General features: G+C 47.3%; 59 protein-coding genes and 7 pseudogenes (1 of these 66 cut by a window edge). 41 read left to right on the forward strand and 25 right to left on the reverse strand.

The window, feature by feature from the left end; genetic code table 11:
* The 4 genes from D791_RS21055 to D791_RS13040 all read left to right on the forward strand — a co-directional run.
* On the forward strand, positions 1-180 hold a 180-nt coding region (locus tag D791_RS21055; protein ID WP_036512446.1), incomplete at its 5' end, for a hypothetical protein.
* A 16-nt stretch (positions 181-196) separates the two neighbouring features.
* Entirely contained in the window at positions 197-445 is a 249-nt protein-coding gene (locus tag D791_RS20075) for a hypothetical protein (RefSeq protein ID WP_157682359.1), read from the forward strand.
* Between the two features lie 267 nt (positions 446-712).
* The gene (locus D791_RS13035; protein ID WP_000086650.1) at positions 713-994 is read left to right on the forward strand and encodes a type II toxin-antitoxin system Phd/YefM family antitoxin; all 282 of its coding nucleotides are present in this window, start codon (positions 713-715) and stop codon (positions 992-994) included.
* Positions 991-1,278 (forward strand): type II toxin-antitoxin system RelE/ParE family toxin, encoded by a 288-nt coding sequence (locus D791_RS13040; RefSeq protein WP_036512451.1) that lies wholly within the window; start codon positions 991-993, stop codon positions 1,276-1,278. The genes D791_RS13035 and D791_RS13040 overlap by 4 nt, the downstream gene beginning before the upstream one ends.
* Positions 1,279-1,636: 358 nt before the next feature.
* Here D791_RS13040 and D791_RS13045 read toward each other — a convergent pair.
* Positions 1,637-2,197, reverse strand: a pseudogene (locus D791_RS13045) (transposase); the annotation flags it as partial.
* Between the two features lie 478 nt (positions 2,198-2,675).
* Here D791_RS13045 and D791_RS13050 point away from each other — a divergent pair.
* From D791_RS13050 to D791_RS13065, 4 genes are all read left to right on the forward strand, one after another.
* A complete protein-coding gene (locus D791_RS13050) occupies positions 2,676-3,029 on the forward strand; it encodes a DOPA 4,5-dioxygenase family protein (RefSeq protein WP_036512454.1) in 354 nt (117 codons plus the stop codon).
* 29 nt (positions 3,030-3,058) lie between these two features.
* Entirely contained in the window at positions 3,059-3,871 is an 813-nt protein-coding gene (locus D791_RS13055; protein ID WP_036512457.1) for a helix-turn-helix domain-containing protein, read from the forward strand.
* 156 nt (positions 3,872-4,027) lie between these two features.
* Positions 4,028-4,396, forward strand: coding sequence for a VOC family protein (locus D791_RS13060; protein ID WP_036512460.1), 369 nt, complete (start codon positions 4,028-4,030; stop codon positions 4,394-4,396).
* A gap of 35 nt (positions 4,397-4,431) precedes the next feature.
* Positions 4,432-4,911: a YqhA family protein gene (locus D791_RS13065; protein ID WP_036512462.1), complete on the forward strand. Its 480-nt coding sequence runs from the start codon at positions 4,432-4,434 to the stop codon at positions 4,909-4,911.
* A 67-nt stretch (positions 4,912-4,978) separates the two neighbouring features.
* Here D791_RS13065 and D791_RS13070 read toward each other — a convergent pair whose 3' ends face one another.
* Entirely contained in the window at positions 4,979-5,356 is a 378-nt protein-coding gene (locus D791_RS13070; RefSeq protein WP_036512464.1) for a type 2 periplasmic-binding domain-containing protein, read from the reverse strand.
* A gap of 61 nt (positions 5,357-5,417) precedes the next feature.
* Here D791_RS13070 and D791_RS13075 point away from each other — a divergent pair, with 61 nt between their 5' ends.
* The 6 genes from D791_RS13075 to D791_RS13100 all read left to right on the forward strand — a co-directional run bounded on the left by D791_RS13075 (position 5,418) and on the right by D791_RS13100 (position 10,506).
* Positions 5,418-5,813, forward strand: a complete 396-nt coding sequence (locus D791_RS13075; protein ID WP_036512467.1) for a GFA family protein — start codon at positions 5,418-5,420, stop codon at positions 5,811-5,813.
* Between the two features lie 165 nt (positions 5,814-5,978).
* Positions 5,979-6,782 carry a substrate-binding periplasmic protein gene (locus D791_RS13080; protein WP_051514517.1) on the forward strand — a complete coding sequence of 268 codons (804 nt, stop codon included), beginning with the start codon at positions 5,979-5,981 and terminating at the stop codon, positions 6,780-6,782.
* Positions 6,755-7,354, forward strand: coding sequence for a substrate-binding periplasmic protein (locus D791_RS13085; RefSeq protein WP_337588655.1), 600 nt, complete (start codon positions 6,755-6,757; stop codon positions 7,352-7,354). The genes D791_RS13080 and D791_RS13085 overlap by 28 nt, the downstream gene beginning before the upstream one ends.
* Entirely contained in the window at positions 7,351-8,646 is a 1,296-nt protein-coding gene (locus D791_RS13090) for a GGDEF domain-containing protein (protein ID WP_051514519.1), read from the forward strand. The genes D791_RS13085 and D791_RS13090 overlap by 4 nt, the downstream gene beginning before the upstream one ends.
* 60 nt (positions 8,647-8,706) lie before the next feature.
* Positions 8,707-9,285 (forward strand): LemA family protein, encoded by a 579-nt coding sequence (locus D791_RS13095; RefSeq protein ID WP_051514520.1) that lies wholly within the window; start codon positions 8,707-8,709, stop codon positions 9,283-9,285.
* Between the two features lie 75 nt (positions 9,286-9,360).
* Positions 9,361-10,506: a DUF3137 domain-containing protein gene (locus tag D791_RS13100; protein ID WP_036512473.1), complete on the forward strand. Its 1,146-nt coding sequence runs from the start codon at positions 9,361-9,363 to the stop codon at positions 10,504-10,506.
* Between the two features lie 23 nt (positions 10,507-10,529).
* Here the strand turns inward: D791_RS13100 and D791_RS22045 are convergent.
* The 10 genes and pseudogenes from D791_RS22045 to D791_RS13150 form a co-directional block, all read right to left on the reverse strand.
* Positions 10,530-12,142, reverse strand: a pseudogene (locus tag D791_RS22045) (complex I subunit 5 family protein).
* Between the two features lie 82 nt (positions 12,143-12,224).
* Positions 12,225-13,721: a complex I subunit 5 family protein gene (locus D791_RS13110; RefSeq protein ID WP_036512476.1), complete on the reverse strand. Its 1,497-nt coding sequence runs from the start codon at positions 13,719-13,721 to the stop codon at positions 12,225-12,227.
* Positions 13,718-15,166, reverse strand: a complete 1,449-nt coding sequence (locus D791_RS13115; protein WP_036512479.1) for a complex I subunit 5 family protein — start codon at positions 15,164-15,166, stop codon at positions 13,718-13,720. Before D791_RS13115 ends, D791_RS13110 begins: the two co-directional genes overlap by 4 nt.
* Positions 15,167-15,281: 115 nt before the next feature.
* Complete coding sequence (locus D791_RS20425; protein WP_202806877.1) at positions 15,282-15,473, reverse strand: NADH-quinone oxidoreductase subunit K; 192 nt, start codon at positions 15,471-15,473, stop codon at positions 15,282-15,284.
* Positions 15,470-16,414: an MnhB domain-containing protein gene (locus tag D791_RS13125; protein WP_036512482.1), complete on the reverse strand. Its 945-nt coding sequence runs from the start codon at positions 16,412-16,414 to the stop codon at positions 15,470-15,472. The genes D791_RS20425 and D791_RS13125 overlap by 4 nt, the downstream gene beginning before the upstream one ends.
* Positions 16,407-16,742, reverse strand: coding sequence for a cation:proton antiporter (locus tag D791_RS13130; RefSeq protein ID WP_036512485.1), 336 nt, complete (start codon positions 16,740-16,742; stop codon positions 16,407-16,409). The genes D791_RS13125 and D791_RS13130 overlap by 8 nt, the downstream gene beginning before the upstream one ends.
* Position 16,743: 1 nt before the next feature.
* The gene (locus tag D791_RS13135) at positions 16,744-17,019 is read right to left on the reverse strand and encodes an MrpF/PhaF family protein (protein ID WP_036512488.1); all 276 of its coding nucleotides are present in this window, start codon (positions 17,017-17,019) and stop codon (positions 16,744-16,746) included.
* A gap of 10 nt (positions 17,020-17,029) precedes the next feature.
* Positions 17,030-17,533: a Na+/H+ antiporter subunit E gene (locus tag D791_RS13140; protein ID WP_051514523.1), complete on the reverse strand. Its 504-nt coding sequence runs from the start codon at positions 17,531-17,533 to the stop codon at positions 17,030-17,032.
* Between the two features lie 16 nt (positions 17,534-17,549).
* On the reverse strand, positions 17,550-18,446 hold the full coding sequence (locus D791_RS13145; RefSeq protein ID WP_036512491.1) for a ChaN family lipoprotein: 897 nt from the start codon (positions 18,444-18,446) through the stop codon (positions 17,550-17,552).
* Positions 18,443-18,772, reverse strand: a complete 330-nt coding sequence (locus D791_RS13150; RefSeq protein WP_036512494.1) for a hypothetical protein — start codon at positions 18,770-18,772, stop codon at positions 18,443-18,445. Before D791_RS13150 ends, D791_RS13145 begins: the two co-directional genes overlap by 4 nt.
* A 107-nt stretch (positions 18,773-18,879) precedes the next feature.
* On the opposite strand from D791_RS13150, the pseudogene parC reads away from it, so the two are divergent.
* Positions 18,880-21,164 (forward strand): annotated as a pseudogene (gene parC / locus D791_RS13155) (DNA topoisomerase IV subunit A).
* Between the two features lie 63 nt (positions 21,165-21,227).
* Here parC and D791_RS19110 read toward each other — a convergent pair.
* Positions 21,228-23,315: a hypothetical protein gene (locus D791_RS19110; RefSeq protein ID WP_051514524.1), complete on the reverse strand. Its 2,088-nt coding sequence runs from the start codon at positions 23,313-23,315 to the stop codon at positions 21,228-21,230.
* 166 nt (positions 23,316-23,481) lie between these two features.
* On the opposite strand from D791_RS19110, the gene D791_RS13165 reads away from it, so the two are divergent.
* The 11 genes and pseudogenes from D791_RS13165 (at position 23,482) to lipB (ending at position 32,362) form a co-directional block, all read left to right on the forward strand.
* On the forward strand, positions 23,482-24,738 hold the full coding sequence (locus D791_RS13165; RefSeq protein WP_036512497.1) for a glutamate-5-semialdehyde dehydrogenase: 1,257 nt from the start codon (positions 23,482-23,484) through the stop codon (positions 24,736-24,738).
* Complete coding sequence (nadD, locus tag D791_RS13170) at positions 24,739-25,392, forward strand: nicotinate-nucleotide adenylyltransferase (protein ID WP_237748646.1); 654 nt, start codon at positions 24,739-24,741, stop codon at positions 25,390-25,392.
* Positions 25,393-25,408: 16 nt separating this feature from the next.
* Positions 25,409-25,753 (forward strand): ribosome silencing factor, encoded by a 345-nt coding sequence (gene rsfS / locus D791_RS13175; RefSeq protein ID WP_036512653.1) that lies wholly within the window; start codon positions 25,409-25,411, stop codon positions 25,751-25,753.
* Positions 25,753-26,219, forward strand: a pseudogene (gene rlmH / locus D791_RS13180) (23S rRNA (pseudouridine(1915)-N(3))-methyltransferase RlmH). Before rsfS ends, rlmH begins: the two are co-directional and overlap by 1 nt.
* A 9-nt stretch (positions 26,220-26,228) precedes the next feature.
* Positions 26,229-28,070, forward strand: a complete 1,842-nt coding sequence (gene mrdA / locus D791_RS13185; RefSeq protein WP_337588649.1) for a penicillin-binding protein 2 — start codon at positions 26,229-26,231, stop codon at positions 28,068-28,070.
* A gap of 47 nt (positions 28,071-28,117) precedes the next feature.
* Positions 28,118-29,263 carry a rod shape-determining protein RodA gene (gene rodA / locus D791_RS13190; RefSeq protein ID WP_081763874.1) on the forward strand — a complete coding sequence of 382 codons (1,146 nt, stop codon included), beginning with the start codon at positions 28,118-28,120 and terminating at the stop codon, positions 29,261-29,263.
* A gap of 8 nt (positions 29,264-29,271) precedes the next feature.
* On the forward strand, positions 29,272-30,198 hold the full coding sequence (locus D791_RS13195) for a septal ring lytic transglycosylase RlpA family protein (RefSeq protein ID WP_036512499.1): 927 nt from the start codon (positions 29,272-29,274) through the stop codon (positions 30,196-30,198).
* A 53-nt stretch (positions 30,199-30,251) separates the two neighbouring features.
* Complete coding sequence (locus tag D791_RS13200; protein ID WP_337588650.1) at positions 30,252-31,064, forward strand: D-alanyl-D-alanine carboxypeptidase family protein; 813 nt, start codon at positions 30,252-30,254, stop codon at positions 31,062-31,064.
* Positions 31,064-31,420, forward strand: a complete 357-nt coding sequence (locus D791_RS21810; protein WP_337588651.1) for a hypothetical protein — start codon at positions 31,064-31,066, stop codon at positions 31,418-31,420. The genes D791_RS13200 and D791_RS21810 overlap by 1 nt, the downstream gene beginning before the upstream one ends.
* A gap of 16 nt (positions 31,421-31,436) precedes the next feature.
* Positions 31,437-31,712, forward strand: a complete 276-nt coding sequence (locus D791_RS13205) for an HP0495 family protein (protein ID WP_036512502.1) — start codon at positions 31,437-31,439, stop codon at positions 31,710-31,712.
* Positions 31,712-32,362, forward strand: coding sequence for a lipoyl(octanoyl) transferase LipB (lipB, locus tag D791_RS13210; protein WP_036512505.1), 651 nt, complete (start codon positions 31,712-31,714; stop codon positions 32,360-32,362). Before D791_RS13205 ends, lipB begins: the two co-directional genes overlap by 1 nt.
* Positions 32,363-32,434: 72 nt before the next feature.
* Here lipB and D791_RS13215 read toward each other — a convergent pair whose 3' ends face one another.
* The 3 genes from D791_RS13215 to D791_RS21815 are packed head-to-tail and all read right to left on the reverse strand — an operon-like array spanning position 32,435 to position 34,664.
* Positions 32,435-32,821, reverse strand: a complete 387-nt coding sequence (locus D791_RS13215; protein ID WP_036512508.1) for a CBS domain-containing protein — start codon at positions 32,819-32,821, stop codon at positions 32,435-32,437.
* Positions 32,822-32,835: 14 nt separating this feature from the next.
* Positions 32,836-33,186 carry a P-II family nitrogen regulator gene (locus tag D791_RS13220; RefSeq protein WP_036512510.1) on the reverse strand — a complete coding sequence of 117 codons (351 nt, stop codon included), beginning with the start codon at positions 33,184-33,186 and terminating at the stop codon, positions 32,836-32,838.
* Positions 33,183-34,664 (reverse strand): DUF1538 domain-containing protein, encoded by a 1,482-nt coding sequence (locus tag D791_RS21815; protein WP_036512513.1) that lies wholly within the window; start codon positions 34,662-34,664, stop codon positions 33,183-33,185. The genes D791_RS13220 and D791_RS21815 overlap by 4 nt, the downstream gene beginning before the upstream one ends.
* A gap of 295 nt (positions 34,665-34,959) precedes the next feature.
* Here D791_RS21815 and trkA point away from each other — a divergent pair.
* The 5 genes and pseudogenes from trkA to aroQ all read left to right on the forward strand — a co-directional run bounded on the left by trkA (position 34,960) and on the right by aroQ (position 40,279).
* Positions 34,960-36,335 (forward strand): annotated as a pseudogene (trkA, locus tag D791_RS13230) (Trk system potassium transporter TrkA).
* Positions 36,336-36,350: 15 nt separating this feature from the next.
* Entirely contained in the window at positions 36,351-37,799 is a 1,449-nt protein-coding gene (locus D791_RS13235; protein ID WP_036512516.1) for a TrkH family potassium uptake protein, read from the forward strand.
* Between the two features lie 163 nt (positions 37,800-37,962).
* Entirely contained in the window at positions 37,963-38,814 is an 852-nt protein-coding gene (locus D791_RS13240) for a shikimate dehydrogenase family protein (protein WP_051514525.1), read from the forward strand.
* Positions 38,815-38,851: 37 nt separating this feature from the next.
* A complete protein-coding gene (locus tag D791_RS13245; protein ID WP_036512519.1) occupies positions 38,852-39,787 on the forward strand; it encodes an AEC family transporter in 936 nt (311 codons plus the stop codon).
* A 27-nt stretch (positions 39,788-39,814) separates the two neighbouring features.
* The gene (gene aroQ / locus D791_RS13250; RefSeq protein ID WP_036512521.1) at positions 39,815-40,279 is read left to right on the forward strand and encodes a type II 3-dehydroquinate dehydratase; all 465 of its coding nucleotides are present in this window, start codon (positions 39,815-39,817) and stop codon (positions 40,277-40,279) included.
* Here the strand turns inward: aroQ and D791_RS13255 are convergent.
* Positions 40,271-41,209 (reverse strand): AEC family transporter, encoded by a 939-nt coding sequence (locus D791_RS13255; protein ID WP_036512524.1) that lies wholly within the window; start codon positions 41,207-41,209, stop codon positions 40,271-40,273. The two genes, aroQ and D791_RS13255, sit on opposite strands and share 9 nt — an antisense overlap.
* Positions 41,210-41,379: 170 nt before the next feature.
* On the opposite strand from D791_RS13255, the pseudogene D791_RS21065 reads away from it, so the two are divergent.
* The 8 genes and pseudogenes from D791_RS21065 to D791_RS13290 form a co-directional block, all read left to right on the forward strand.
* A pseudogene (locus D791_RS21065) lies at positions 41,380-42,560 on the forward strand (sugar phosphate isomerase/epimerase family protein); the annotation flags it as partial.
* Positions 42,561-42,575: 15 nt separating this feature from the next.
* Complete coding sequence (locus D791_RS21070; protein ID WP_237748650.1) at positions 42,576-43,229, forward strand: hypothetical protein; 654 nt, start codon at positions 42,576-42,578, stop codon at positions 43,227-43,229.
* A 332-nt stretch (positions 43,230-43,561) separates the two neighbouring features.
* Complete coding sequence (locus tag D791_RS13265; protein WP_036512527.1) at positions 43,562-44,572, forward strand: amidohydrolase family protein; 1,011 nt, start codon at positions 43,562-43,564, stop codon at positions 44,570-44,572.
* Between the two features lie 11 nt (positions 44,573-44,583).
* Entirely contained in the window at positions 44,584-45,261 is a 678-nt protein-coding gene (locus D791_RS13270; protein ID WP_036512530.1) for a 4-carboxy-4-hydroxy-2-oxoadipate aldolase/oxaloacetate decarboxylase, read from the forward strand.
* Entirely contained in the window at positions 45,254-46,306 is a 1,053-nt protein-coding gene (locus D791_RS13275; RefSeq protein ID WP_036512532.1) for a 4-oxalomesaconate tautomerase, read from the forward strand. The genes D791_RS13270 and D791_RS13275 overlap by 8 nt, the downstream gene beginning before the upstream one ends.
* A gap of 37 nt (positions 46,307-46,343) precedes the next feature.
* Positions 46,344-47,213 carry an amidohydrolase family protein gene (locus D791_RS13280; protein ID WP_036512535.1) on the forward strand — a complete coding sequence of 290 codons (870 nt, stop codon included), beginning with the start codon at positions 46,344-46,346 and terminating at the stop codon, positions 47,211-47,213.
* A gap of 15 nt (positions 47,214-47,228) precedes the next feature.
* Entirely contained in the window at positions 47,229-47,582 is a 354-nt protein-coding gene (locus D791_RS13285; RefSeq protein WP_036512539.1) for a protocatechuate 4,5-dioxygenase subunit alpha, read from the forward strand.
* Position 47,583: 1 nt separating this feature from the next.
* Positions 47,584-48,426, forward strand: a complete 843-nt coding sequence (locus tag D791_RS13290) for a class III extradiol dioxygenase family protein (RefSeq protein ID WP_036512542.1) — start codon at positions 47,584-47,586, stop codon at positions 48,424-48,426.
* Between the two features lie 69 nt (positions 48,427-48,495).
* On the opposite strand, the gene D791_RS13295 is transcribed toward D791_RS13290, so the two are convergent.
* The 6 genes and pseudogenes from D791_RS13295 to D791_RS13315 form a co-directional block, all read right to left on the reverse strand.
* Positions 48,496-49,314 carry a sugar phosphate isomerase/epimerase family protein gene (locus D791_RS13295; RefSeq protein ID WP_036512545.1) on the reverse strand — a complete coding sequence of 273 codons (819 nt, stop codon included), beginning with the start codon at positions 49,312-49,314 and terminating at the stop codon, positions 48,496-48,498.
* A gap of 4 nt (positions 49,315-49,318) precedes the next feature.
* Positions 49,319-50,059 (reverse strand): hypothetical protein, encoded by a 741-nt coding sequence (locus tag D791_RS13300; protein ID WP_051514526.1) that lies wholly within the window; start codon positions 50,057-50,059, stop codon positions 49,319-49,321.
* 62 nt (positions 50,060-50,121) lie between these two features.
* Positions 50,122-50,924, reverse strand: a pseudogene (locus D791_RS13305) (aldo/keto reductase).
* Positions 50,924-51,112, reverse strand: coding sequence for a hypothetical protein (locus tag D791_RS21820; protein WP_337588652.1), 189 nt, complete (start codon positions 51,110-51,112; stop codon positions 50,924-50,926). The pseudogene D791_RS13305 and the gene D791_RS21820 overlap by 1 nt, the downstream one beginning before the upstream one ends.
* A gap of 66 nt (positions 51,113-51,178) precedes the next feature.
* Positions 51,179-52,123, reverse strand: a complete 945-nt coding sequence (locus tag D791_RS13310; protein WP_036512548.1) for a Gfo/Idh/MocA family oxidoreductase — start codon at positions 52,121-52,123, stop codon at positions 51,179-51,181.
* Between the two features lie 137 nt (positions 52,124-52,260).
* The gene (locus D791_RS13315; protein WP_036512551.1) at positions 52,261-53,484 is read right to left on the reverse strand and encodes a LysR family transcriptional regulator; all 1,224 of its coding nucleotides are present in this window, start codon (positions 53,482-53,484) and stop codon (positions 52,261-52,263) included.
* A gap of 233 nt (positions 53,485-53,717) precedes the next feature.
* Here D791_RS13315 and D791_RS13320 point away from each other — a divergent pair, with 233 nt between their 5' ends.
* Positions 53,718-54,065, forward strand: a complete 348-nt coding sequence (locus D791_RS13320; RefSeq protein ID WP_036512554.1) for a protocatechuate 4,5-dioxygenase subunit alpha — start codon at positions 53,718-53,720, stop codon at positions 54,063-54,065.
* Position 54,066: 1 nt separating this feature from the next.
* Positions 54,067-54,915, forward strand: coding sequence for a class III extradiol dioxygenase family protein (locus D791_RS13325; RefSeq protein ID WP_036512557.1), 849 nt, complete (start codon positions 54,067-54,069; stop codon positions 54,913-54,915).
* A 112-nt stretch (positions 54,916-55,027) separates the two neighbouring features.
* Here the strand turns inward: D791_RS13325 and D791_RS22195 are convergent, their stop codons facing one another.
* Both D791_RS22195 and D791_RS22200 read right to left on the reverse strand, forming a co-directional pair.
* Positions 55,028-55,750, reverse strand: coding sequence for a tripartite tricarboxylate transporter permease (locus D791_RS22195; protein WP_272944847.1), 723 nt, complete (start codon positions 55,748-55,750; stop codon positions 55,028-55,030).
* Positions 55,698-56,524 carry the 3' portion of a tripartite tricarboxylate transporter permease gene (locus D791_RS22200; RefSeq protein ID WP_272944848.1) on the reverse strand. The gene runs 1 nt beyond the window's last position, so the window shows 827 of its 828 coding nt (coding positions 2-828); the start codon is cut by the window's right edge — 2 of its three bases fall inside, at positions 56,523-56,524; the stop codon is at positions 55,698-55,700. Before D791_RS22200 ends, D791_RS22195 begins: the two co-directional genes overlap by 53 nt.

Below are 56,524 nucleotides of genomic sequence, written 5' to 3' on the forward strand. Positions count from 1 at the left end.
GGCACGGCGACGGCTTTTCCGTTGCGGCTTCGCCTTCACTACAAAGCCGCGCGTGCTGGCGGCGCTAAATATGTAGGGATAGATTGTGCTAAAGAAATTTTCACTATATTCGGGAATGATTATCCCAGCTTGGCTTTTTCTTGGGGTATTAATTGCAGGGGCAATGAATCCAGGTTATAGCCATATTAATTAAGCAATGAGTGAGCTGGGAGCAGAGGGGTCAGCAACTCATATTATTTCGCCACTAATCAATAATTTTCCTCTAGGTATTCTTTTTATTGCATTTGGTTTGTGCCTGATTTCAGAGCTTAAAAATTCAAAACTCGCAATATTTTCTGGTGCTAACGCCACGGAATCCCCACCGATCACAAAAAGCAAATTCCCTAGATTAAGTGCTGAGCGGCGTTCAACAGGCGGTTATAGCTGCGGCTGCGCCGCCGTATAACCGCTTATTTGTTTTAGTGTATTATGGTATTGAGCGACCAAGGGTGAGTAAGCGCATTATTCACGTTGATTGGTATTAAGTGCGTGATTTACACGCGTGAATATATAACTGAAGAGCCGGATGCGGTAGTTCCGCACGTCCGGATCTGGTGTGGGGGCGGCTCAGTAATGGGTCGTTCTACCACGATTAACACAGAATCAATTCCTTGCTCGCAAATATCAATTGAACTACTATTTGTACATTAAATTGTACTAAATGGAGTTCATTATGAGCCGTATTCACCTTGATCAAGATATTCAGCCTTTGTCTGAGTTCCGTGCTGGCGTTGCATCATTTATCAAACAGATCAATGAAACTCGTCGACCATTAGTTATTACACAACGAGGTAAAGGTGTAGCCGTTGTTCTTGACGTTGCGGAGTATGAAGCAATGCAAGAGAAAATCGAATTACTTGAAGAAATGCGTACTGCAGAAGCTCAATTGGCTGCAGGTTTGGGTGTATCAAACGAAGATGCTCGTTCACAAGTTCTGGGACGCATCATCAAATGAAAGTAGTTTGGTCACCTCTAGCGTTACAAAAACTTGGTGATGCTGCAGAGTTTATTGCTTTGGATAACCCCTCAGCTGCAGAAAAGTGGGTGAATGAAGTGTTCGACAAAACGGAATTGATCGGCTCAATGCCAGAAATGGGCCGCATGGTTCCTGAAATGCCTCATACGAACTACCGTGAAATAATTTTTGGCCATTACCGCATTATTTATAGTTTTGGCCTCGAAATACGTGTTCTAACAGTCCGTAACTGTCGTCAATTGCTCACGGAACATGATGTGTGAAACTGTGTTATAACACATATGAGCCCCTCCGGAGTCAATAGATAAAACCGCTCTTCTGGCCGCGTTAGCGGCCAGTTTGTTATTCATCAGCAAGATAGACTGCTTCATCTGTCATCATGGTCGCCAGGCGATAGCCTGCAACAAACACATATCGGGGCTCTCTTATCTCATGCTCAATGAGCGCCTGCTGATTTCAGCTTCCGTACTGGTAGCAGGGGCACCACGCCTACAAGGATGTAGGCGATAGAGCGACGCAGGAAGCCAAAGCCGGGACATTCATCGGTTAACCTGTTGCTGGCACTATTCAAGGTGACGGGCTTAAAGCCAGTTAGACGTTCAGCTCAGCTTGCCCCGCGACTTAACCAGTTAGGAAACGTTTTTCATCGGACACCTTTTGATTTTTCAGCATGTAGTACACGCAGCGACCAATCTTATGCGCTAGGGCGGAGAGTGCTTTGGCTTTGCTCATGCGTTCTTGTAGTTTTAACAGGTAATTTTTGACTTTGTCGTTACCGCGCAGGTACAGCACAGCAATTTCGCCAAAGGCCCACTTCAGATGCGCATTGCCAATTTTATTGCCTTGGGTGCCGTAAGTTTTACCGGCTGATTCGGCTTTGCATTTAATCAGTCGTGAGTAAGACGCAAATTTTTGGACGGATTCAAATCGATGAATATTGCCAATTTCATAGAGTATGGTTAAGGCTAATATGCGGCCAATACCGGGGATGGTTTGCAGTAAATAAAAGTATGTAGGTTGATGCTGTTTGGCCTGTTTTTCTAATAGCCATTCTATTTGACTTAACTCTCGGTGATAGCACTCTAGAACAGCTATATCTAGATCGATGTTGCGTTGAACAAGTGGGTCATTAAAGGTTTTATTGAGCTGTTCTCTGGCGCAGACATTTTTCAGGTTGAGCAGCGATCTCTTTATGTAATAAGGTTTCACCCTGTTGACAGAGAACACACACATAAAGACTGCGTGCATGCAAATCTATTCCACAATAGTGTTGATGAGTGCTATTGTAAAAGTTCATTGAGTCTTCTCCTTTTTTGGTTTTGTCACCTTTTAGCTTAGTCAATCAGGCTAAGCTGGGGGGAGGGCTCAATTGGGCGTTCAGGCTGTAAAAAACCTCACCATCTATACCTTGATAAGACTTTCAGGAAATGGAGGTTCTGGGATGGCAAAACTCAAGCATTATGACTACAACCAGCATATACTCGTTTTCGGCGCACAAACGGGAATTGGCGGGTGGTGTTGACGACATAGGCTTTGAGATCTGCGCCGTGACGAACGAGGTTGTTCGTAGCGACGAAGAAGTCCCGCTAACGTGTCGAGATTAAGTTTTTCTACAGGTTCGTTAAGCTTTCATACAATTTAATTCTAAGGCGAAGTTAAAGTGAGTAACCCCAAAAGACCAGTCAATATACACAAAGGGTATCATGCTCATGTCTATTTTGATCAAGAAACATTGGATTTTGCCTCTAAGCTTTGTAAAGAAGCAGGAGATAGGTTTGGGATTAAGGTTGGGCGCGTTCATCAGAAGTTAGTTGGGCCTCATACTCAGTGGAGTTGTCAGATTACGTTTAGCCATAAGTCCTTTGATGAATTCATTCCTTGGTTGGATCAGAATAGAGGGACTTTAACTGTGTTGGTTCACGCTTTAACGGGTGATGACCTGGCAGATCATACGAAATATGCCTATTGGCTAGGCGACAGTGTCGAAATAAATTTAGATGGACTAAAAGCTTAACTGTTGGGTATCTTAAAAATGGAGGTTTTATGGATTACAAAAGGTTTTCACCGAGCAAGGATTTAGCCTCCATTGTTAATTTTTACTGGACACTCGAGGTAGCGACTCAAGAGAGCTCAGAAAAGCAAAGAATTGTACCCGATGGTTGTATCGAATTAGCTTTCATATTAGGCGATGACATTAGACGATATACTTCTGAATATGAGTATATAATTCAGCCACGTGCAATGGTGCTGGGACAAACAGTATCCCCCTTCTATATTCAACCGACGGGTTATGTTAATACGTTTTCAGCGAGTTTCTTCCCTCATGGTTTCTCAAACTTCATTTCTATGCCTCTTAAAAATATAAGAAATAAAGAAACATCAATTTACGAACTGTTTGATAATGATGAAGCAGAGGGACTGGAAAGAAATATTATTAAGGCAGTAAATACAGCTGAGAGAATTGAAATACTAGAAGTGTTTCTGTTATCAATACTTAGTCGTCAGCAAACTATTGAGAATGTTGTCAAAGAAACCGTTGATATTCTTTTTTTAAATAATGGAAATATATCCATTAATGGAATTATAAATTCAGATCCCAGCCAGCGACGAAAATTAGAAAGACAGTTCTTGGATATAGTCGGCGTTAGCCCAAAGCAGTTAGGTAAACTTATTCGGTTGCAAGTTGCTTTGCGAAAACTAATCAATCAAGAGGAGAGTTTAACCAATATAGCGCACGAAAGTCATTATTACGATCAATCGCATTTTATAAAAGACTTTAAAGAGTTTACGGGCGTAAAGCCGAGTGATTTTCTGAATGAAAAAAGTACGGCGCTTTCTTCACTGTTCTACAAGTAAACCCCTTTGTCGCTTTTTTACAATTTGTGATGCTGTCCTTTACCTATATTGGAATCCTGGTTGATAAAGTATGTTGGATTGAGAACAGCTCTTCCAATGATTGTGTTGTTGACTCAATGTACGCGTTGTCACACGTAAAGCAATAAGGAGAATACTATGCATAGTTTTGCATCGATTTTTGAGATACCCGCAACAGATTTAAATCGTGCCGTAAAATTCTACAGTAGCATTTTTAATTTAACCATTGAAAGAGTTGATCTTCCAGAGATGAATATGGGTCTGTTCCCCTATGAGGGGCAATCTACGGTGGGGGTGATTGTTCAAGGTGAAGGTTATGTGCCCTCCAGTTCTGGTCTAACACTGTATTTAAATGCAGGTGAAGATCTACAAGTCGTCCTATCCAAAGTAGAGGACAGTGGCGGAAAAATACTTGTATCCAAAACACCCCATGCAGATGAAAGTGGTTTCTTCGCATTGTTTCTAGATACTGAAGGGAATAGACTTGGCTTGCATTCACCCAAATAAGTATATTGGGTACTGTTAGGCTGTCTGGAGGAATCATGATCGAGAGGGTTTTTAGAAGCAGTCGGTTTCTTGTGCTGGTCGCCGTCTTTATTAGTGCAGTATCGTGCTTTCTCCTGTATGCCTCTTCATTAAATATTATCTTCAATATTGTATTGGATTCTGTGCAAAACCTTCCGGCATCGTCGGATTCGGGCAAGAATCTCGCAGTTAGGCTTCTCAAATTATTGGATCTCTTGCTGATTGCAATTACCTTTCAGATTATCTCAGTGAGCCTGTACCGTTTGTTCATTCGTCCTATCTCGATTGGGGACAGTAAGTTCTTGGAAATTCTAGATATTAAAAGTTTTCATGACCTCAAGGTCACGTTAGCTCGGGTCGCCGTTGTGATCCTGATTATTCTGTTTCTTGAACAGGCGGTGGAGGTTGGTGGCACGATCGAGACGTTATACTTTGGTGCGGCGATCGGTATCGTGATTCTGGCGTCGGTGTTTGCTTGGAAGAATATGGGACACTGATTACCCATTGCTTTGCAGCGAGGGTGAATCAATCGTTATTGAGGCAGTCGCACTTCTACGCTTGATATTACAGGCGCTCACCGATTTTAAGGATGGTTTCCCTTAGCCAACGGTGAGCTTGATCAGCATTCATTCTCGGGTGCCAAAACATTGAAATGGCAATATCTGGAGCGGTGAAGGGCAATACAAAGCTATGCATATCCTTGCGAAAGCTCTGCGTGTGTTTGGCTGGAACGGTTGCAATTAAATCCGTAGAGCGGGCCAGCACGACAGCACCAGTATAGCTTCCGACCCATGTTGGAATTTTGAGAGGAAAGTCGCTGCGGTCAAGCATTTTTATAGGGCTTAAACAGGGAGCAGAGTAGTGTACTTCAGGCAGCGGGTATATCATTGTTTGCCAGAGGAGGCTATCGAGAAGATAGCAATGCAGGTGCTGCTGTGTCATGTGAAAGATCATTGATGCTCGGGTTTTTTATAGAGTTGTTAACTTAACTGTAGGAGTCAACATGCATAAGGGGAGCTGTTTGTGTGGGGCCGTTTCATTCCGTTTACGGACTGAGCCTAAAGCGGTATCCAACTGCCATTGTAGAATGTGCCAAAAACAACATGGTGCTGCATTTGCTACCTATGCAAGCCTTCCAAAAGCTGATCTGGAGTATGTGTCGGGTCAAGAACAGCTCACGTCTTATTACTCATCAGAGGGGGTTGTTCGAAAATTCTGTAGTATCTGTGGCTCGAACATTGAGTGGAGTGGCAGCAAAAAGTTTCCAGATTGGGTTTCGATAGCGGTGGCATCACTCGATACCCGCTTTGATCCCAAAAGTGTCAAGGATATTCATTTGGAGTCTAGGGCCTGCTGGTTACAAAAAAACGAAGGCCAAGTGGGTAGTGATTACACCTAATTTAAACAGAATCAATCCAATACAAGTTGCAGTACGGCTTGTATATCGTTGCTCTATTCTGTATTTTCTAAACAAAACCTACAAAAGACTCTAGTTAACATACAAATATAATAGAGTCAAAACGTTGTTAATCGTTAGGTATATTAATACAGGTATGGATGACCTATGCGTAACTGGTTGCTTTTACTCCTTCTGATCCTCGCTTTGCCAACACACGTGCAGGCTGGTCTAGATAAGCTCAGATTCATAACAGAAGAGTATCCGCCCTATAACTATGTACAAAATGGTAAGTTGCAGGGCATCGCTTTAGAGCTTCTTGAGCGTGCATTCGCATTTGAGGGTCGACAGCTGGATCGAGGTAGTGTCGAGATTTTGCCTTGGGCGCGCGGTTATGAAACCGTACTCAATACCCCAAACAGTGTTCTGTTTTCGACGACGCGCACAAGTGCACGTGAAGAATTATTTCATTGGGTGGGCCCGATCTCGGCTGATCGAGTAGTGCTGATGGCACGTAAATCGAGTGCCATTCAGATTGACAGTATAGATGCACTCAATCAATCTAATCTGAGGATCGCCGTTATCCATGAGGACATAGGCGCCCAGCGATTACGAGAGTTAGGGGTGGATCCGTCGCGTATCATCACGGCGCTCAATAACACTACAGCATTGGCGATGTTGGAGGCCAATCGTGTTGATATGTGGGCGTACAGTGAAGATGTGGCGTATTGGCTGATGGACACCCACGGGTATGATCGGAACGCGTTTGAGGACGTGTACATCCTCAATGAAGCCTATCTTTATTTTGCCCTCAATCCCAAGACAGATCCTGAACTGACAGCCAAGTTGCAAACGGCTGTGAATAAAGCGAGCGCTGAGGTGCCATCGCTTAAATTTGTGACAGAAGAGTACCCTCCTACAATTACCTTAATGAAAAAGGTGAAATATGGGGAACGGCAACTCAGTTGCTGAAACGTCTTATCGAGCATAGCGGGCTTGAAGCGGAGTTTCAGTTATTGCCGTGGGCTCGTGCCATTACTGAAGCCGAGATGCGTGAAAACACCTGTGTGTATTCAGCCACTCGCACGCATGAACGAGAACCTTTGTTTAAATGGATTGGCCCTTTGGTGAGCAATCAGTGGGCAGCTTTTTCTTTGGCCTCTTCATCTATTGAAGCTAGCGGTCTGGATGACTTGTCTGGATTGCGTTTAGGTAGTTTCCGTGAAGATGCAGTTGGACGTTATGTACAGGATCAAGGCCACAATTTGATTCTGGCAACCGCAGATCACGAGAACCTTGATCGTTTGAATGCGGATTTAATTGATGTTTGGATCACGGGTGTTGCGGCCGCGAATTACTTAGCTGATCGACACAGCGTTTCGTTAAAAAAACTGTTTGTGTTTAATGAGGTTCCGCTCTATCTAGCGTGCAACAGGTCCCTTTCATCTGATCTACACCAAAAAATGCAAACCACTCTAGATATACTTTTGCAACAGGAGGGTGAGGCGCTAAGCTTAAATCAGTACAACGAGATGAAGGAATGAAACGCACGAATAAGGTTTCCCGACGCCGCAGTTTAACCAGTAAGCAGGCTCTGGCTACTCTGCTGGCTGGACTGATGCTTAGTTTTATTACGGGCTCAATCGAGCTCATCATTGATCTTCGCAACATGCGAGCTGAGGTGCAGAGCCAAACTCAACAAATGCTTAAACTGGTGGGTGCCAGTGCAGCAGAGGCCGCTTTTCAGCTTAATCCAGAGCTGGCCGAGCAGGTGGTGTCGGGTCTTTATTCGGGCGAAACGGTCGCTAAAGTGGAGTTGCGAGACGATTTTGGTCGAGTCATGTATAGCCTTGGGGATGTAGAAGAGACCAACAATCTTTTATACCAATACTTGTTCGGTGATATTTTGCATTACCAAAAACCGCTGGAATATCTGGCGCATGTGAATGACACAGGACGAATGGTCGGAGAGCTTGAGCTGATATTGGCACAGCAAGTATTGGGGCAGGCCTTTTCTCAACGCAGCCTACTCATCTTCTCATTAAGTTTGTTAAAGACACTTGGGATCGTCTTGCTCATGGTTTGGGTGTTTGCGTTTTTGATAACGGGTCCACTGTTACGTGTTTATAATGCACTGCAAACCGTCAATCCTGAAGAGCCTGGAAAATGGCACCGTCCACACCTTAAATACAATAAAGGGGATGAACTGGATCATTTGGTTAAAGGGCTTGATCAACTATTGAGGGCCTTTCAAGACGGCTTGGATCAACGTGATCTCTTGCACACGCTGTCGAGTATTGATGGGTTAACTGGTTTAGCCAATCGACGTCACTTTGATACGCGACTCGGTCAGCTATGGCAAGAGGCCCGAGAGCAGCAACAACCCATAGCCCTGATTTTTATGGATATCGACTACTTTAAGCCCTTTAATGACAATTACGGCCATGCAGCTGGAGATGAGTGTTTGCAGAAAGTAGCCATTGCAATGCTGTCGACAGTCACTAGACCTGATGATCTGGTTGCCCGTTATGGCGGAGAGGAGTTTGTGTGTATCTTACCTGGGACTGATTTGCAGGGAGCCTGTAAGCTGGCTTGCCGGATACAGGAAAGTATTTCCAAACTGAATTTGCCTCATGCCTACTCAAATTGCAGTGATCGAATCACACTGAGTATTGGGGTGGCTTCAGAAACTCCAGAGCTTGATGAAACCGGGCCTGATCGGTTGCTACGCTTAGCGGATGAGCGTCTTTATCTAGCCAAAGCGGCAGGGCGCAACCAGATTGTTCGGCAACACCCCAATCGCGATCTGCCGACGGTGCCACGCTCTAGGGTGTAGCGCGTACGAGTCGATTATGTTAACGTAAACAGCCGTTTGAACTTAAATATGGAACATTTTATGCTTTTCTGGTTGGTGCCGTTTGCGGTTTTAATCCTACTGTATGTTTGGTATGTCACCATCATTTCTAGACGTAACGCTACGTTAGATGCTTTAAGTGGCGTTGATGTACAACTGAAAAAACGCCACGATCTCATTCCAAATGTGTTGGCAATTGCGAAGCGTTTTATGCAGCATGAGCAGCAATTATTGGAAGACATTACGCGGCTTAGATCGGACGCCTTTTCTGCGCTACAAAAAACAGAGCATAACCCCTCAGCGGAAGACGTGAGCACCCATTTTGCGTTAGAGCAGCAATTGCAAGGTGCGATGAGTCGTTTACTGGTGCAGGCTGAAGCTTACCCTGAGCTGACCTCCTCAACACCGATGGTTAATGCCCAGCAGACGTACCTTGAGGTCGAAACCAATATTGCTGCCGCACGTCGTTTTTATAACACATCTGTCCGACGGCTGCGCAATAGCACTGAGATATTTCCAGGTTCGCTCATTGTGAAAATAGTATCGATTGATACCTATCCATTCTTTCAGGCCGATAGCACAGCGCTGCAGCCTGTCGATGCAACATCGCACCTAAATTAATATTTGAGTTTTCTTGAGTGGGCGAGCATATCGGCTCACTCAGAGACTCCTTATCTTGTATTCAGTATTTATCCTATGACCGATAGTAAACATAACGAAGAGATCACGCCTTCTCCTTATAAAAAAGGCAAGACGGCCAACTTATTTTCCATCGCGATAGGCATTGTGGCGACGGCGATAAAGAACTTTGTGCTTTACACCTTGTTACGCAAATCCAAAGAAAACCGTGATAGTGAACTCTATCGTGCCACTCTGCGCACGCTGCAGCAGCAACATCCTCAACGCCTTGCCGAGATCGAATCCCACCGCGAACAGGTTGCTAAACGAAGTTGGCTGGTCAGAAAGATTATTTTGCCGATGATTGCCCTTATCGTTGGGCTACTGACATTGGCCGGAATAGGGATAACGGTTTTGCATTTTATTTTGACATTAAAAATTGATTTGCAGTTACTGGGGATGCTGATACCCGTCTATTTTTGGGCGGTTATGATTGCTGCGGTGATTATCGTGAAAACCTATGCTGACGCCTATAATCAGTATAATGTTCGTTATCGGCAGTTGTTTATTCCTGCATTGGCTGAGAGTTTTGGTGAAGTCAGGTATCAGCAATACGGTTACATTGATTTGGCTAGACTTAAGAATAGCGTGATTCTCCCTGACCATGATTTGATCTATCAGGAGGATTATTTCTCTGGCTTGCATCGAGGCTGTGCCTTTGAATTGGTAGAAGCCGAACTCTACAAAAGAGATCACGGTCGGCAGCGTAACAACAAACGCTTTTCGGGTTTAATCCTTTCTATTGATTTACCTGTTTCATTTAATAGCACTACGTTGGTGCGTAAAAATAGTGTTCTACTGAATGTGCAACGTAAAACGCCAATGCGTTTTAAAAGAGTGCACTTGGAAGACAGTCAATTTCAAAAAACATTTACGGTACACAGCACAGACCAAATTTTAGCGCGAAGCTGGCTGACTCCTGCCGTTATGCAGCGTTTACAGCAACTCGCTAACGTCTTTAACTGTATCGATTTTCAAGCCAGCCTGTATCAGGATAAATTGTTGGTTTTACTGAATACGTCTCAGGATTTCTTACCCCCACCGCCCATTGCGGTCCCATTAAGCGATGGCGCAGTCGGATACGAGTTTGTGGTAGAGGTATCTGCCATGTACGCGTTAATCGAAGCACTCTTGGCACAATTTGCACACACGTCACAACCCTAAGGTTTGAATGCCTTGCGTTGATATCAGCGTAAGGCGTAAAGCGACACAATTAAGACCAGCGTTAACAGCCCAAAAAAAGCAGATAAGTAGCTTTGTATGGTTTTTTCGGCTTGGTTAAGTGTTATTAACGTCGGCAGTGAAAAACTGGGTTTCGTTGCTTGTTCTTCAACACCAACAGCCTTGTGTGGTGTAAGTCGATCCAGTTGCGTTGTGCAGACCTCTTTTAGTTTAATTAACGGGTAAATGATGTCTCCAGCGGGTATTTGAAAACGCGGATAGGCCCCCAAAAAATACACAGCAATCAGTGTGAGCCCAGGCACTAGAAGCAGGCTGGGATAGGCTGACCATTGAGACAATCCCGACGGTAGATCCAGCTCAGGGATGAGCACGCTTGGCCCCAGACCGCAGATGATCACTAAGCCTGCCCATCCCAGGTTCATGCTAAGTGGCAACGCAGAAGGCGTCGGGCTTTTGTTTTTCCACATCAGACTCAGAAAACGAAACATGAGTAAGGTGGTAGCCATAGCACTTAACGTAATACTGGGCAGCAACCAACTAGGCAGACTGTCTTGCTCTAAAACACCTTTGAGGGCGAGTTTCGCTTGAATACCGCTGCCAAACACACCGATCAGCGACAAGGCTGGCACTAAAACACCGAGTACAATGATAAAGAAGGATACGCTGCGGTAGTGATCTTTAAGGCCAACGGATAAAAATAAAGCGCCTTTAGCAATGGCATGATGAAAGGCAAAGACGAGCAGTGTGGGCAGCAAAAAATGCCACATCTCTGGAAGGATGAGTGCCGCACCCAAGGCGCAGGTCATCAAGCCCATTTGACTGATGCTTGAATAGGCAAGAACGGCTTTGGGCAGAGTTTGTAAGAACCCTATACCCCCGGCAACGAAGGCAGCAACAGCCCGACGAATATCATAATCAGTCCCATTGTAGGCAAGGCGACCAGGCCGAATGGCAAGATGGAGAGCCACGCAAACAACCCTGCTTTGATCATCGCGCCACTTAAAACCGCACTGGCTGGCGTGGGGGCAACCGGATGGGCTAAGGGCAACCACATATGTAAAAAAGGCAACCCCGCTTTAACACCAAAGCCCAGCAGTAGACAGGTTAAGGGAAGCCATAGATTTTCGGCCTGAGGTAAATGGGTTTTGAGTTCCGCAAAAATAAGTGTGGAATGGGCAGAGGCCGCACTGGTTAAAAATAATCCAGCCAGAATGAGCATTTCACCGACAACGGCCATCACTAGGTAGATGCGTCCAGCAAATAAGGCATTGTCTTGCCGGGTATGAATGACCAGGCCATAAGCGGAGAAGGTCATCAATGCAAAAAACGTATAAAAGCTGACAATATCTTGGCTGATGAGCAAGCCGAGGTTTCCTGTGAGGGTCATGAGCCACAGCAGCCAAAAGCGGTTCGCATGTTGATCACGTTTTAAGTAGCCAAGACCAAAACAGGCTGAAAAGATCCACAATAAGGCGGTAAAGCGCAGGAACACGTTATGGGTGACATCGGTTCCCCACAGACTGCCCAAAAACAATGACGAGAGTTCTATGCTTTGACTGGGCATAAAGCTTAGCAAGAGTGCAGGCAGTGGCGCTAACATGGCCAAGAAGGGGATCATTGCTCGGCCAGCAGGATGTAAAAATGCCAATAGCAATATCAAAGGCAGACAAGGGTGAATAGCAGCCAGAACTGAAAAAACGTCATGGTTGGTACTCCCGAATGACAATGAGTCGCGCCCAGCTCAGTGGGCTGAGATCTGAGCCGGCAAACAAACCGGCCGCTACACTTAATGCGGCGGTAATTAAGGCTGGAATGAGCAGTAAGGGAATGGTATCACGCCATTGCGTAAAGGACTCATGTGGCCATTGCCCTTGCTGGGGCAAAAACCAGATACGATAGAGCACTGGTAAAAAATACGCAGCATTTAAGAGGCTGCTGCCAATCAGCACCCAAATAACCCAATCCATTCCTGCCGCTAGGGCACCTGTGCCGAGATACCATTTGCTGATAAAACCCGCGACGGGGGGAATGCCGATCATGCCCAGTGCCCCAAGCGTAAACGCCGCGCTGGTCATGGGCATGCGTTTTCCTGTGCCATTGAGTTCGTGTATTTTGTGAATCCCCAAGGTTTCGGCATAGTTGCCGGCACAAAAAAACAGGGTCACTTTCATCAGACCTTGGTGTAAAAGGTGAACCAGTCCTCCAATGGTGCCAAGGGGCCCGATCAGTGTGACCCCCAAGATAATGTAGGAGACTTGGCTGACGGTTGAGAAAGCCAAGCGTTTTTTGATGTCGGTTTGCTGCAAGGCTCGCCATGAGCCATATAAAATCGTAAAGCTGGCTATCAGACTTAAAGGTAAAAGATAGCCTTGTTGCCACGCCAATTCGATGCCAAAAACATCGTAGACAACCCGAATAATGCCAAAAGCGCCTGCTTTGACCACCGCAACCGCATGCAGCAACGCGCTGACTGGAGCGGGTGCAACCATGGCGGTGGGTAACCAACCGTGGAAAGGAAACAAGGCGGCTTTCACGGCCATGCCGCCAATCAGCAGAAGAAAAATAATGGCGCTGGCGATGGGAGACGTGTGGGTGAATTCAGCCATTTGTGCAGTCTGACCAAACGCTAAATCACCGGCAAAAGCATAAAATAAGGCAACCCCCACGAGCAACACGACCCCGCCACTGAGTGTGTAGGCAAGGTAGGTTCGCCCCGCTTTCAGGGACTGGGGTGTGCCGCGATGGACGACAAGGGGGTAGGTTGACAGAGTCAGGAGTTCATAAAAAATAAGAAAAGTGAATAGATTACCCGCAAGCGAAATCCCCATCGTGCTGGCGACACACAGACTAAAATAGCCGAAAAACCGACTGCGGTTGGGGGCGTTTTCCAGATACCCAATCGCGTAGAGGGTGGTGCACAACCACAGAATAGAGGATAGCCCCGCGAACAGCATCGCCAGTGCATCGGCTCTGAGCACTAAGGAGAGCCCTGGAAGGATCTCTAAGGACACCTCAGGTGTCTCCTGTTGTGCGACAAGGCGAATGAGCAGGATGATGAGCCCTATTTTGATGATCGCCGCACCAATATTAATGGTCGAGCGCAGCCGGTGCCGCTCTTCTGGTAACAAAAAAATGACAATCGCCGCTAAAAAAGATGTCATTAGAACCCAGAGTGGTAACAAACTCATAATGTTCATTGTGTCACCACTGAGTGTGGTGGCAGCAAATCCAGCACAAGCATCGATGCAAACCCGAGCAAAATACTTAACACCGATAAACTCAGTGCCGACCATTCAAGAAGGGGAGAGGGTTGTTTAAACCGGTCGCCGCCTTCAACCTCTTGGTAGGTATATGAAAAAACACGAAAAATGTAGGCGGCTGAGAGAAGGCTGCCGAGTAGGATCACAAGAACCCACTGCCATTGGGACTGTAGCATCGCACTTTGAATGATGAGCCATTTGCCATTGAAACCACCGCTCGGTGGCAGCCCCATGATACTGACGCCTGCTAAACCAAATGCAAAGATATTCAAGGGACGGTAGCGACTTAACCCAGCGAGGGAGTGAAGATCCTTTTGCCCAGTGCAGAAGAGTAAATTACCTGCAGCCAGAAACATCCCTGCTTTTGCCAGCGCATGGGCAAGTAACATTAATATCCCCCCTTGAAAGGCCAAGTGGCTGGCATGAGGATTAGTGTCGGAGAGCAATGGAAAAATCAGCATGAAATAGCCAATCTGTGCCAGAGTTGAGTAAGCGACCACTAACTTAAGATGGGTTTGATGCAATGCCATCCATCCTCCCCACAATATGGCCGCGCTGCCTAAAATACCCATCAACAGACCAGCACTTGTGGGGGCAGAATCCAAGGAGAGTTCTGTCCACAAGCGTAAAACGATGTAAAAAGAGGCTTTGATGACTAAGGCGGACAGTAAGGCGCTGACGGGCGTTAATGCCCCGCCATGGGCAGGCGGAAGCCAGCTGTGCATCGGAAATACGGCAGTTTTCATCAGTAAACCGATAAACATGAAGCCCAAGGCCACAGAGGAGGAAAGCGTCAGTGAAAAGTGCTGGCTTAACTCCACTAACGACAAGGTTCCGTAAGTGGCGTAGAGCAGTGCAACCCCCAGCAGGTAACCGATTGAACCCAAGAGTGCCGCAAATAAATAGCGGAGGGCTGCGGCCAAGGAAAGAACGTCTCGACTGAGTGCAACCAGGCCAACGGCTGCTAAACTTAAAAGTTCTAAGCCCACGTATAAATTAAAGAGGTCTGAACTGAGCCATATGCTGTTCAGCGCCACCCAGAGAAACCAGAAAAATGGCCAGAATAATTTCAGCTGTGCTGGACGCAGATACACATAGGCATAAAGTGCACAGATGCTGGCAACAATGGCACTCATTAATGAAAAGATGAGGGCAAGGCCATCGATTCTGAGTTCAATACCCAATGGCGCTGGCCAGTTACCCATGGCTTCGTTAAACATGCCTTGGCTGTAAAATTGAAGGAGCAACAGGGCGTTATTTAGCAGCAAGGCTAGAATGAGGGCAAATGACATCAGGGTACGCCAGCGCTGCGACAGTGCCAGCGACACCAAGGCGCCTAACAGAGGAAACACGACGAGTCCAGCCATAGGAAAGTGGACCATTATGAAGGCCCCTGATCTTCAGGAAGTGTGGCGTGCTGGGTCAACGCTGCCCAGCGTCGAATTAAGACCAGTGCTAAAGCGGTTGCGGCAACGGCCACGACAATTCCGGTGAGCACTAAGCTTGCGGAATGTAATCCGCTTCTCCACGGCCACTTTGGGACAGTCCAACGAGAATCAAAAATGTGCCACTGCCCAGTAAATTAAAGGCGATCAGGCGTCGTAACAAATGCGTGTGCAATATGAAGCCGAACACACCAATACCGCACAAACCGACGCCTCCATATGCGAATATCAAATAACTGCTCATGGCGAATCCTTCTTTTGAAGCGGTGAGCTTTGAGACAGAAGAAACATACTAAATAAAATCCATCCAATTGAAAGCGTTAGGCCAAGTTCGATCAATAAAATGAAGATGCCAGCCTGTGAGTCTGGGTAGGTTAAGAAGGGTTGGCCATACAATAGCGGCATGCTGCCCACCAGCACAAAGAGGGCCAGACCAAAGATCCAGCCCCCTTTAAGATAGATGTCATTCTGAGCGAGTTGAGTTTTAAGACCGACCAAATAAAACAAGACGAATGCTGCGGCTAATACGGCACCGGCTTGGAAGGCACCACCAGGTTGTGCTGCACCGGCCCAGAGTAAGTACATACTGACCAAAAAGATCATGGGGAAAAACAGTTTTAAGCAGGCATGAAGCAAGGGGTTCGGCAAATATTCGTTAACGACGGGGTGCTCATCGGACTGCCGCAGAGTAACGGCCACTAACGCAGCTAGCACTAACACAGCCACTTCCAGCAATGTGTCGTAACTGCGGAAGTTGAGCAGTATGGCTGTAATTGGGTGGGTGACCCCTGAGTTTGTGAGATTCTCGCTGACCTGCAGATCAAGCGCAACGGCCGGGGCCAAGGGTTCGCTGATGGCCAATGCGAGCAGAAGTATGACGCCTGCCCCAGAAATAAGCGCAAGCCAAAAACGTGGTTGTTTCAACTGTTGCAATTGCGGCGGGGTGTTCGAGGTCGCGCGCAAATGTGCGAGAGCATCCAATAGCAAAATGCCCGTAATGCCAGCTCCAATCGCGGCTTCGGCTAAGGCAATGTCGGGTGCATCTAAGCGTATCCACACCAGTGCGAGAATCAGCCCCAATAAAATAAAGAACATGACCGCGCGAAACAGGCTTTGGGTAAATAAACTGAGGCTTGCTAAGCCAAGAAGGATGCAAACGAGCGTCAAGTCGATCAGTTCATTCATCTTCTGACTCCAAGTGACGTTCAGTTTCACTGGGTTGGCACAAGGGAATGCACTGTTCATCCGCTTCCCATGCGACCAAATGGCCACTCAGGGCGCTTGCAATCATGACCAGTCCCCAAATCAAAAGCAGTTTTAGGGCCAGCGCGACCGATTCGACATTCAGAATCAGTGCCAACACAATGAGACCTAACCCAAGGTTATCGGCCTTGGTCAAAGCATGAATGCGTGTGTAGGTATCAGGAAAACGAATCAGTCCCAGTGAGCCGATGCAAAACATGAGGGCGCCCGCAATCAACAAAAAACTCTGCAGTATTGCCAGTAAGCTCATACTAGGAGTCCTTTTTTTCTTGACTGAATCCCCAAACACGTCCGACGAACGCAATGGCGACGAGCATGGCGAGTAAGGCCAGAACTAAGGCTGTGTCGCGTGCTGCGGGTTGGTTTTGCAACTCAGCAAAAATCAGTAACACGGCAACGCCAGTAGAGCCCGTGAGTTGAGCGGCCATGATGCGATCTGCCATTCTGGGCCCACGCCAAATCCGAAACACCCCCATCAATAATGAGATGAGCAAAATTACCAGTGTTACGGAGTACAGACTGTTCATTTTGTAACCCTTAATGAGGCGGTTGTGTTAATGAAAAGGCACGCGCTATATGGTTTTCTAAACGAAGAAGCTCGGGCTGAATTTTATCTGGCGTATCTAAACAGTGAATTTTCAAGCCTTTTTGAGTCGTTCTGACGCTGAGAGTTCCTGGCAAGAGACTCATGGTGATCATAAACAGCCATAAGGGCAATCCGGTGAGCTGGGTTGTAAAGTCGGTCATGCAAGAGCATACCGGAAGCCTTCGATCCAATGTGCGTCGAGCGATATCGATACCTGCAATCAGCGATGCATACAGAAAGTAGCCAGCAAACCTGAGCAGTCCAAGAGGGTGTATTCGATAAGGCGAGGGTGGATAGACTCGCAGACTGACTAGGCTGCAAATTAACACGCTTGGAAGGCCGATCATCCAACTTGAGGCGTCTCCTTCACTGATGATCCACCAGAATAGGCCGCCGACCAAACTGCGCACAATAAACGAGGAGGGGGTAAACCCTCTTGCTAAGTGGTTCATCATCGCTCGATACACTCCGTTATTTAAAAGCCGCGCAATAGTCTTGAGGTGTATTGGCGGGTGTAAACCAAAGGATATCAGCACTTAGTTGAGCGAGGGGAAATCCCGGATAGGGTACAGGCAAATAGGTTTGAGCCGTTGTGGACTCACTCAACGCACTGAGCAATACCACCTTAACAGGTATCGAGGCAGGCATCCATCTAGGCACCCCAAGGTCGCGATGAGCATGAATCGCTCCCGCAATGAACACATTGACCTTGTCTTTGTCGTGATACTGGGCCAAGCGTTGCGCCATATGTTGATCCCGAGCCAGTTGAACCTGCAGCATATTATCGAGGTGTTCTCGTGGAAGCTGTTCGCAATGACTGCTAAACAGAAGCGCTTTCATGAACTCGCTATGCGCATGATCCAGGATGCCTTCCGGTGCGCCTGTTTGATAGGCCTTGCGTTGTGTATCTCTGGGTAAGTCGGCCCCCACGACTCTACCTGCATGATCTAGAGCCGCGCGAACTTGTGCTTCGTAACGACTCCATCCCCAGCCTTGATTCCACCCCAAGTCCTCAGGTGTGACGTACTGTCCTCGACCTAGCCAAGTGTCGAGTTCGGGTTGTATTTCAGAGGTGGCCATTTCAAACGCAACGCTGCCTAAGCGTGATTGCGCGGCAAGCGCTTCGATCAGTTGGGTTTGAAGTTGGTGATGGTCAGGGTTGTCGTGCAGTTCACCCACGAGCAACCAGCTGCCAAGCGGCAGGCGATCGATCAGCTCATCAAGATCGGTAAACTGATTATCCGCGCTGTACCAAAGTTGCCCCACCAATGGATGAGATTGATGCTCGGGGGCTAGCCATTGTGCCCCGATTGGAAGGCTCGCCAGCAAGAGCGAGAGGCAAGCTGCATTGAGTAGGCGATACATCATGAGTTGCGCTGCGTAGTTTTGACATCAAGATAGTCGCGCTGAATCACCGTTTCCAGCGCATTGACTGCCGCAACCAGCTCATCAAAGGTTTCACGGCAATTGCGAAGTTGTTTGATTTGATCGGCGGAGGGAACGCTGTTGGGTGATAAACTGGCGATATCGAGCAGCTCGCTGATGTAAGCGGCACGGGTATGCGCTACCATGGACAACAACGGTTTGAGGTCTTCAAGGCTCAGCTCTGGAATGACGGGATTAATAATCTCGCGATTTATTTCACGACGATACTTTTCAAGTTCGAGCAATAAACGATTATTTGTAACAGCCATGATCTTTCCTCAATTGGGTGAATACCTTTATTATGGTATCAGGGTTGTAATTGTGAAGCCTCTTTATTGATTTTTACGGAAAAAATTTGCACTGATCGGAATTATTAATGGCGATTGAAACCACTTTCAACGGTGAAACTGAGCGTTTACCCTTACGAAATTTTAGCGAAAAAGCCTATCTGGACTATTCGATGTACGTGATTTTGGATCGTGCATTGCCCCATATTGGCGATGGCATGAAGCCTGTTCAACGGCGAATTGTCTACGCCATGTCTGAGCTGGGACTTAAAGCCACCGCAAAATATAAAAAGTCAGCGCGTACCGTGGGTGATGTCTTAGGTAAGTTTCATCCGCACGGCGATTCAGCCTGTTATGAAGCCATGGTGCTGATGGCACAGCCGTTTAGTTACCGCTACCCTCTTGTCGATGGGCAAGGCAACTGGGGATCGCCAGACGATCCCAAGTCCTTTGCCGCAATGCGTTACACGGAATCGCGCTTAGCGCCTTACGCTGAGGTATTGCTGAAAGAGTTGGGATTGGGAACGGTGAATTGGCAGCCCAATTTTGACGGTACCCTGGATGAGCCTGAGGTGTTGCCCGCTCGCTTGCCGAACATTCTCTTGAATGGTGGGACGGGGATCGCGGTTGGTATGGCCACGGATATTCCACCGCACAACCTGCGCGAAGTGGCGAGTGCCTGTATTCATTTGCTGGATTTTCCAGAGGCCAGTGTCACGGATCTGTCTCAGTTTGTTTTAGCGCCGGATATGCCAACAGAAGCCGAAATCATTACGCCGAAAGCCGAGTTGCGCAAGCTCTACGAGACGGGGCGTGGCTCTGTCAAAATGCGTGCTGTGTATACGCGTGAAGACGGTGATATTGTTATTACGGCATTACCCTACCAAGTATCGGGTGCGAAGGTACTTGAGCAAATTGCAGCGCAAATGCAGCAAAAAAAGTTGCCGATGGTCAGTGATTTGCGTGATGAGTCGGATCACGAAAATCCAACACGTTTGGTCATCATTCCACGCTCAAATCGAGTTGATGCCGAGCAGTTGATGGCACACTTGTTCGCCTCCACCGATCTTGAGCGCAGTTATCGCGTCAATATGAATATGATTGGCGTGGATGGCCGTCCACAAGTCAAAGATCTGCGTAAGATCTTGGTTGAGTGGCTAGGCTGGCGTACCGAAGTGGTGCGGCGTCGATTGCAGCATCGCTTGCAAAAAGTATTGGACCGTTTGCATATTTTAGAAGGTTTGTTAGTTGCGTACCTGAATATCGACGAAGTCATTCGGATTATTCGGGAAGAAGACAATCCTAAGCAAGAAATGGTCGCTCGTTTTGGCATTTCAGAGATCCAAGCCGATGCGATTCTGGATTTAAAACTCCGTCATTTGGCGCGTTTGGAAGAGTTTAAAATTCGTTCCGAACAAGATGAGCTGGCGGCTGAGCGCAAATACCTTGAGGATACCTTGGGTTCGTCTGAGTTGATGCGTCAGTTGATTCGTAAAGAAATTGAAGAAGCGGCGGTTGAGTTCGGTGATGCACGTCGCTCGCCTTTGGTTGAGCGTGAAGAGGCACAAGCCTTTAGCGAAAAAGACCTGTTGTCATCCGATCCGGTGACGGTCGTTTTATCAAAGCAAGGCTGGATTCGAGCAGCGAGAGGCCATGATATTGATGCGTCGGGACTCAGCTATAAGTCTGGAGATGGATTTAAATTGGCCTGCGCAGGGCGTATGAATCAGCCCACCCTGTTGTTGGATTCGACGGGTCGCAGTTATACGCTGGATACGCACACACTGCCATCCGCACGAGGTCAAGGAGAGCCAGTGACGGGTAAGCTGACCTTGCCAAAAGGCGCCAGTATCGATGCACTACTATGTGCATCGGAGGCGGAGCGTGTCTTGTTAGCTTCAGATGCAGGGTATGGTTTTGTGACTCGTGTCTCAGATTTGACCAGCAAAACGAAGAACGGTAAAGCCGCACTCAGTTTGCCGACCAATGCGAAAGTGCTGCCGCCTGTGGTGGTCAAGCAGCCTGAGTCGGATCTATTGGCGGCGGTGACGAACGAAGGGCGTATGCTGGTGTTTCCTGTGTCTGAATTGCCTGAATTGGCGAAAGGGAAAGGCAATAAGATCTTAAATATTCCTTCGGCGAAAGCAGTTCAGGTGAAGAGTTGCTCGTTGCATTAACGGTATTGCCTGTAGATGCAACGCTCGTGGTAAATGCAGGGCGTCAGCATCTTAAGCTGAAAGGTGAGGATCTGCAGCATTATCAAGGCGAGCGCGGTCGTCGTGGCAATAAATTACCCAGAGGCTATCAGCGTGTGGATAGTTTAATGGTGATTCAAGACGCGTCTGACAAAGAGTCAGAGAGCAGTAGCGAGTAATCTGGAAGTGTTTTTCCCGCCACCACCGATTCTGCATTGCGTCGGTGGTGGCCGGAGAGTTGTTTATACAAGCTTACTTAATAAGTGTTTGGCTTGTTTTTCAAGTAGATCGTGATACGAAGTTCCAACTTGCAAAATCAATACCTTATCTTCGTTTTCACGACGGATATTGGCCCCATCTAATAACGACCGCTTTAGCTCTGGTGCTTCCGTGAGCGCGGTGTGACTGATTAAATCATTGCTATGTGTGTTGCGTGTTAAAAAGCGGGCTTCTTCGAGTAGACGGTCTTGTTTGTCATGACGCCCTCGGACAAGTGCCATATGGAGATTCATGACCGGCTGGAAGTACCGAATCCGACTCTGATTATAGTGCTTGTATAAATGCGTAAAGAGCATTGCTGCGCACACTGCATTTACACCGTGCGTGTCATCCTCTTGGGCTTCGTCAAAGTGCAGAAGCAAATCACCATTTTTACACTCGGACACTTCGGCGTTATAGATGGCGGCAACGGAGTTGGCCAGCTCTTGGTAGGCGCCGATGAGCTGCGCGCGCTCTTCTTCATCAACGTATTCAGCATGAGCGCTCGTGGTGTCGATTAGCATCAAATAGGCAGCTTCTTTAGCATCTAATACAAGTTCAAGATCTTGCTCAAATGCATAAATATTAGGCGTGGTCTCTTCTCGGCTTGCGCTGAGAGGGTTGTTTGGCATCGAAAAGTGAGGCTCATCCTCATCATCGCGTATGGCTCTGCCAAAGCTTTCTTCTAATTCAAAGCCATCATCAGGATCCGAGCCGCGTTGGAAATGCTCATGAGTGTGCAACATGGCGACCTTAGGATTAAATTCTGGAATCACACGATGCTTTGGCTCAGGCTTGAGCAGCGAGACGAGTTCATGATCATTGAGCTCTTGCTTGTGCGAGGCGCGCATTCCCATATTCGAAGACGTAGCTTCGTTATGATGTGGGTAGAGTAAGGGTGGCTCAGGTGCATCGTCTAAATGCGTTGAGATGGATGGGATCTCATCCTCTACAAATCTCGCTCGTTGTGGTGGAGTCTGTTTGGTCTGAGATCGACGTATTGAGTCTGCGAGAGGTCGGGCACTGGTTGCATATTCGTTGACATCGGCAAAGACTTGACGGGTATCCGCAGGTGTTAAATGACTAGGCGGGTGGCGGTCATGAGCCTGAATGGGTGCTTCTTGCGCTCGTTGCGTTGGCTCAGTCGGGACCTGTGCAGATGTGCTGTAATGGTGTCTTTCAGTTGGTGTCTCTAGAGGCGAACTGTAATGGGGTTTTTCAGTCGGCGCCTGTAGAGGGGTACTATTATGGGGTCTTTCAACCGGTGTCTGAACAGGTGCGCTGTTATAGGCTCTTTCAGAAAGGGGTTCAGTTGCCCTTTCCGTGGCTCTTTCCGGCATCCGCTCAGGCACTGTTTCTGCTGCTCTTTCAGGAAGTGTATCAGTCTTACTGAATGCCGCTTGTGGGATCGCATCTGATTTTAGATCAACAGGTGCACGCAGTAATTCATCTAAATTGATTTCAGGCAAGCTATCGCTCTGATTTTGCTCTTTCATGGCATTGCTAAGGGCTGCATCAAAACGGCTTTTGGTTTCCTTCACACGGTTAACCGCGCGCTCAGGACGGCTTGAGATGCTTAACCACAAGGAAAACAGCGTCAACAAAAAAGTACCCGCTGCCCCTGCGAGCATGAGTTTGTGTTGGCGCTCAATGATGGCGTGTATAGGCGTTACATCACTCCAGATACTCAGCTTGCCAAGTATTTCATTGGCACCTGTTAGCTCAACACTGAACACCGCCCCTTGGGCGTCTCCCGCCATCCCGAGCCGCAAACCGGATGGGTCAGTGAGTTCCATCCCTGTCACCATCGGCTGTGAACTGAGTTCGTTCAAAATATAGTTGAGGCTGACGCGATCATCATTCAGCAAAAAGGGTTGGATTAAGACCCCGGCACTGCGCGCCAATGACTGGCTTAATTCTGATGCATTACGCTCAGACATGAGTTGGCTATCTGTTTTTAACAAAATAGCGGTAAGAACAATGCCTGCAAGCATAATAATAGCGGTGACAAACAGGGCTCTAAAGCTGCTGTTACCTTTGGGTGTTTCCTTGTCTGAGTCTACGGTGCTCATGTGATGCTTAATCCGCAATAAGAGATCAACTTGTAAGAGTAAATATGATACCAGTTACCTTACTTCAGTCACACCTGTCAGAGAAGATGATTCCTAGAATGACCCCCGTTGAATAGCAGGTTATAATGCGGTATCGGCAGCGAGATAAAACGGGAAAGTACATCGCATGAATACTCAAGCATACATGATAGATTTGGGGCAAAAGGCACGCCATGCCTCACGTCTGATTGCAAAAGCAGATACGCAGCAAAAAAACAAAGCATTGTTTGCAATGGCAAAAGCGATTGATGAAGCACGTGCTGAGTTGATGAGCGCCAATGAAAAAGATTTAATGGCTGGTCGTGAAAAAGGACTGGATGCCGCCATGCTGGATCGTTTAGCACTGACGCCGGCTCGTATTGATGGCATGATCGAAGGCTTGAATCAGGTGGCGGCATTGCCAGACCCGATCGGGGGGATCACAGGTATGAACTACCGGCCCTCTGGGATTCAAGTGGGTAAAATGCGTGTGCCGCTGGGGGTGATTGGGATTATTTATGAATCTCGTCCTAATGTGACGGTAGAAGCGGCCAGTCTCTGCTTAAAATCAGGTAACGCGGCGATTCTTCGTGGTGGCTCTGAGTCGGTCAACTCCAACCTGGCAATTGCGCGTTGTGTTCGACAAGGCCTAGAGGTGGCCGGATTACCCCTTGAAGTCATTCAGGTTGTTGAGACTCCAGATCGAGAAGCGGTGGGCCATCTCATCACTATGCCTGAGTATGTGGATGTCATTGTTCCACGTGGCGGCAAAGGCTTGATTGAGCGTATTGCAAACGAAGCCCGAGTGCCTGTGATTAAGCACTTGGATGGTATTTGTCATGTGTATATCGACAAAGCTGCCGATAAAATCAAAGCCATCAATATTGCAATTAATGCAAAAACCCATCGCTATGGTACGTGCAATACCATGGAAACCTTATTGGTTCATGAATCGATTGCATCCGAGGTGTTGTCTGAGTTAGCCGAACGTTATCAAGCCACAGGGGTTGAGCTTAGAGGCTGCTCGCGTACGTTGAATCACTTGCCCGGCATTCTGCCTGCGACGGAAGAGGATTGGGCGACAGAGTATTTAGCGCCAGTGTTGGCGATTCGGATCGTTGCGTCCATGGATGAGGCAATCGCCCATATTAACCTGTATGGTTCACACCATACCGATGCAATTATTACTGAAAACTACACGGATGCGCGTGCGTTTTTACGTGATGTTGACTCAAGCTCAGTCATGGTGAATGCATCAACGCGCTTTGCCGATGGCTTTGAGTATGGTTTAGGGGCGGAAATTGGTATTTCCACCGATAAAATACACGCTCGCGGACCTGTTGGTCTTGAAGGGCTTACATCAGAAAAGTACATCGTTTTGGGTGATGGTCAGGTACGCGTCTGAGTGAAGATTGATCAGAATCCTTTTGTGTTCATGGGTGGGACTTTTGATCCCATCCACAATGGACATCTGCGTTCGGCGCTTGAACTGCAGCAGTGGTTAGGTTGTGAACAAGTGTGCTTAGTGCCCTCTGGACAACCCGTCCATAAACATTATGATGTCTGCCCCGCTCAACATAGGCTGGAAATGGTCAGGCTTGCGGCTCGCGATGCGTGGCGTTTGTCGGTCGATGATCGAGAAGTCAGTTCAGATACGCCATCCTATACGCTCAAAACCTTGCAGTCGTATCGTGAGGAGCTGGGAAGTGAGCGATCGATTATTATGGTTGTTGGAATGGATGCGTATCTAACGCTACCAACTTGGCAAGGATGGGATACTTTTCTGTCACTCTGTCATATCATAGCTGTGGCAAGGCCTGGGTATGATTACCGACCAGATGCCATAATGGATCACTACACACGTGCGCATCAAGTAAATAATGCACAAAAATTGAAAGATAGCGCCTATGGTCATGTATTCATTCATGAATTAACACCCTTGGGGATATCAGCAACACAGATTCGTCACTTGATACAACTCGGCCAAACACCCCGTTTTTTGCTGCCAGATCAAGTGTGGGAATACATTAAACAAAATAAGCTTTATGGCTTTAAATGAGGCAAACAGACTCGCAATGCAAACTGAGCAATTAATTAAAGAAGTGCAAACCATCCTGGAAGACATGAAAGCAAAGGATTATGTCCTCTTAGATGTACAGGGTAAATCAAGTGTTACCGATTATATGATGATCGTGAGCGGAACTTCTAAGCGCCATGTGATCTCTATAGCCAATGATGTGATGGAAAAGATCAAAAAAGCAGGCGTTAAGCCACTCGGGTCAGAAGGGCAAAACTCCGGTGATTGGATACTGGTTGATTTAGGAGATGTTGTGGTTCATGTGATGATGCCAGATGCGCGTGCATTCTACGATTTAGAGCGCTTGTGGCGCCATACGGATGATGAGCCGGTTACAGGCTGATGAAGTTACGCATTCTTGCTGTGGGCACGAAAATGCCAGATTGGGTTGAAAAGGGGTTTGCTGAGTACAGCAAACGCCTGCCCTCTGATTTTCAGATTGAACTGCATGAGATTTCCCCTGGCTATCGAGCAAAGGGGCCGATATTGCTCGTGCCATGAAAGCAGAAGGCGATGCTATCCTCGCAGCCATTGGTAAAAATGAGCACGTGGTGGCGTTAGTGGTGGAGGGCAAAAGCTGGTCGACGGAAACCCTTGCTGAACAAGCAGAGGGGTGGCGAATGAATGGCTGTAATGTGTGTTTGTTGATCGGAGGTCCTGATGGACTTGATGCGCGTTGTATAGCGGCTGCGCACCAGAAATGGTCCTTATCCGCACTGACATTGCCTCATCCTCTGGTTCGCATCGTTTTAGCTGAGCAGTTGTACCGTGCTTGGACGCTCCTCCAAGGTCACCCATACCACAAATAATCGGCTGCCATGTATTCTAACGATACGTTTAATCAATCCAGCAAAGAAAGTCGTACATTTACTCGAAGAGTGATTTTGGCGTTTCTGATTGTCCTGATTTTATTTTCAGTTTTAATCGGTCGTGTTTATTTTTTGCAAGTGGTCGAATATGAACGTTATACGGCCATTTCAGATCGAAACCGTATACAGCTGCAACCCGTTGCACCCAGGCGAGGTTTAATCTACGACCGAAATGGCATTCTGTTAGCGGACAATCAGCCTACCTTTAGCGTGACGTTGCTTCGAGAAGAAATTTCGAACATGGATGAGACGCTCGAAACGCTATCGGAGTTGATTGATATTGCCGAGCGTGATGTGGAACGCTTTAGGCAGAGGCTGCAGCAGCGTCGGCGTCCTTATGAAACCGTGCCCTTACGCTTTCGTTTAACGGAAGAAGAAATTGCCCGTATTTCTGTCAATTATCACCGTTTGCCTGGGGTTCAGGTCGAGGCTGATTTAATTCGCTTTTATCCGTTTGGAGAGTCCTTGGCGCATGTGCTGGGGTATGTTGGGCGAATTAATGAACGAGATCTTGAGCGCATAGACACCGCTAAGTATGCTGGGACGGATTATATTGGAAAGCTCGGTATTGAGCGCTTTTATGAGCCGATTCTCCACGGTGAAGTCGGTTTTCAAAAGGTAGAAACCAACGCGCGTGGTCGTGTATTGCGTATTCTGGAGCATGAAGATCCTAAACCCGGTGTTGATTTAAAACTAAGTTTAGACATTCAGCTGCAGCAATTTACCGAAAAAGTGCTGCAGGGCTGGAAGGCATCAGTGGTGGCTATCGATCCTGAAACCGGCGGCATATTGGCACTTGTCAGCACCCCTGCCTATGATCCCAATTTGTTTGTTACCGGGATATCGAATGCGGATTATAACGAGTTAAGAGACTCGCCTGATCTGCCGTTATTTAACCGAGCGGTCAGAGGTGGGTATCCGCCAGGTTCGACCATAAAACCCATCATGGCAATGGCGGCAATCGACAGCAACACCGTGCGAGCGGATTATACCATTTGGGACCCTGGTTACTATCAAGTGACTCAAGGTGGGCGTCGTTACCGGGATTGGCGTCGGGGTGGGCATGGTCGTGTGAATATGAATTTGGCAATTGCTCAGTCAGTCGATACTTGGTTTTATGACGTAGGGCATCGCATGGGGAATGAACCCATGGCGCATTACATGCGCATGTTTGGCTTTGGTGAAATCACAGCGGTGGATACGCCCGAGGCCATTCGGGGTGTTTTGCCAACACGTGACTGGAAGCGTGCCACGATGAATGAGCCTTGGTATCCAGGTGATTCGATCAATATGAGCATAGGGCAAGGCTATATGGTGGCAACACCTTTGCAATTGGCCATTGCTACAGCGGTTTTAGCCAATCGAGGGCGCTGGGTTCAGCCGCGCGTTTTGATGGGCGTGATCGATGAGACGAATGAGGGGGAAGAGCGCTTAACTTTACCGGATCTCGTCACTCAACACCCTGTTCCTGCCGATGTCGATGTTAAAAATCCAGATCTTTGGGGGCCCATTATCCAAGGAATGGTTGATGTAGTGCACGGTCCAACCGGAACGGCACGGCGTGTTGGTCAAGGAATGACGTACAAAATGGCAGGTAAAACCGGAACCGCGCAGGTGATTGGGATCGCGCAGGATGCTCGCTACGATGCCAGCAAAATAGACGCACGTTTTCATGATCACGCGTTGTTTATAGCTTTGCGCCAGTTGAGAATCCAGAAATTGCAGTGGCGGTTGTGGTTGAAAATGGCGGTGGGGGCTCTAGCGTGGCGGCACCGATTGCGCGAAAAGTAATGGATGCATGGTTGTCAGGGAACTATACACTGGATGATGAGGGCGAAATGCATGAGCATCGTGATTTTCAGCGGACAATGCCGGGGGCAAAAGCGCACTTTCAGCGATCCAAAAGTCTATGGAGCTATACCTGCTTAGATGCTTGGATGTTGCTTTTATTATGTGTACTCTGCGGCTTTGGACTCTACGTCCTGTACAGTGCATCGGGCCAAGACATCACCTATGTCGAACGTCAAGCGGTGCGCATGGGGGCTGGTTTTTTGCTGATGATTTTTTTGGCTCAGATTAACCCAAAAGTGTTTATGCGCGTCGCGCCTTGGCTTTATGTCGCTGGGGTGGCGTTACTCGTTGCCGTGCTTTTGTTTGGTGTGCAAGCCAAAGGGGCTCAGCGTTGGATAGCCTTGCCAGGGTTTAGATTTCAGCCATCCGAGTTGATGAAACTTGTGCTCCCTATGACGCTCGCCGCGTATATTGTTCGGCAGAGTTTACCGCCAACGTTGGTTAGGCTGTTGGTATCCTTGGTTTTACTGGCGGTTCCGATGCTGCTAATCATGAAGCAGCCTGATCTTGGGACCAGCTTCTTAATAGCGGCATCGGGGATCTTCGTAATTTTGCTTTCCGGTGTCTATTGGCGCTATGTGTTCCTAGCGCTAGGGGCCGCTGGCGCTGCATTGCCTGTTTTATGGAGCTTTATGAAGGAGTATCAAAAGCAGCGTGTGATGACCTTTATAAATCCAGAAAGCGATCCACTGGGCGCGGGTTGGAACATCATTCAATCGAAAACGGCGATAGGTTCGGGTGGGTTGTCGGGTAAGGGGTGGATGCAGGGAACTCAATCGCAATTGAACTTTTTGCCGGAATCACACACAGACTTCATTATTGCCGTGATTGGCGAAGAGCTGGGCATGCGAGGTATCGTCGTGCTCATGTGTATTTATCTGTTAATTATTTTGCGCGGGTTGCTGATTGCTGTGCGAGCACAAGACAGTTTTTCGCGTTTGTTGGCGGGCAGTATTACACTTACCTTTTTTATTTATGTTTTAGTTAATGTTGGAATGGTGACAGGGTTGATGCCTGTCGTAGGGGTGCCTTTACCGATGGTTAGCTACGGTGGAACCTCAATCGTTACTTTAATGGCAGGGTTTGGCATTTTAATGTCCATCTATTCTCATCCACAATTACGCAGGCATTAGGAGATCAAATGTCATGTTTTAAGCTGTTGCGAGCTGGAATTATTTCCTGCGTCGTATTGAGTTTTTTGGCAGGATGCTCGTCTAAAAGTACTGTGCAAACACCGCAAAAAAAACCTGAAGTGAAACCGCAAACCAATGCGGGTCGCTATTCAATGCAGCATGATAAAGCACCGATTAACCCACCTGATGTGAGTAAGGTGCCCAATGCAGTGCCGCGCTATGAGCCTTTGAGTCGCGGTGGAAACCGTTCACCCTATGAGGTTTTTGGGCAAACCTATCATATCCTGCCCAGTGCGAAAGGGTATAAAGAACAAGGAGGAGCCTCTTGGTACGGTTTGAAGTTTCATGGCCACTTGACGTCGAACGGTGAAGTCTATGACATGTATGAAATGACGGCTGCACATAAGAGTCTTCCTTTACCAACATTTGCACGGGTTACAAATCTTGATAATGGGCGATCGGTGATTGTTCGAATTAATGACCGTGGTCCTTTCCATGAAGGGCGGATTATTGACTTATCCTATGCGGCGGCGTATCAGTTGGATATCCTTCGCAACGGTACAGGGCGTGTGGAAGTAGAAGCTATTGTGATAGAGCCTTCTTGGTCTGACAACATCGCAGCCGCTAAGCCTGCACCTTCTCAGACACAGGAAATCCGTACGCAAGTGAGGACGGCATCCCCCGTAGTGTCATTAGATCGCCGCTATTTGCAAATTGGCGCCTTCTCAACTGAGGTGGCGGCTAAGCGTGCGCAAACGCAGGTCAGTAATTTATCTGCGGGTGTTCCTGTCGGGATTTATCCGGCACAAACCGCCAATGGTTCGGTGTACCGTGTTAAAATAGGGCCTTTTAACATCGGAGATTCTCTGGACTCCTTGATGGCCAGGTTGCAGTCAGCGGGGTATCATTCCGCTCATCTGGTGGATAGGCCTTGATGTACGTTAGACCGATTTTGTTTATTAACCGCTAACTGAAAGAACGGAATGTCATGTTTAAACAGTTTATAAAATCCCCAGCGAAGTGCTTAGTCCTCGTCGTTCTGCTATTGGTGTTTGTACCGGTGGCGCAGTCCAGCACGTTAATCCCAGCTCCTCCTCAAATAGGTGCGCGCTCGTATATTGTGATGGATGCGGATACAGGCAACGTCATCGTGGCTCATAATGAGCATGACCGTTATCCCCCGGCTAGCCTTGTGAAAATTATGACCAGCTACATTGCTGAGCAAGAAATCATTCGTGGTAACTTGGCAGAAAGCGATATGGTCAGCATCAGCGAAAAAGCCTGGAGAACCGGTGGATCTCGCATGTTTGTGCAAGAAGGCACACAGGTGAGTGTCATTGACTTGTTGCGTGGCATCATCATTCAGTCAGGAAACGACGCCTCGGTTGCCATCGCAGAGCATATTGCGGGCAGTGAAGAAGCCTTTGCTGATTTAATGAACCAGCATGCTCGTCGAATTGGCATGACCAATACTCAGTATCAGAATGCGACGGGCTTACCCGCCGAAGGACAGTATTCATCTGCATACGATTTGGCCTTGCTGTCACAAGCCTTGATTAATGACTCACCTCAGTATTACCCCATCTATGCTGAAAAGTATTTTGAGTACAATAAAATTCGTCAGCCGAACCGAAATCGTCTTTTATGGCGTGACGATAGCGTTGATGGTATTAAAACAGGGCACACCAATGAAGCAGGCTACTGTTTGGTGAGCTCTGCGATTCGCGATGGTATGCGTTTGATTACTGTGGTGATGGCTCCGCCAGTGAAGAAACGCGTGCTCAGGAAACGCAGCAGTTAATGTCGTTTGTCTATCGTTTTTACAATACCCACCAGCTGTATCCGGCCAATCAGGTGTTGAGTCAGCCACGGATTTGGGGCGGCTCTTTGGATCAACTGAAAGTGGGCGTGTCCAATAAGCTCGCGGTGACCTTGCCAAGAGGCAAAGAGGATGAGGTTGAGGTGACCTTAGACTTGCCACGCAGTATTAAAGCCCCCATTGAGATAGGACAAGAGCTCGGTCGTGTGGTTGTCAGCTTGAATGGAGAGGAACTCACCAGTGCGCCTTTGGTTGCCTTAGAGGCGGCCGAGCAAGGTGGATTAATTAAACGTATATGGCATATGATTTTACAGTTTTTCACTGGCCTGATCAGTTAAATAGAGAGATGCGCGCATGTCAGATTCGGTAGAGGCCCCAAAAATTGAGTTTCCGTGTGAGGATTACCCGATAAAAGTTGTAGGGAATAATGAAAATAACTTTTATGGGTTTGTCGTTGAGACGGTTCAAATTCATGCACCTGACTTGGATATCACACAGGTGACATTCCAAGACAGCCGTAATGGACGTTTTCAGTCTGTGCGCTTGAAAATTCGTGCAACGGGAGAGGCGCAATTGCAGGCATTATTTGAAGATCTAAAGGCGTCAGGCCGCGTGCATATGGTTCTATAATGCAAGACAAGGCGCTGATTATACGTTCATTGGGTGTGCAACCCTACGTATCGGTTTGGCATGCAATGCAAGCCTTTACCGATCAGCGTACGGAAACCACGCTCGATGAAATCTGGTGTTTAGAGCACGAGCCTGTGTTTACTCAAGGGCAAGCGGGTAAGGCTGAGCATCTGCTGAATCCGGGCGATATCCCAGTGGTTCAAGTGGATCGTGGTGGACAAGTGACCTACCACGGTCCCGGTCAGCTTGTGGTATACCTGTTACTGGATCTAAGACGACACAAACTGGGCGTGCGCGATGTTGTTACGGCAATGGAACAGTCCGTGGTTGAGGTCTTGGATCAGGTGGGAGTGCAGGGGTACGCCAAAAAAGATGCACCGGGTGTTTACGTTGATGAGCAGAAAATTGCGTCGTTAGGATTGCGTGTGAGGCGAGGGTGTTCATTTCATGGGTTGGCGTTAAACGTTGATATGAATCTAGAGCCTTTTTTACGGATTAACCCCTGTGGCTATGCCGGCATGCAAATGACGCAGGTTAAGCAGTTTGATAGCAACGTCAACTTAGACTGGGTATCGAGTCGACTGCTGAATAGCTTAGTCAACCAGCTTGGCTACACTGAGATTGAATACTCGACAGACCTTCATCAGTGATCAGGGTAATAAAACACGTACCCTGATCCGCAATGATGGCTTAGACGTCCTGTTAAACAACCTGGCTGAGCATTATTCAATGTTCTTCAGTAATTGCTCGATTAAGTCATCCATGCATACAATTCCCACCAGTGAATTATCATCCAGCACTAAGACACGTTTGACTTTGTTTTGTGCCATTAAGGATGCAACGTGTTTTAATGCAAGGCTTTGTCCTACCGAAATGGCGGGCTTTGCGCAAATGTCATAGACATTGATTAAATCGATATCACCGTTTTCAGCAATAATGGTCTTGATGATATTGGTATAGGTAATCAAACCATAGGCATCATGTTCGTTGGTTTTATCCACCACCAGTGACTTTAAACTGTGTCGCTTCATCAGGCTCAAGGCTTCACGAATGGTCGCAAACGGAGAAACGATGATGACATCGCGAACCATGACATCTTTAACCAGCATAAGAGAAGCTCCCGTTAAATAGAATCTTTAAGATGATTTTCAAATTTTGACAGTTGAGATAAGTCTATGCCACCTAAATGCTCGAGTGCAAAGGTGAAGACCACTCCATGAGATTTTTTATCTTTATCGATCAGTAATTCTTGAATGGCTTTTAGAATTTCCAGAGATAAGCCTTTTTCCAACACCATCAGGACAACTGATTGGCTCCCTTCATAGGTCATACCGAAAAAGGTTTTCTTGGTGTTGTTGCCGATTCCTCTTCCACCTAGGATCGTGATGCCACCCGCACCTAAATCACGAGCATTATCAACTACTTTTTGTTCCAGCTCTTCTGGAACAATCGCCACTAAAACAGAAAACTTCATGATTCTACCTTGTTAAATTTAGTCAACAGGTCTGCCACGATGGCGTAGCACATGACAGAGACAATAGGAAAAATGGATGCAAAAGCGATCAAACCAAAGCCATCGATTAATACGTTGCGTCCTTCAATATGGGTCGCTAAGCCTATGCCGAGCGCTGTTACTAAGGGGACGGTAACCTCTGAGGTGGTGACCCCGCCTAAGTCAAAGGCCAGTGCCGTGATGTACTTGGGCGAAATGATCGTTAGCAAAATAACTAAGGTGTATCCTCCAATAATGAAATAGTGAATAGACCCTCCAGTAATTAAACGAAAGACGCCAATCGTGATCCCAACAGCCACGCCCAATGCCACCATTAAACGAATGGCATTGCCTTTAATACGTCCACCCGATGCTTCTTCTGCTTGTTGACCGACGGCAATCAGGGCGGGTTCGGCCATGGTGGTGGCAAATCCAATCATAAAGGCGAACAAATAGATAAAGCCAAAACGATTGAGGTTAATAAGCTGCTCCGCCATGCTGTAACCGATGGGAAACAATCCAATTTTAAGCCCAACAACAAAGGCATAAAGACCAATGATGACCAGCAAAAAACCAAAAGCAATTTTGGGTGGGTTTGAGAGCGGGCGTTTCAGAATGATGTACTGAAAGAAAAGAATAGTGATGATAATCGGTAAAACATCTCTGAACATCGTCAGCAAGTCTAAGAGGGCCGTGACGAGGGCATGTTGGGTTGCTTGCTGGGTAACCGCTTGGAAAACGGCTTGAGTCTCGGCCGTGAGGGAGTACACCACAATGCCATAGAGTTGAACGCTAATCATGGGTACCATTACCGCAAGCGCGACCAGGCCAAAACCATCGATTAAGGGGTTACGTCCTTTAATCGACGATGCCAGTCCTATGCCTAACGCGGCAATCAATGGAACGGTGACAATATTGGTGGTGACACCGCCGGAGTCGTAGGCCAAGCCGACAATTTCTTCAGGGGCAAAAAACGTTACCAGTACCACTAAAATGTAGCCGATGATCATATACCAGTGAATCGCATGACCGAAAATAATTCGGAAGACGCCGAGTGCGATAACCAAACCAACAGAAATGGCAACGAGGATGCGCAGTGTTAATGCATCGACTCGTCCCTCGCTGATCTCCATTGCTTGATTGGCAACGGCAATCAGAGCAGGCTCAGCCACCACCGCAGAAAAGCCCAAGGCAAAACCAAAGGTCAGTAAGATCGGGATAGAGCCTTTGCGCGCAAATTGATTCGAAAGACTCTTGCCGACTGGAAAGATACTGAGATCCAAGCCTTGTAAAAATAAGGCGACGCCAAACGCGACGATAAGAAGACCAAATGCCATGTTCAGACTGTTGTCTGGCATTTGTTGTAAGATGATCAGTTGAAAAAACAATACGACTGCGACAATGGGCAGTAGGTTTTTGAGTGCATGCAAAAACGCATGTCCGAAGCTTTTCAGAAACAAGAATTGAGCCTCTTATGTTGCTGACGAATCAGTTTTATTAATTGTTTGATAAATAAGAGTTAATTTGTTCATCACTCATCTAAGCAACATCATAATTAAATGAGATGACAATTTCACCACATTTATACGTAAAAATGTAATTTGCCTTGTATCCATTGATCTGGCGCAATGTTGTCTCGATGTGAGGCTTGAGTGTCCGCTCAAGCATTTTTTCGCTAGAATAGCAGCGCACGAATTTAAAACAGATCAAATAGATCTGTGTATGGCTAAATAACTCGAGTGAGCCGTTTACAGTATGTACATAATTATTTTGGGCGCAGGGCAAGTGGGCGGCACTGTGGCCGAAAATCTTGCCAGTGAAGCAAACGACATTACCATTGTTGACAGTGATGTTGGCCGTTTGCGGGAGTTGGCGGATCGTCTCGATATTCGAACGATAGAGGGGTCAGCTTCGAATCCAAGTGTGCTTGAAAGTGCAGGGGCAAGGGATGCTGATATGTTGATTGCCGTCACGAATAGTGATGAGGTGAACATGATTGCCTGCCAGGTGGCTCATACCTTATTTAATGTGCCCACAAAAATTGCACGCATTCGAGAGCATGACTATTTATATGGCGATCATGCGCTGTTTGGCAGCAAAGCCATGCCCGTTGATGTGCTGATTAGCCCGGAAGAGCTGGTTACCCTGCATATCAAAAAGTTGATCCAGCACCCTGGAGCACTGCAAGTGCTCGATTTTGCCGATGGCAAAGCCCAGTTAGTTGCCGTCAAAGCCTACTATGGCGGTCCTCTGGTTGGCCGCGAAATCGCTTACCTGCGCACACACATGCCCAATATAGATACACGAGTTGCCGCCATATTTCGGCAGGATCGGGCCATATTGCCGCAAGGGGATACTATCATCGAAGTCGATGATGAAGTTTTCTTTATCGCTGCCAAGCCTGATATTCGTTCGGTGATGAGTGAGTTGCGTCGATTGGATAAGCCTTACAAACGCATCATTATCGCGGGTGGGGGCAATATCGGTTCGCGTTTAGCATTGAGTCTAGAAGCCGATTTTCAGGTCAAGCTAATTGAGCGCAGTTTGCCCCGATGCCATGTGTTATCACGCCAACTGAACCGCACAATTGTGTTGCATGGCAGTGCATCGGATCGCGAACTACTGGTAGAAGAAAACATTGACGATACCGATGTTTTTTGTGCGCTGACCAATGATGATGAGGCCAATATCATGGCCTCCATGTTGGCTAAGCGCTTAGGGGCACGTACCGTGATCACCTTAATCAACAACCCTGCCTATGTTGATTTAGTGCAGGGTGGCGTGATTGATATTGCCGTTTCACCTCAGCAAAGTACGATAGGCGCGCTGCTAACTCATATACGTCGTGGCGATATTGTTGCCGTCCACTCCTTGCGTCGCGGAGCGGCTGAAGCTCTGGAAGCTATCGCGCATGGCGATAAGGCTCATCGAAAGTGGTAGGGCGGACGATAGAGGATATCGATTTGCCACCGGGAACCACCATCGGGGCCATTATTCGAAACGATAAAGTGCTGATTGCCCATGATGATATTGAAATCCAAAATGATGACCATGTTATTTTATTCTTGGTAGATAAACGCCGAATCTTGGAAGTTGAGCGTCTTTTCCAAGTGGGTTTGACCTTTTTCTAGACGACGGGCTAGTGTATGCACTTTCGATTGACTTTACGTGTGTTGGGGCTCTTGTTGATGCTCTTTAGCTTCACGCAGCTTCCGCCCTTAGCCATCTCTGTTTACTATGATGACAGCGCGCGTTTTGCGTTTATGGCCTCCTTTTTCATTCTTTTATGCATTGGGTTCGCAATTTGGGTGCCTGTGTATCGTGTAAAAGGTGAATTGAGAGTCAGAGACGGGTTTTTAATCACAGTGTTGTTTTGGTCTGTACTGGGTTTATTTGGTGCGACACCCCTTTACTTAGCGCCCGAGCCGCAAATGTCGTTCGTGGATGCTGTGTTTGAGTCTATCTCGGGGTTGTCGACCACGGGGGCGACCGTCATCACCGGGTTGGATCATCTCCCCAAATCCATTTTGTTCTATCGTCAGCAATTGCAATGGTTGGGTGGGATGGGGATCATTGTCTTGGCTGTGGCCATACTGCCTATGCTTGGTATCGGGGGGATGCAGCTTTACAGAGCGGAAATTCCAGGACCTGTGAAAGACACCAAGTTGACGCCGCGCATCACGGAGACCGCCAAGGCTTTATGGTATATCTATGCTGCGTTAACTCTTTTGTGCGCGCTGGCCTATTGGTTGGCAGGAATGACCCCCTTTGACGCCATTGGCCATAGCTTCTCGACTGTGGCCATCGGTGGCTTTTCAACCTATGATGACAGTATCGGCTATTTCAATAATCCCATGATCGAGCTGATCGGCATCACGTTCATGATCATATCGGCGATGAACTTTGCCCTGCATTTCTTTGCTTGGCGGCAACGCTCTTTGCTGCACTATCTTAAAGATCCTGAAGTTCGCTTTTTTTTAAGTATTCTAATGATCACGTTTGTGATTACGCTTGCGGTGCTGATTATTCATCAAACCTATGACTCGGTTGATGCGTTACGACGAGCCGCATTTATGACCGTTTCGATTGCAACCACTGCAGGGTTTAGCAATGGTGAGTTTGCAAATTGGCCGGTCATGTTGCCGTTTATGCTATTTATTACTGCTTTTATTGGCGGTTGTGTGGGGTCAACAGGCGGTGGCATGAAGGTGATTCGGATCCTGCTGATTTTGAAGCAGGGCTATCGTGAGTTACAACGACTGGTGCATCCGAATGCTGTGTTCCCGGTAAAGTTAGGCAATCGCACCATTCCTGATAACGTCTTGCAGGCGGTGTGGGGGTTTTTCTCTGTTTACCTGTTGGTCTTCGTCATTATGTTAATTGCCTTGATGGGCACAGGCTTGGATCAAGTCACGGCATGGTCTGCCGTGGGAGCTACCATTACGAACCTAGGGCCGGGTCTAGGGGATGTGGCAAGTAATTTCGGTGATATTAATTCGACCGCTAAGTGGATTTTATGCTTCTCCATGCTGTTAGGGCGTTTAGAAGTCTTCACTTTATTGGTGTTGTTTACCCCTGTTTTTTGGCGCCGTTAATCCTATAGTGTTGTTGGGCGATGCAAAAAATCAATCGCCTAATTAAAGTTTCAATTCGGATAGTCTCTTTCACAGTGCTAGCATAGTCTGCAATTACGATAGAGGCGCACAGCCTCTTTTTTCATTTTTCAATTTCACATCCTAGTCGGTTAGGAGAAAAACAATGATAAAACTAGGCTTAATCGGTCAAGCGATTCAGCAGTCTCGCTCGCCTGCATTACACACAATGTTGGGTAACATTCATGGCTTAGAATTAACCTATGAAATGCATATTCCCGATGATGGCAGTCCTGAAGCCTTCAGAGCGACTTTGCAGCGCATTCGGGATGAAGGCTATCGCGGAACCAATGTCACCTATCCCTATAAGCAGGTTGCCATTGAGTCCGCCCAAATATTGCATCCTGAAGTGGCTCATGTCGGCGCGAGTAATACATTATTGCTTGGACAGGATATAGAAGCCTTTAATACCGATTACACAGGGTTTATGAAAGGGTATCGTGCGCGTGTTGGCGATCAGGATGCCGGTTCAGTGCTGTTGGTTGGAGCGGGAGGTGTCGGGCGCGCCGTGGCGTTCGCGCTGGGTGAGCTGGGTGCAACTGACGTTAAGGTATTTGATTTGAACACAGCCGGTGCCGAGTCCCTTGTCAACGCTTTGCAAACTGCGGGCATTGTTGCGACTCAGGTCGGCAAAGAAGAGTTGGCTGAGGCGGCATTGCAAGCCGATGGACTGGTAAACTGCACCCCAGTGGGTCACTACAAAACGCCGGGTAATCCATTGGATCGTGCGTTGTTTGTTGATCAGAAATGGGCCTTTGATGCCGTGTATACGCCGATTGACACAGAATTTATGGTCGCGGCACATGAATCGGGTTTGGCGGTTGTCTCCGGATTTGATTTGTTTATCCATCAAGGCATTGATGCCTTCGAGCACTTTACGGGTGAAAAGGTGGATGAGCAGGGCATTAAGCGCGAGTTTATTCGCAGATTTGACCTTAAAAGTAATTTACTGGGCTAAGCCTGGTTCTTCGATTAGGATACTGAAAGGATAGTCTATGCAGGCCGTGCTCAATATTACAGCGCCGATCTTCTTTATCATTTTTCTAGGATATATCAGCGTTCGTTATCGCCTCATTCCTAAAGAAATGCTGTTAGGGTTAAGCCGTTTCGTGTTGTATGTCGCTTTACCTGCACTGATCTTTATCAAGGTATCCAGTATGCCGATTGATCAGTTGTTCTATCCGGCGTATTTGATCATCTATGGCGTAGGCTCAATTTGTGCCTTGTTTACAGGCGTTCTGATCAGTCGTTACCTGTTTAAAGACAGCTTAGGCGTGTCGGGTGTGAGGGGCATGGGGTCGGCTTTATCCAATAGCTCGTTTATTGGCTTCCCCATCCTTTTGCAGTTCTTTGACCATGCACCCACGCAGGCCTTCGCGATGACGGTGATGATCGAAAACATCCTCATCCTACCCATTGCCCTAATCTTTGTTGAGTATGCGTTTGGGCGCTCTGAGCACGGGAGTATCAAGGCGCAGTGGCTAGGTATCCTGAAGCGAGTGAGCACCAACCCGATTATTATTTCCGTGTTTGCGGGTGTTCTCTTTTCTGTTCTGGGGCTGTCTTTACCTGCCTTTATGGACGTTGGGCTTAACTTGTTAGCCTCAGGCGCGGCGGCCGCAGCATTGATTGTGATTGGTGGCTCCTTAGTGGGTGTAAGCATTAAAGGCAGTTACAGCCGCATTGGTAGTGTGAGCTTGGCGAAATTGGTTATTCATCCGTTGTGGGTGCTGGTTTTCATCCAGTTTTTCCCGACGATGCCCAATGATTTGAAAATGGCGGCGATCTTGTTTGCGGCCATGCCGATGTTTAGTATTTACCCCATTTTGGGGGGCGAGTATGGTCAACGAGAGTTTTGCGCCAGTACCTTGTTGGTTACGACGCTCTTCTCTTTTATCAGCGTCAGTGCGCTGATCCATATGTATAGCTAATGAATGGTGGCTTCAGTGGAGTTAAACATGAAAAAAATAATGGTATTAAACGGCCCTAATTTAAACCTATTGGGCACGCGTGAGCCAGCTCAATATGGCTACGAAACACTGGCGGATGTTGAAGTAATGTGCCGTTCGATGGCGGCGCAGTATGGTTTAGAGGTGGATTTTCGGCAAAGCAATCATGAGGGTGACCTGATTGATGCGATCCATCAAAGTGGAAAAGAGGTCGCAGCGGGTGAGTCTCTAGGGGTTGTGTTCAATCCAGGTGCTTATACTCATACGTCGATTGCGCTGCATGATGCCATTAAAGGTGCCGATGTGCCTGTAATCGAAGTGCATATTTCCAATGTGCACGCGCGTGAAGCATTTCGCCATCACTCCTACATTTCACCTGTCGCCAGTGGTATTTTGGTCGGCTTAGGGGTGCAGGGGTATGTGTTGGGCATTCAAGCATTGGCGCATAAACGCGGTTTGGCCAAGTTAGATTGATAACAGGCTAAGTAACAGAGCCAGCGTAAAGAACGAGCAAATCGTTGTCATTAACAAGGCGCTGGCGCACAGGTTACGATATCCATATTGACTACCAAGAATGGGATAGATGCTCATCATCGGCACCGCCGCGAGCAGTATCGCTCCCATCTGTAGGGTTGAATCATAGCTCGGTAATAGCCAGATCATCAGCAACATCATGGCGGGATGTAGAATCAATTTCCCGCTGACAATCAAACTAACATCTGTCAAATTCCCCTTTAGGTTTGTCCCGACAAGGGCTCCCCCTAACACGATCAGAGCAAGCGTTGCTGATGCACCTGAAAGCATGTTGAGCACGCGGTCCATGACTTCAGGAAGGTCTAAGTGCAAGGTTGAAGCTAAAACGCCCCCTATCACGGCCAACACCAATGGATGCTTTAGTAAACGCCAAATTACGCTAAAGAAGGTTCGTAATGGACTCACGTCCTGTCTGCGCGCCACGCTCAATTCTAAAATGAATAAAGCAATGGGGATGATCAACATATTTTCAATAATCAACGCCATGGCAAATGCGGCTGTCGGGGGGTGTTCGAATGCGAGCAGCATGACCGGGTAGCCAAAAAATGCACTGTTCGAGTTCGAGATGCCCAGGGCTTTTAAACCGCTTTCGGTTAAGTTCTTTTTAAATACATAGCGGGTGATCAGAAGTCCCAGGCCTAGGGCTAATAAAGAGCCGCCAGCATAGGTGGCTAAGAAGAGAGGGATGATCACCTCATCAAATTCCATACGGGCCAAGGTGCTGAAAATCAGGGCAGGCAGCGTAAAGAATAAAACGATTTTACTCATGCCTTGTACCGCTTCGACTGGGACAAGCTTCGTTTTGACAGCCATGTACCCCAGTGAGATCAAAATAAATATTGGCGCGGTGGTGGCCATAATTGCAAACATGCGTGCGTTACTTTTTTTGAATGTGAATCAGAATAGATTGCATAGGCAAACGCAGGGTAAGTCCGCGCATTTGTGCTAGCATTTTCCTATCAAGTATTGGCTTTTATGCCGACTAAGCATAATTCATAGTTCAATTTTCGTATAAGAAAAAAAGATAACAGGACAATAAAATGAAAACAGCTCTAGCGACGGTGACATTATCTGGCACCTTACGTGAAAAATTTGCAGCCGCTGCGCGAGCAGGATTTGATGGGGTCGAGATTTTTGAAAATGATTTGACCCAATTCGAAGGCAGCGCAAAGGATGTGCGCTTAATGGCTGACGATTTCGGACTTGAAATTATAGCCTTGCAGCCTTTTCGCGACATGGAAGGCATGCCGGAACCTCAACGCCGTCTTAAGTTTTCAATGTTTCAAAAAAAGATGCAGTTGGCGCACGAGCTAGGAACCCAACGCTTACTTTTCTGCAGTAATGTCCAAGCCTACTCTTCAGCTGATCGCGAGCGCTGTGCAGCGGACTTACACGAACTGGCGGTAATGGCCGCTCAAGAGAATATTAAATTAGGTTACGAAGCCTTGGCTTGGGGGTATCACATTGCAGACTACCCCGATGCATGGGATTTGGTAAAGCGTGCGGATCATCCTAATTTGGGGATTGTACTTGATACCTTTCACATGTTTTCTCGTGGCAATACATTGGATTGCTTACGCGATGAAATCACGCTCGATAAAATTGCGCTTGTGCAAGTGGCCGATGCACCGAGTTTGCAAATGGATGTTTTACAGTACAGTCGTCATTTCCGGTGCTTTCCTGGACAAGGGGACATGCCCGTTGTTGAGTTCTTGAATGTGCTCAAGGCAAAGGGGTTTGATGATTACCTTTCGCATGAAATTTTTAATGATGAGTTCCGTTCCTCCTCGCCCTTGAAAAAGGCGATTGATGGAAAGCGCTCCTTGCTGTGGCTGGATGATCAAACCTCAACACTTGAGCCTGCATTTAAAACGCCAAGTGTTGAGGATATTGAGTTTGTAGAGTTTGGAATAGATGTGCAAGGATCAAATGAGCTGATCGATCTGCTCGAGAGCTTAGGGTTTAGCGAGACGCACCGCCATAAGTCTAAAGATGTAAGCTTGATGCGGCAGGGCAATATTAATCTGATTTTGAATAGAGAGCCGCAAAGCCAAGCGCGGGAGCACTATCAGCAACACGGTGTGTCTGTTTGTGCATTGGCTTTAGCGTGCAATGATATTAAATCGACTCTGGCGTTAGCGAGCGTTATCAATGTGAGCGCTTCAGTCATCAAACAGGGCCGGGTGAGCTGAATATTCCCGCCATACGCGGCATTGGTAACAGTCTTGTCTATTTTGTGGATGCTAAAAGCAAAGTGCGTTTTTTTGATGTCGATTTTGAAAAGATCGATGAGTCCGATAAAGGCATAGGCCTGAATCGCATTGATCATATGGGGCAAACGGTCTCCAATACGGACTTTCTTTCAGCCGGATTCTTTTACAAATCCTTATTCGATTTTTCGATTGAAGCCAGTCAGGACTTGTCGGATATCTATGGCTTGGTGGTCAGTCGAGTGGCGGTTAGCCCTAATAAGAAAATTCGTATTCCACTGAACATGACCAATGCTCGCCATGCTTCCGCCTCGCGTTTTTTGAATAAATCCAAAGGCTCTGGCGTTCAGCAAATTGCCTTTTCCTGCGAGGATATTTTTGAGGTGGTCGCTCAGGTTGATGCGGTTCACTTATTGTCGATTCCCGAAAATTACTATCGGGATCTTGATGCGCGTTTTGATTTGGAGGCTGAGTTTGTCGCGCGCTTGCAAAGGTATAACCTTCTCTATGATCGCAACGAGGACGGCGAGTTTATACATTTCTATACCTTGGAAACCAACGGTGTGTTTTTTGAAGTGGTCCAACGTCTTGGCAACTATGACCGTTATGGCGAGGGGAATGCATTTGTCCGTTTAGCGGCGCAAGCGCGTCATGAAGCGGCTAAATTCGCCAGCGGTTAGTGGCGTTAACCCTATGAGTTATGCCGGACGCTTTCTTAGGTTGGTGTTTGGCTATTACACAAATTCCTATAGGCTGTTAGGGATGTATGCCTTGATATTAGAGGCTATTTGTTGGGTTGTTTTGCTATTATGAGGTTTGGTTATCTAAAAATACAATAGCATTTTTGTCAAAATGAAATGGCTTCCCGTCCCATCTGCCTCAATACTGATCGTGTCTTAAAATAACATTGAGCGGTCTGAAAAGTGCGCGTCTTCGCGTGTTAAAAGCACTATAAAGATGACTTGCAGGCCGCACTCGGATACGAGCTCCGAGCTGGATAGAGGATACTTACATGATCATTGATTGCCACGGTCATTACACCACCACGCCTCCCCAAGTAGGTGAGTACCGTGAAAAACAAAAAGCGTTACTGGCTGAAAACCCAGACCACATCGGTGAAAAGGGGCAGATTATCATCAGTGACGATGAAATCCGTGAAAGTATAGAAAAGAACCAGTTGCGCTTACAGCGTGAACGCGGCACCGATATGACCATTTTTTCGCCACGGGCGAGCTGGATGGGCCATCACATCGGAAATGAGCACACCAGCCGTTTTTGGACTGAACAACAAAATGACTTAATCCGCCGTGTGTGCGATTTATATCCGCAGAATTTTGCGCCAGTGGCTCAATTACCCCAATCACCGGGTGTTTCTCCAGCTAAGTCTGTTGCCGAGATCGTACGGACTGTGGAAGAAATGGGGTTTATCGGCATTAACCTGAACCCTGATCCCAGCGGTGGTTTCTGGAACGATGTGTCTTTGTCGGATCGAGCGTTTTATCCCATTTACGAAAAAATGGTGGAATATGATATTCCAGCCATGGTACACGTCAGTGCGTCGTGCAACAGCTGCTTTCATACCACAGGATCTCATTATCTAGGTGCGGACACGACGGCCTTCCAGCAGCTCATGATGTCTGATGTGTTTAAAGACTTCCCCACATTAAAGATCATTATTCCGCATGGCGGTGGTGCTGTTCCGTATCATTGGGGACGCTTCCGTGGCTTGGCGCAAGACGCAGGTTTGCCACCTCTGGAAGAGCTGGTGTTGAAAAACGTGTTCTTCGATACCTGTGTATATCACCAGAAAGGGATCGATCTATTGCTGGATATCCTTCCGGTTGAAAACATCCTATTTGCGTCAGAAATGATTGGTGCCGTCCGCGGAATTGATCCTGAAACGGGTCATTATTTTGACGATACCAAACGTTACATCGACAACAACACGCGCTTAAATGAGAGTGAAAAAGCACAAATATTTGAGCATAACATTCGCCGTGTTTTTAGCCGTCTGAAGGTGTAATAGGAGTCTCCATGAATAAGCCAGTTGTAGTACAAACTATTGAGCGTGTAGAGTCATCCATTATTGAAGGATTGGCGCAATGTGGTGTAGCGACCATTCATGAGTCGCAAGGACGTAAAGGGCTGCTGGCGCATTATATGCGACCAATCATCGATGATATTTGCATCGCAGGCAGTGCCATCACTATTTCCGGTGCACCGGGTGATAATTGGATGATGCATGTGGCCATTGAACAAGCCCAAGCCGGTGATATGTTGGTCTTTTCACCGACGTCTGCCTGCGATGATGGTTTCTTTGGCGATTTGTTAGCGACCTCTGCGCAAGCGCGCGGTGTTGTCGGACTGATTATTGATGCCGGCGTGCGTGATATTCGTGATTTGCGCAGAATGCACTTTCCCGTTTGGTCAAAATGCGTACACGCTCAGGGCACGGTAAAAGAAACCCTGGGTTCCGTTAATATTCCAATCGTCTGTGCACAAGCCTACATCCAGCCAGGCGATGTTATTGTTGCGGATGATGACGGCGTTGTTGTGGTACGTCGGGAGGAGGCCGCTGAGGTGTTGCGTTTATCCTTAGAGCGCATGCAGCGCGAGGAAGATAAGCGTGTACGTCTGGCCAACGGTGAGTTGGGGTTGGATATCTATGATATGCGCCCGCGTTTGGCTGAAAAAGGGCTTAAGTATGTCTAACGCCATTCCTTGTATGTGGATGCGCGGTGGAACGTCTAAAGGTGGCTTTTTTCTGGCCTCTGATTTACCCAGTGACAGTGCGCTGCGCGATGAAGTGTTGTTGAAAGTGATGGGCTCACCAGACCCGCGTCAAATTGACGGTATGGGGGGAGCCGATCCGTTAACGTCGAAGGTTGCCGTGGTCAAACCCTCTGTGCGTGAAGATGCGGATGTCGATTACTTATTTCTGCAAGTTTATGTAGATCAAGCCTTGGTGAGTGATGCGCAAAACTGCGGCAATATGCTAGCCGCCGTCGCGCCCTTTGCCATTGAGAGAGGACTGGTTCACGCCGATGCCGACGAAACGCTGGTACGAATTTTCATGGAAAACACAGGGCAAGTGACGCAGGCTCGTGTCGCAACGCCTAGGGGGCAAGTGAGCTATCAAGGTGATGCGCGCATTGACGGTGTACCGGGCAGCGCAGCAGCGATCCCCTTAACCTTTATGGATACGGCGGGCTCAAGCTGTGGCAGCTTACTGCCAACAGGCAATACAGTGGATATTATTGAAGGGGTCGAAGTGACCTTAATCGATAACGGTATGCCTGTCGTTGTGCTGAATGCAGCGGATTTTGATATCACTGGGCAAGAAACACGAGACGAGCTGGAGCAGAACGAGGTTCTAAAAGCGCGCTTAGAGGTGATTCGCTTAAAGGCAGGACCCCTCATGAACCTAGGGGATGTGACTCACAAATCCGTCCCTAAAATGAGCTTGGTCAGCGCACCTACGCGGGGCGGGAGTTTGTCAACGCGGACCTTTATTCCTCATCGTTGCCATGCCTCCATTGGCGTTCTAGGAGCCGTGAGCGTTGCGACCGCAGCCATGCTACCCGGATCCCCCGCAGCCAAAGTGGCTGATTTAACACCTTCTCACTCAACGCAGTGTGAAGTTGAACATCCCATCGGTTCCATGACCGTGATCCTTGAGAGTGAGGGCGGGCACGTCACTTCCGCCGCTATTTTACGAACGGCTCGCAAGCTGTTTGACGGCCAAGTCTTTGTCTAAACATAGTGAACATTTTAATAATATAGGTATAAAAACGATGGATGCTGATTATTTACCCTTTCATCCCAGCCCCAGTAAGCCCAAGTATCAAGCGCCAGCCGGAGCGGTAGATGCGCATTGTCATGTCTTTGGTCCAGCGGATCAGTTTCCCTACCACCCAAAGCGCAAGTATACCCCTTGCGATGCCTCGAAAGAGCAGTTATTCAGCCTGCGTGATTTTTTGGGTTTTGAACGCAATGTGATTGTGCAAGCGTCCTGCCATGGCACCGATAACGCCGCATTGATCGACGCCCTCAACGCAGCGGGAGAACTCGCTAGAGGGGTGGCCGTTGTTGATCCGGCCATTACTGAAGCGGAGTTGCAAGAAATGCATGACGCAGGTGTCCGTGGGGTGCGGTTTAATTTTGTGAAGCGTCTAGTGGACACAACGCCTAAAGAGGTTTTCTTGTCGATTGCCGAGAAAATAAAACCTCTGGGCTGGCATATTGTTGTGTATTTTGAAGCACCGGATCTTGAAGGGTTGATTCCTTTCTTAAAGCAACTGGATAGTGTCATCGTGGTTGATCACATGGGACGTCCTGATGTTGAAAAGGGTGTAGATCATCCTGATTTTGAACGTTTTGTGAATCTATTGGCCGATAATCCGAATATCTGGACCAAAGTCAGCTGTCCAGAGCGTCTGACGCTGCAAGCGCCGGACTATTCTGATGTGGTTCCGTTTGCCAAAAAACTGGTTGAGCGTTTCCCGGATCGTGTGCTTTGGGGCACCGATTGGCCGCATCCGAATATGAAGTCTCATGTACCTGATGATGGTCATCTTGTGGATGTGATTCCACAGATTGCGCCGACAGCCGAACTCCAGCAAGCTCTGCTGGTCGATAACCCTATGAGACTCTATTGGTCCTAAGCGGCGGAGAATATCATGCCTTTACCTAAACCTAATTTACCCGGGACCTACATTTTTGATGGGGGACTGTCCAATAAAGGATATGCGCTGAATAAAATGTGCTACTCCTTTAATAATGTAACCGCCCGCGAAGCCTTCATGGCGGATGAAGCGGCGTATTGCGATCAGTTTGGCCTAAGTGATGCACAAAAAAAAGCCATTCTTGATCGCGATATTATTGGGCTATTGAGCGAGGGGGGCAGCATTTATTATTTAGCGAAGTTTGCAGGCCTCTTGAAGTTAAATATGCAAGATATTGGCGCCTTACAAACGGGTATGAGCGTAGATGAGTTTAAAGAAATGCTCAGAAAAAATGGGGCGGGAGAGTAAAATGGCTAAGATTATCGGTGCGGTCACAACCTCACATATACCAGCGATTGGCATGGCAATGGACAATAAGCTGGAGCAAACGCCCTATTGGAAGCCATTTTTTGATGCTTATCCTCCTGTGCGAGCCTGGTTAAATGAGAAAAAACCGGATGTCGTGGTTATTTTTTACAATGATCATGGCTTAGAGTTTTTCTTGGATCGCAAGCCGACGTTTGCGATTGGAACGGCGGCTCAATACCTCAATGCAGATGAGGGCTGGGGGATTAACACGATTCCACCGGTCACGGGTGAAACAGAGCTGTCTTGGCATATCGCTACGGATCTGGTTGAGAACGAGTTTGATATCACGATTTGCCAAGAAATGCGCGTGGATCATGGCTTAACCGTTCCGTTAAGTTTGATGTGGCCGGGCCATGCATACGGTCATGTGAAGGTGATTCCGGTTTGTATTAACTGTGAGCGTTATCCAATGCCAACACCCGCACGCTGCTTTAAGCTAGGTCAGGCCATTGGCCGTGCGATAGAGTCCTTTGATCAGGATTTGAATGTTGTTCTGTTTGGTACTGGCGGCTTGTCTCATCAGTTGGATGGGGAACGTGCTGGCTTTATCAATCGTGAGTTTGATATTGACTGCATGAACAAGATCGTGACGGCACCTGAAGAGCTGACTAAATTGAGCAACTACGATCTGATGGAAATCGGTGGCGCGCAGGGTGTTGAGCTGAATATGTGGCTGGCAATGCGCGGTGCGTTAACCGGTAACATTACGGAGCTGCATCGCAACTATCATGCGCCTATTTCAAATACAGGCGCTGGGTTGTTGTTGCTGGAGCATGAACACTAAGATTGGCTCGTAAAAAAACCGCATTTTGTCAGTGGCAGATGCGGTTTTTTTTTGCGTTATTCTCAAGGTTTATCGCGTAGTAAACTTTGATGTGAAGGCTAACACTTGCTTTAACGACTCGTAAGGGTCAAGCAGTTGATACTGTTGGTCATTGGCAAAGATCGAAAATAAGCCTTTGTATTGCCGTTGATTTAACTCCGTAATCAGGCTTTGAATGCCGAGCTCATGGAATCCTTGTCCGGGAATTAAGCGCTTGTGGTGATAGGTTTCTATTTGATCTTCGAGCGAGTAGGTCATGCTTGACGCAAAATCTGAGCATTGAACCAGAAAAATACGAGACGTTGGAATGGATGCCACAACGGACAGGTCTTCGGATTCGCTAAAAAAATGGAAAGTGTCTAATACCAGTCCTAAGTTAGGGCTGTTGATTTCATCAACAAGCGATAACGCCTCTTGATAACTGCCAATATACGGCGACCAAGATAAGGCTTTCAGGCCAATTTTAACCTTATAAGGAATGGCCAGGTTGGCTAGAGCTTGTAAATCTTCTTTAATGCGTTCCGCTTGAATATTGCGTGATCGAATCGTTGGAGGGGTGACAATTAATAATTCACAGCCTAAGCGATTCATGGTTTTAATATAGGATTTGGCCAAATCCATATCGTATTCATGAATATGGCTGTTGTTGCCCCCGAACTCTCGCAAGCCTGAAGAGCTGCCAATCTTTATATCATGGTTTTGAATGAACTCGCGGATTTGGTCGATATCGCGTACATCCGCACCGAAATCATGATGGCTCAAATCAATAGTGGTAAAGCCTGCATCACGAATCAGCTTTAAGGATTCAGGGTGAGTTGAGTTCACTAAGCTGGCAGAAATGGAGAACATAGGCCTAAATCACTTTAAAATTAACGGCAAGATTTGAAGGTCGTGAGGGTGTGACGCTTGTGTGTTCTTCGCACGCCTTAAAACCAATTTCATCAAAGTATTCACTTTGTGAGTTGTCAGTATTTTCAGCTAGGCTCAGTTCCACGCCTTGTTTACCCGGAATACGCAAGGTGGATTCATTTAAGGACTCGAAGCCCAGCAGGTTTTTAAAGAACGCCATCCAGGCGGGTAAGCGGCCTTCTTCAATTTTAATTGAAAGGTGGTCAATGTGAGACAGTCGTTCCGGCTGCATCTTGGGTGAGTCTAGCATTTTGAAGTCAATTTCATAAATGCTGACGTCTTCACGCAGTTGATCCACTAAGTAAATCTGAGTGCCGCCGACACCTTCGATTCCAGGAATGTTCAGCTCCATGGGACCAGAGCGGCTGGTGCAGTTCCAGCCACCGCGTTTTAACAGTTCAGTATGGCACTTGATGGCATCTGAGCATTTCAAGCAAATGGCATAGATGGAGATGCCTGTCTCTTCAAGGTAGGCTTTGGCAATAGAGTCATCGGCACAGTTAACAATGATATTGATGGCACCTTGTTTAAATAAATAAACACGTTTACGGCGATGCTGAGCAATTAACGAAAATCCATAGTCCTCAAGAAATGTTTGAACCTCGTTGAGTTCATTGGCCAACAGCTCAATAAACTCAATGCCTAAAATTTCAAAGTCAGAAGTATCGGTTTTATCACTGCTCATAAGGTGCCCTAAGTCTAATCATATTCGCCCACTATAGCATTTTACCTAGGCTTGAATCACGTTTAGTTAAACTCTTCTGTATCAATTTCTTGCTGTTGAGCTGCGTTGTAACGCGGGCCACTGACCGTCTTTTGATTGATTAATTCATTCAAGCATGACAGCTGCTCAGGGGTAAGCGCGATGTTTCCTGCTGTGAAGTTATCCTGCATGTGTTCAATAGAGCGAGTGCCCGGAATGGCCAATATATGCTCACCCTGATGCAACACCCAAGCCAGTGCTAACTGGGCCAAACTCAGTTCCCATGATTCGGCAAGAGTTTGGAATTTGGTTAATAACTTCAAATTGTTATTCAGGTGCTCACCTTGAAATCTGGGCATGTTCAAGCGAATGTCTTGAGCCACCAAGTGCTCGGTGGAGCAGACACTTGCGGTTAAAAAACCACGTGCCAGAGGGCTAAAGGCAACTAGACTGATCCTAAGTCTTGGCAGGTATCTTTAACGGCAATTTCAGGGTTGCGAGTCCACAAGGAGTATTCTGATTGCACGGCGCTGATGGGCGCTTCTTTATGGGCTTTTGTCAGAGTGGCTGCTGAAACCTCAGACAAGCCAATCGATCTGATTTTGCCTTCACGCATTAAGTCTGCAAGCGCGCCGACACTTTCTGTGATATCAACGGCTGGATCTTTGCGGTGCAAGTAGTAAAGATCAATCACGTCTGTATTGAGTCGACGTAAGCTGTCTTCACACTGTTGACGAAGTGTAGATGGGCGCCCATCAATCACTTTTTTGCCTTCTTCGTTTATGGCCATACCGCATTTACTGGCCAGAAAAAAATCCTCGCGGATGTCTGAGAGGGCTTTTCCAATTAAGCGCTCGTTCGTGCCTTTTCCGTAGAGCGTTGCCGTGTCAAAGTGGCGATAGCTAAATCAAATGCTTTGCGTAGGGCGTTCAGTGCTTCAGGTTCGGATAAAGGCGTGCCGTATGCATGGGAAAGATTCATGCAGCCTAAGCCTATTTTGGACGGCTGAAAAAGGGGCTCGAATGTTTGAGACATGGGCGTTAAGTATCCTTATATGCTGTGAAGTGCAGCGCACTTCACGATCTACTCAAAAAATGAGTTTTAGTTGAGTGATTGCTCCAGTCTGTGCAAGGTTTCCATTGCAGGTAAGCACTGAGCAACACTTGAGTTGGGTTCACGGCCTTCACGAATGGCGGCGATAAATTCACGATCTTGCAGTTCTATACCGTTGTTAGAGACCGCAACACCCGTTAAATCTATTTTATTTTCGTGACCATCGTAAAGATCATCATAGCGCGCGATGTATGTACCCTTATCGCAAATATAACGGAAAAAAGTGCCGAATGGGCCATCGTTATTGAACGAAAGTGACAGAGTGCAAATGGCTCCATTAGGCACTTTCATGCCAATGCTCATGTCCATGGCAATCCCCAATTCTGGGTGGATAGGCCCTTGTAATGCTTGTACTCTGTCGGCGGTTTGACCTGTTTGATATTGGAAAAGATCAACGGTATGGCAAGCATGGTGCCACAATAAGTGATCGGTCCATGAGCGAGCCTGTCCTAATGCATTTTTGTTTGAGCGACGGAAAAAGTAGGTTTGAACATCCATTTGTTGAACAGTGAGTTCACCTGCCAGGATTTTGTTGTGAATCCACTGATGGCTAGGGTTAAAGCGTCGCGTATGTCCCGCCATGGCAACCAATCCCGTTTGTTGTTGAACCTCAACTAGACGACGAGCGTCTTCAATGTTGTCGGCCATCGGAATTTCAACCATGACATGTTTGCCTGCTTCTAAGCATTGAATCGCTTGAGATGCATGCATTTGTGTGGGAGTGGCTAAGATCACGCCATCCACATCTTCGCGTGCTAAACTTTCAGCAAGATCGGTTGTATAGTGAGCTATGCCTCGTTCTTCGGCAAACGCTTTGATGCTCTCAATACGTGTCCCGACAACAGAGGTAACCTCAACCCCTTCAATTTGAGCTAAAGCGTCAAGGTGTTTCATACCAAAGGCACCTGAGGCACCCGCTACACAAATTCTCATGCGTATCTCCTACTGATTAGACGTATCTTTTTTAAAGGCTAGGGTTAATTGGATTGATTTCAATCTAGCATTCAGTTTGGAATATGAACAATCGATAAACCGCGATAGCTATTCATTTTTTGAAAGTGAACGATGACTTACTCCGCAGTGTAGGATTTAGAAACCTCCTTCAGCAGGTCAATGAAATAGGATTGTCGAGGTGTCGGTAGCCAGTTTTTTCGAAGGCTTAAGCCGATGGGCCGCCTTGTGTGCTCAAGGGGTAGCGGCAAGACCTGTAGTAGTCCAAGCGATAGCTCACGATGCATTTGATGCGCAGAAATGAGGGCCAGTCGGTCGCTTTCCAGTAGCAGTTCTCTAATAAGTATTTGAGAACTGGACTCCGTAATACGATGGGGTAATGGCTGCTCCGCTTGATTAAAAAGATCTTCAAATGAGCGACGAGTTGGCGTACCTTGCGCGGGAATAACCCAAGAATAGTCGACAAGGTCTTTGGCCGTAATCTGCGAAAAATGGCTTAGGGGATGACCCTTGCGTGCGATTAAGGATAAAGGAGGAGAGAGTAGCTCGGTTTGCTCTATGTCGTCGGCTGGAGTGGGGAAGCGTAAGGCACCGAGCAGTAAATCGATATCCCCTTGACGTAAATGATGGAGTAAGTCGTTGTAAGGGCCTTCGATGATGGTGAGGTTGATATCAGGGTAGGTTTTGGAAAACGCATTGATGGTTTGTGGCAATAAATGCGTGCGCGCAAGCGGCATGCTGCCGATGGCAATGCTGCCGACCTCCTTGAACTGGAGGGAATTTATTTCGTAATATCCCTGACGAATTTCAGAGAAGGCAAGTTTGGTGGCTTTTGTCAGTGTTCGAGCCGCTTTAGTGGATGCAATGCCTAGACTCGTTTTTTCAAATAACACCACACCCAGTAAGCGTTCCAACTCGCGGGCAGCGCGATGAACAGAGGATTGAGACACCGCAATATTGCGACTGGCAATGCTAAAGTTTTGCGCATCACAGACGGCGATGAGTGCCCTGAGTTGAGTGGTGGTGATGAGTGTTAGAAGGCCTTTTCCCGACGTTACCGTTTTATGGGGTGTCTCTTTTGCAATATCTAAGCAGCCCAGCTGTAAGTGTTCCAATGCACGTTGAACACGGCGTTGCCATACGGCTCCGGCTTCTGTTGGATACATGCCATCGGAGTGACGTTCAAAGAGTTGTGTGTTGAGTTGTATTTCAAGTTTTGCAATCGCTTGTGTAATAGCGGGTTGAGAAAGAAAAATACTTTCAGATGCCCGGGTTATGCTTTTGCGCTCCGCAACCTCTAAAAAAACGCGTAAATGTCTTAGGTTGGGTATGGTCATGTTCATGCTAGGTTCCTCAGCGGTAACTCAGCTAACTATATCAAAATTGAATGATAAATAAAGCATAATCAAATAAAGATTTATTTTTTAAATGCGTTTTTTGTGCTTTATTTAAAGGTTAAATTCTTTTTGTTAAATTTTGTTTTTTTATATTAAGTTCTATGTTGATTTATGTCATAAAAAAATATCTTTAGTCGTGTTTATATTGATCATCTATCAAGAATAAATAGGTGATTTAAATGAACACTTCATATGAAGATATACCCGGAACTATTATGTTTGATGGCCAGATGGCCACCTTAGGTTATCCACTCAATAAAATGTGCTACTCATTTAACGATGCTGAGGCTCGCAATGCGTTTGTTGCGGATGAAGAGGCTTACTGTCAACTGTTTGGCTTAAGTGATGCTCAGAAAAAAGCGATTAAGGATCGGGATGTTCTGGAGCTCTTAAGGCAGGGTGGCAGTATTTACTATTTGGCAAAATTTGCAGGTATTTTAGGTTTAAATGTCCAGGATGTCGGGGCTTTGCAAACTGGTATGAGTGTTGATGAGTTCAAAGCAATGTTAGTGAAGGCAGGAGAGTAAAATGGCTAAAATACTAGGTGGAATTGCAACGTCTCATATTCCGGCTATCGGTATGGCAATGGATAAGCAATTAGAGCAGACGCCGTATTGGAAAGCTTTTTTTGAATCTTACCCACCAATACGTGAATGGTTAAATGCACAAGCACCGGATATCGCAATTATTTTTTATAATGATCATGGTTTAGAGTTTTTCCATGACAAGAAGCCAACCTTTGCTATAGGTGCGGCACCTGAATATCACAATGCCGATGAAGGGTGGGGAATTCAGCCTATTCCTCCGGTGACCGGTGAAACTGAGTTGTCATGGCACATCATTAATGAGTTGATTGCGGCTGAATTTGATATCACCGTGTGTCAGGAAATGCGTGTCGATCATGGTTTGACCGTCCCCTTAACCCTAATGTGGCCTGGGCATCAATATGGGCACGTCAAAGTGATACCCATTGCGATTAATTGTGAGCGTCACCCGATGCCGACACCCGCACGCTGCTTCAAGCTAGGCCAAGCGGTTGGGGCGGCAGTCCATTCGTACACAGGATCTGAAAAGGTTATTATTATGGGGACGGGGGGCTTATCGCATCAGTTGGATGGTGAGCGTGCAGGGTTTATTAATAAGCCGTTTGATCTGTATTGTATGGATAAAATCGTCCATGAGCCGGAAGCCTTGACGCGTTTAAGCATTCACGACTTAGTCAGAGAGGCGGGTGCGCAGGGTGTTGAGTTGAATATGTGGTTGGCGATGCGAGGTGCACTTGAGGGCGGTGTTCTAACCGAGTTGCATCGTAGCTATCATTTGCCGATTTCAAATACAGGTGCGGGAGTGCAACTGTTAGCGATGAACGAAGGCTAGTCGTGGCCCACCCTGAAAAAACAGGGTGGGCTGGTTCGATTTGGATGAAAAAAAGCCCCAGCAGTGTGCTGGGGCAAAGGGTATATGCTTGAGTTTGAAGGCCTATGAACTGTTACGTGTTTTTGGGCTTGAAAACTTTCTTCCAGATCGGTGTTTGCGATAGTAAGATCAAAATGATTGCCAGCAGCAAGGTGGCTGACAAGGGGCTGCTAATCATGTTGATAAAGAAGTTCGAAAGATCACCTCTCTCAGACATGATGGCACGACGCCAGTTATCATCAATTAGACGGCTTAAAATCACCCCGAGGATAATCGGCCCTACAGGTACACCGTACATCTTAAAAAAGTAACCCAGCATACCGAAGCCTAGCATCCACCAAACATCCGCGATGGAGTTGTTGATGGAGTATGCGCCAACAATCGACAGTAGGAAAATAACGGGTATTAGAATGCCTTTTGGACACTCGACTATTTTTGAGAAGAGGCGAATGCCCGTTAAGCCGAAGATAAGCACAAATATATTGGCGAGCGTCAGGTTCCCCACTGTAAACCAGAACATCTCAGGGCGCTCAATCATCAGCATAGGCCCGGGATTCAAACCGTGAATGAACAATGCACCGATGAAGACTGCGGTCACGGCATCGCCAGGAATTCCAAGTGTCAGCATGGGGATGTACGCACCACCAACGGCGGCATTATTTGCAGACTCCGGGGCTACCAAGCCTTCTTTAGCACCCTTACCAAACTCGACCTCTGGATTTTTTGTGGAGCGTTTCGCTTGGTCATATGCCATGAGTGCAGCAATATCGCCTCCAACGCCAGGCAAAGAACCCACGCCAACACCGATTGCAGACGAGCGCAAACTTAAGTAGGTATTTTTTAACGTCACCCCATTTAGGAATCAGACGATCAATACGCTGCTTGACGGCAACTTTATCCATGTGATGCAGCTGCGAGAGTGCTTCGGTGATACCAAAAAGCCCAATCATTACCGCAATTGGGTTAATACCGCTCCAGAGTTCAACCACACCATAGGTGAAGCGCTCCTCAGCCGTGAGAGGGTCGAGGCCAACTGTACCGATCAGAATACCAAACGCACCGGCAAATAGCCCTTTTGCCATATTGCCGCCGGATAAAGATCCAACCAGTAAAATACCGAGAAGGCCGAGTAATAAATAGTCGCGTGGTTGAAACGTCAGCGCAAAATCGCTGACATGCGGTGCAGCAACGGCAAGTACGATAATGCCCACAAAACCACCGATCACGGACATGACGGTTGAAAGACCAATGGCTTCGCCGGCTTTACCCTGTTGCGCCAATGGGTAACCATCAAGGGCCGTTGCGATTGCCGAGGGGGCGCCTGGAATATTTAACAAAATAGCTGTTCTAGAGCCGCCGTATACTCCACCCATATAAACGCCCACCATTAAACAGAGGGCGCTGTTTACATCCCAAGAGAATGTAAAGGATATTAAAATGGAGACGGCCATGGTCACTGACAGGCCGGGAATGGCACCGACATAAATACCTAAAAAAGTACCCAGTGCCGTTAGAAACATGAGCTCAGGTGAAACCCAGGAAATACTGAAATATTGCAAAGCTTCAAACA

It is taken from the genome of Nitrincola nitratireducens (assembly GCF_000585235.1).
Lineage (GTDB): Bacteria > Pseudomonadota > Gammaproteobacteria > Pseudomonadales > Balneatricaceae > Nitrincola > Nitrincola alkalisediminis.

Coding starts and splice junctions, on each gene's coding strand:
- D791_RS13320 (WP_036512554.1), top strand. CDS start 53,718: ATGAACACTTCATATGAAGATATACCCGGAACTATTATGTTTGATGGC.
- D791_RS13295 (WP_036512545.1), bottom strand. CDS start 49,314: ATGTTCTCCATTTCTGCCAGCTTAGTGAACTCAACTCACCCTGAATCC.
- D791_RS13040 (WP_036512451.1), top strand. CDS start 991: ATGAAAGTAGTTTGGTCACCTCTAGCGTTACAAAAACTTGGTGATGCT.
- D791_RS13055 (WP_036512457.1), top strand. CDS start 3,059: ATGGATTACAAAAGGTTTTCACCGAGCAAGGATTTAGCCTCCATTGTT.
- D791_RS13220 (WP_036512510.1), bottom strand. CDS start 33,186: ATGAAGTTTTCTGTTTTAGTGGCGATTGTTCCAGAAGAGCTGGAACAA.
- D791_RS13285 (WP_036512539.1), top strand. CDS start 47,229: ATGCCTTTACCTAAACCTAATTTACCCGGGACCTACATTTTTGATGGG.
- D791_RS13280 (WP_036512535.1), top strand. CDS start 46,344: ATGGATGCTGATTATTTACCCTTTCATCCCAGCCCCAGTAAGCCCAAG.
- D791_RS13150 (WP_036512494.1), bottom strand. CDS start 18,772: ATGGCTGTTACAAATAATCGTTTATTGCTCGAACTTGAAAAGTATCGT.
- D791_RS13195 (WP_036512499.1), top strand. CDS start 29,272: ATGTCATGTTTTAAGCTGTTGCGAGCTGGAATTATTTCCTGCGTCGTA.
- D791_RS13115 (WP_036512479.1), bottom strand. CDS start 15,166: ATGGTCCACTTTCCTATGGCTGGACTCGTCGTGTTTCCTCTGTTAGGC.
- D791_RS13125 (WP_036512482.1), bottom strand. CDS start 16,414: ATGAATGAACTGATCGACTTGACGCTCGTTTGCATCCTTCTTGGCTTA.
- D791_RS13060 (WP_036512460.1), top strand. CDS start 4,028: ATGCATAGTTTTGCATCGATTTTTGAGATACCCGCAACAGATTTAAAT.
- rodA (WP_081763874.1), top strand. CDS start 28,118: ATGCATGAGCATCGTGATTTTCAGCGGACAATGCCGGGGGCAAAAGCG.
- D791_RS13265 (WP_036512527.1), top strand. CDS start 43,562: ATGATCATTGATTGCCACGGTCATTACACCACCACGCCTCCCCAAGTA.
- D791_RS21810 (WP_337588651.1), top strand. CDS start 31,064: ATGTCGTTTGTCTATCGTTTTTACAATACCCACCAGCTGTATCCGGCC.
- D791_RS13270 (WP_036512530.1), top strand. CDS start 44,584: ATGAATAAGCCAGTTGTAGTACAAACTATTGAGCGTGTAGAGTCATCC.
- D791_RS13110 (WP_036512476.1), bottom strand. CDS start 13,721: ATGAACATTATGAGTTTGTTACCACTCTGGGTTCTAATGACATCTTTT.
- D791_RS13090 (WP_051514519.1), top strand. CDS start 7,351: ATGAAACGCACGAATAAGGTTTCCCGACGCCGCAGTTTAACCAGTAAG.
- D791_RS13065 (WP_036512462.1), top strand. CDS start 4,432: ATGATCGAGAGGGTTTTTAGAAGCAGTCGGTTTCTTGTGCTGGTCGCC.
- D791_RS13205 (WP_036512502.1), top strand. CDS start 31,437: ATGTCAGATTCGGTAGAGGCCCCAAAAATTGAGTTTCCGTGTGAGGAT.
- D791_RS21820 (WP_337588652.1), bottom strand. CDS start 51,112: ATGTCTCAAACATTCGAGCCCCTTTTTCAGCCGTCCAAAATAGGCTTA.
- D791_RS13315 (WP_036512551.1), bottom strand. CDS start 53,484: ATGAACATGACCATACCCAACCTAAGACATTTACGCGTTTTTTTAGAG.
- D791_RS13135 (WP_036512488.1), bottom strand. CDS start 17,019: ATGAACAGTCTGTACTCCGTAACACTGGTAATTTTGCTCATCTCATTA.
- D791_RS13310 (WP_036512548.1), bottom strand. CDS start 52,123: ATGAGAATTTGTGTAGCGGGTGCCTCAGGTGCCTTTGGTATGAAACAC.
- D791_RS13130 (WP_036512485.1), bottom strand. CDS start 16,742: ATGAGCTTACTGGCAATACTGCAGAGTTTTTTGTTGATTGCGGGCGCC.
- D791_RS13235 (WP_036512516.1), top strand. CDS start 36,351: ATGCACTTTCGATTGACTTTACGTGTGTTGGGGCTCTTGTTGATGCTC.
- D791_RS19110 (WP_051514524.1), bottom strand. CDS start 23,315: ATGAGCACCGTAGACTCAGACAAGGAAACACCCAAAGGTAACAGCAGC.
- aroQ (WP_036512521.1), top strand. CDS start 39,815: ATGAAAAAAATAATGGTATTAAACGGCCCTAATTTAAACCTATTGGGC.
- D791_RS13200 (WP_337588650.1), top strand. CDS start 30,252: ATGTTTAAACAGTTTATAAAATCCCCAGCGAAGTGCTTAGTCCTCGTC.
- lipB (WP_036512505.1), top strand. CDS start 31,712: ATGCAAGACAAGGCGCTGATTATACGTTCATTGGGTGTGCAACCCTAC.
- D791_RS13080 (WP_051514517.1), top strand. CDS start 5,979: ATGCGTAACTGGTTGCTTTTACTCCTTCTGATCCTCGCTTTGCCAACA.
- D791_RS13215 (WP_036512508.1), bottom strand. CDS start 32,821: ATGCTGGTTAAAGATGTCATGGTTCGCGATGTCATCATCGTTTCTCCG.
- D791_RS13095 (WP_051514520.1), top strand. CDS start 8,707: ATGCTTTTCTGGTTGGTGCCGTTTGCGGTTTTAATCCTACTGTATGTT.
- D791_RS13075 (WP_036512467.1), top strand. CDS start 5,418: ATGCATAAGGGGAGCTGTTTGTGTGGGGCCGTTTCATTCCGTTTACGG.
- D791_RS20075 (WP_157682359.1), top strand. CDS start 197: ATGAGTGAGCTGGGAGCAGAGGGGTCAGCAACTCATATTATTTCGCCA.
- D791_RS13245 (WP_036512519.1), top strand. CDS start 38,852: ATGCAGGCCGTGCTCAATATTACAGCGCCGATCTTCTTTATCATTTTT.
- D791_RS13300 (WP_051514526.1), bottom strand. CDS start 50,059: ATGAGCAGTGATAAAACCGATACTTCTGACTTTGAAATTTTAGGCATT.
- rsfS (WP_036512653.1), top strand. CDS start 25,409: ATGCAAACTGAGCAATTAATTAAAGAAGTGCAAACCATCCTGGAAGAC.
- D791_RS13275 (WP_036512532.1), top strand. CDS start 45,254: ATGTCTAACGCCATTCCTTGTATGTGGATGCGCGGTGGAACGTCTAAA.
- D791_RS13100 (WP_036512473.1), top strand. CDS start 9,361: ATGACCGATAGTAAACATAACGAAGAGATCACGCCTTCTCCTTATAAA.
- D791_RS13290 (WP_036512542.1), top strand. CDS start 47,584: ATGGCTAAGATTATCGGTGCGGTCACAACCTCACATATACCAGCGATT.
- D791_RS13325 (WP_036512557.1), top strand. CDS start 54,067: ATGGCTAAAATACTAGGTGGAATTGCAACGTCTCATATTCCGGCTATC.
- D791_RS13145 (WP_036512491.1), bottom strand. CDS start 18,446: ATGATGTATCGCCTACTCAATGCAGCTTGCCTCTCGCTCTTGCTGGCG.
- D791_RS20425 (WP_202806877.1), bottom strand. CDS start 15,473: ATGAGCAGTTATTTGATATTCGCATATGGAGGCGTCGGTTTGTGCGGT.
- D791_RS13240 (WP_051514525.1), top strand. CDS start 37,963: ATGATAAAACTAGGCTTAATCGGTCAAGCGATTCAGCAGTCTCGCTCG.
- D791_RS13140 (WP_051514523.1), bottom strand. CDS start 17,533: ATGATGAACCACTTAGCAAGAGGGTTTACCCCCTCCTCGTTTATTGTG.
- D791_RS13035 (WP_000086650.1), top strand. CDS start 713: ATGAGCCGTATTCACCTTGATCAAGATATTCAGCCTTTGTCTGAGTTC.
- D791_RS13070 (WP_036512464.1), bottom strand. CDS start 5,356: ATGACACAGCAGCACCTGCATTGCTATCTTCTCGATAGCCTCCTCTGG.
- mrdA (WP_337588649.1), top strand. CDS start 26,229: ATGTATTCTAACGATACGTTTAATCAATCCAGCAAAGAAAGTCGTACA.
- D791_RS13255 (WP_036512524.1), bottom strand. CDS start 41,209: ATGTTTGCAATTATGGCCACCACCGCGCCAATATTTATTTTGATCTCA.
- D791_RS13165 (WP_036512497.1), top strand. CDS start 23,482: ATGAATACTCAAGCATACATGATAGATTTGGGGCAAAAGGCACGCCAT.